The following is a 49159-nucleotide window of genomic DNA, read 5'->3' on the forward strand; positions in this document are numbered from 1 at the left end:
GGGCTGGCCCCCCACTGAGTGTTGTTGGGTGTGGGGGTGCGCCCCGCAACCGCGTGCCCAAGCCGCCGGGAGGCCCACCCCCGGCGGCAGGGCCTCTCGCGCAGGCCGCGCAGCGCCCCTTTCCCAACCCGTCGGCATGGGCTACCCCTGCCCCATGACCCACCACGCGCACCTCGACGCCACCGGCCTGCTCTGCCCGCTCCCGGTGCTGAAAACCGCCAAGCGCTTGCAGGCGCTGGCGCCGGGCGAAGTGCTGCGGGTGGAAACGGACGATCCGGCGGCCCTGATCGACATGCCGCATTTCTGCACCGAGTCGGGCCATGGGCTTCTCTCTCAAGAAGAGAGCGCCACCGGCATAACCTGGCTTATCCAGAAGACGTAGGCGCAACAAAAAAGGAGCGCGCCCGTCAAGGCACGCCCCTCTTTGATCTCCAGTCCCAGAGGGCTCAGCGCCCGAGAGACCACCAGCCTTTCCGTTTCGGCTTCGCGGGCTCGTCCGGGGCTTCGGCCTCGGCGGTTTCCAGCACCGGCTCGGCGGCAGGCTCGGCCTCGGCCTCAACCTCGGGCGCGGCAGCCACTTCAGGCTCGGGCGCGGGTTGAGCAGCCTCCTCCGTCGCGGCCTCGGCGCTTTCTGCCGCTACCATTTCCTCTGCCGCAGCCTCCGCCGGGGCCTGATCGGCTGCGGGGGCTTTCTTCCGCGTCCGCCGGCGCTTTGGCTTTTCTTCGGCCACGGGCGCTTCGTCAGGCACCTGTTCGGCAGGCGCCGTTTCAGGTGCCGGCTCTTCGGCCTTGCCCGCGTCTCCCTCGGCCTTTGCCTCCGCCGGAGCCTCGCCCTCATCGGCCTTCTTGCGCGAACGGCGACGACGGGTGCGCTTGGGCTTCTCCTCGCTTGCGCCCTCTTCGGCCTCGGCGGCCTCTTTCGGGGCCTCGCCTTCGGCAGCCTTGGCGGAGCCATCGGCCTCGGCCTGGGCGTCACCAGAAGTGTTGCCCTCGGACTGGGCATCGCTCTGCGTTTCCGAACCATTTTCGTCGCCAGTGCCGCCACCGCGACGGCGCCGACGCCTGCGGCGCTTGCGCTTGGGCTTGTCCTCGCCCTCCTCGGCCTCGCTCGCCTCGGGCTGCGCCTGGGCCTGCTCTTCTTCTTCCTCGTCGATCTCCGGCAAATCGGTGGTGTCGATCGAGATCACCGGGGCCGTAACCTCGGCGATGGAGCGGGTGGCCGTCTTCAGCTTCTCCAGGGTGAAATCGGGCGAGATCATATGCGCATCCGCCTCGAGCCGGACCGAAAGGCCGTAACGCGCCTCGATCTGGGCGATGTGCTCGCGCTTCTGGTTCATCAGGAAGTTGACGATCCCCACCGGCGCTTTCAGCAGCACCTCGCGGCACTTGCGGCGGGTGCCCTCTTCCTCGATCTGACGCAGGATGGCGAGGCCGATGCTGTCATCCGAGCGCAGCAGGCCAGTGCCATGGCACGAGGGGCACGGCTGGGTGGAGGCCTCCAGCATGCCGGGGCGCAGGCGCTGGCGGCTCATTTCCATCAGGCCGAAACCGCTGATCCGGCCCACCTGAATGCGGGCGCGGTCGGTCTTCAGCTTGTCCTTGAAGCGCTTTTCCACGGCGTTGTTGTTGCGCCGCTCATCCATGTCGATGAAGTCGATCACGATGAGGCCCGCAAGGTCACGCAGGCGCAGCTGGCGTGCCACCTCTTCGGCGGCCTCCAGGTTGGTCTTCAGCGCGGTCTCCTCGATCGAACCTTCCTTGGTGGCCCGGCCGGAGTTGACGTCAATCGCCACCAGCGCCTCGGTCACGCCGATCACGATATAACCGCCCGACTTGAGCTGCACGGTCGGGTTGAACATCGCCGCAAGGTAATTTTCCACCTGGTAGCGTGCGAAGAGCGGAACGCCATCGTTGTAAAGCTTCACGTTCTTGGCGTGGGACGGCATGATCATCTTCATGAAGTCCTTGGCGGTGCGATAGCCGGTCTCGCCTTCCACCCACACCTCGTCGATCTCCTTGGAATAGAGGTCGCGGATGGTGCGCTTGATCAGGTTGCCCTCTTCGTAGATCGGCGCGGGGGCGGTGCTCTTCAGCGTCAGCTCGCGGATCTGCTCCCACAGGCGCTTGAGGTATTCGTAGTCGCGCTTGATCTCGGTCTTGGTGCGCTTGGCCCCGGCGGTGCGCACGATCAGCCCGGCGCCCTGCGGCACCTCGATCTCCTGCGCGATCTCCTTCAGCTTCTTGCGGTCGGCGGCGTTGGTGATCTTGCGAGAGATGCCGCCGCCCCGGGCGGTGTTCGGCATCAGCACGCAGTAACGGCCCGCGAGGCTGAGATAGGTGGTCAGCGCCGCGCCCTTGTTGCCGCGCTCTTCCTTGACGACCTGCACCAGCATGATCTGGCGCACCTTCACCACTTCCTGGATCTTGTAGCGGCGCGGGCGGGGCTTGCGGGGCTGTCGGATCTCTTCCTGCACATCCTCGTCGGCAACCGACTCGATGTCTGTGTCCTTGTCGGCCGCCGAGGTCTCTTCCTCGTCGCCCTCGTCGGAGCCGTCATCATCGTCGGCCCCGTCATCGGAACTGTCGTCAGAGCTTTTGTCAGCATTCTGCGCTTCGGGCGCGGCTTCCGGCGTCGCCTCATCGGCCTTCGCCTCTTCCGCACCGTCGTCGGCAGCGGTCTCACCGGCCTTCGCCGCGTCTGCCTCGCTCACCAGCGTGTCGGTCTCATCTTCCTCGCCGAGGTCGACAACATCCATCCCACCAATCGAGCCATCCACCTCCTTGGTGGCCACGGCATCACTGCTCTCGGTCTTCTTGGAGCGCGAGCGGCGGCGGCGGGGCTTCTTGGGGGCCTCATCCTCGGCGGCCTGCGCCTCGGCATAGGCCCGCTCTTCCTCCAGCAGCGCCTGACGGTCGGCCACCGGGATCTGGTAGTAATCGGGGTGAATTTCGCTGAACGCGAGGAATCCGTGGCGGTTGCCGCCATAATCCACGAAAGCCGCCTGGAGCGAGGGCTCCACGCGGGTCACTTTTGCAAGGTAGATATTGCCGGCTAGCTGGCGTTTGTTGACAGTTTCAAAGTCGAACTCCTCGACCTTGTTTCCGTCGACCACAACCACGCGAGTCTCCTCGGCGTGGGTGGCGTCGATAAGCATTTTCTTAGCCATATAAACTCGTTGCACGGCGAAGCTCGCCCTCGCCCTGGCGGGCTGAGATGAGAATGGCCGTGTCTGGATAGGGCGAATGCGCGGGACATGCGGGGCAGGACGCGTGCTGATGCAGCTTCCCTTGCCTCGTCTTCTATCCTCACGCGTTGCATCGCGGTTTGTCTCCGACGCGTCCCGGCCATGTGGCGGTCGCGCCCGTTTGGGGGGCATGGCCTGCGTGCTGCGGGCCGGGCCATTTGGCCCGTCAAGTCAGTGCTTTCGGGGCCGGTTAACTCTGGCGGACGTGCGGCGGCGGCGCGAGGCGCTCGCTGTAGGCCCGTCCCTGCCAGGGAAATCGCTCCGGACCATCTCGGGGTACATCCCCCGGACCGTCCGTGGATCGACCATAACGGAGGCCGGCGTGAAATGACAATGGCAAAAGCACCGAACGGGCACACGCGGGAGTTGAAGAAACCGAGACGCGCGGCCAGTCTGACGCCTGATCGCTCAGCAGCGTCAGGTACGCTCGACACAGGACGGGCGACACCACCCAAGCCGGGACGTGCCCCGGCACCCCGGCCTCACCGATAAAGCAGCGACCGCCCCTGCGCGAAGAGGTGCACCTTTTCCGGCGCCGCCGTCAGCCGCACGGTCTTGCCGCGGATGTCGCGGACCACGCCGGGCAGTTTGGCGATCACCGTATCGGTGTCCTCGTCCATCTTCGGCGCGGCGAAGTAGAGCTGCGTCACCTCCCCCAGCGCCTCGGTGATATCCACCTTGCCTTCGAAGGCGTAGTTCTCATCCTCGGTCGGCACCATGTCTTCGGGACGAATGCCCACATTCACCTCGCGGTTCATGTCAGCCTCCGTGCTGGGCACGTCCGACCAGATCATGCCGCCGCCGTCGCCCACGGTGACGCCGGTGCGCTCGCCCGTTTCCACGATGACCCCGGCCAGGAGGTTCATCGCGGGCGAGCCGATGAATTGCGCCACAAACTCGTTCTCGGGCCGCTCGTAAAGGTCCAGCGGGGTGCCCACCTGAGCAATCCCCTTGTTTGCGAGCACCACGATACGGCTGGCCAGCGTCATCGCCTCCACCTGGTCGTGGGTGACGTAGATCATCGTGCTCTCGGGCATCTGCTCCTTGAGCTGGGCGATCTCGATCCGGGTCGCCACACGCAGGGCGGCGTCGAGGTTGGAGAGCGGCTCGTCGAAGAGGTAGACCTTCGGGTCACGCACGATGCTGCGCCCAATCGCCACCCGCTGCCGCTGCCCACCCGAAAGCGCCTTCGGGAGCCGGTCGAGATATTCCGTCAGTTGCAGCTTCTGCGCCGCCGCATCCACCGCCGCGTCGATCTCGGCCTGGCTCTTCTTTGCCAGCTTGAGCGCAAAGCTCATGTTCTCGCGCACCGTCATATGCGGGTAGAGCGCGTAACTCTGGAACACCATGGCGATGCCCCGCTCGGAGGGCGGCACATCGTTCACCACCTGCCCGTCGATCTCCAGCGTCCCGCCGGTGATCTTCTCCAGCCCGGCGATCATCCGCAGCAAGGTGGATTTGCCGCAGCCCGAGGGCCCGACGAAGACGATCAGCTCGCCGGTCTCGATGTCGAGATTGATGTTCTTCAAGACATCGACGGTGCCGCCATAGGTCTTGGCCACATCGGTCAGTTTCAGCTCCGCCATGGCGGTCTCCTCCCTCGTGTTCTCTCAGCGGCCCATGAGGGCAAAGCCCCATGGCCCCAGCGTCACCCGGCCTTCGCCAGGGGCAACGGCCCCCAGCGCGCGCGCCTCATCCAGCGCGCTCCAGCCCTCGTCAATGTCACGCACCACTTCGCCCTCGCCGAGATGGAAGAGCGCCAGCACCTCCCGGCCTTCCAGCGTCCGGCGGATCACAAGCAGATCGCCCTCGGCCTCGATCTGCTGCGCGCCACGCGCCAGCACCTCATGCGCCTTCCGCAGCGCCACGGCGCGGCGGTAGTGTTCCAGCATCGAATCCGGGTCCCCCTCCTGCTCGGCCACCGACTTGGGCAGGTGCTCGGGCGCCACCGGCAACCAGGGCCGCGCGGCATTGCCGTGCGAAAAGCCGCCATGCACGCCGCCATCCCAAACCATCGGGGTGCGGCAGCCGTCGCGGCCCTTGAACTCGGGCCAGAACTGGATGCCGTAAGGGTCTTGCAGGTCTTCGAAGGCCACATCGGCCTCGGGAAGGCCCAGCTCTTCGCCCTGATACAGGCAGGCCGAACCCCGCAGGCACATCATCAGCACCACATAGGCCCGCGCCGCCGCATCGCTCAGGTGCCAGCGGCTCATGTGGCGGGGCACATCGTGGTTGGAGAACGCCCAGCAGGCCCAGCCCTCGGCGGCCACCTCTTCCATCTTGTGCATGGTTTCCGCGATATAGGCCGCCGTCGGAAGGTTCTTCGACAGCAGCTCGAAGGCGTAGCACATCTGCATCCGGTCCTCGCCCCGGGTGTATTCCCCCAGAATTTCGAGGCCCCGCTGCGCGTCGCCCACTTCGCCCACAGCAGCGGCGCCGTAGGGCTTCATCACCGCGCGGAGTCTCTCAAGAAATTCAAGGTTCTCCGGCTGGTTCTTCGAGTAGATGTGATCCTGCCAGTTATAGGGGTTCACCGCCGGCGCGATGTGATCGTTGCGCAAGGCCGGGTCCAGCGGCGGGTTGTCCCGCAGCTGCTTGTCATGGACATAGAAGTTGATCGTATCCAGCCGGAAGCCATCCACCCCGCGCTCAAGCCAGAACTCGGCCACCCCCAGCAGCTCGTCCTGCACCTCCGGGCAATGGAAGTTGAGGTCGGGCTGGCTGGTGAGGAAGTTGTGCAGGTAGTACTGCATCCGCCCGCCATCCCACTGCCAGGCGCTGCCGCCAAAGATCGACAGCCAGTTGTTGGGCGGGGTGCCATCCGGCTTTGCCTCGGCCCAGACATACCAGTCCGCTTTCGGGTTCTGCCGGTGGGCGCGGCTCTCCACGAACCACGGGTGCTGGTCGGAGGTGTGGCTGAGAACCAGATCGATCAGCACCTTCAGCCCCAGCTCATGCGCCCGCGCAACCAGCGCGTCGAAATCCGCAAGGCTGCCGAACATCGGGTCCACGTCGCGATAGTCGCTCACGTCGTAGCCGAAGTCCTTCATCGGGCTCTTGAAGAACGGGCTGATCCAGACGCCATCCACCCCGAGCGAGGCAATGTGATCGAGCCGCTGGGTGATGCCCGCAAGGTCTCCCACCCCGTCGCCCGTGCTGTCCTGATAGCTGCGCGGGTAGACCTGGTAAATCACCGCCCCCCGCCACCAGTCGGGATTGGCCGCCCGTGCCTGAATTGCGCCCTTGATACTCGCTTTCATGTTCATATCCGTTTACTTCACCGAACCGGCCAGCAGGCCGCGCACGAGGAACCTTTGCATTGCGAAGAAGACGAGGAGCGGCACCGAGATGGAGACAAAGGCCGCCGTGGCCAGGATCTCCCAGTTGCCGCCCCGCGTGCCGAGAAGCTCGACGATCTGCCGGGTCATCACCGTGGTGTCGCCCGAGCTGTCGATCAGGAAGACCAGCGCGACCAAGAGGTCATTCCACGTCCAGAGAAACTGGAAGATGGCAAAACTGGCCAGCGCCGGAAAGCTGAGAGGCAGGACGATCTTGGTGAAGATCTGAAAGTCCGTCGCCCCGTCCACCTTGGCATTCTCGATGATGTCTCGCGGCAGGCCCACCATGTAGTTGCGCAACAGGTAGATCGCCAACGGCAGCCCGAAGCCGGTATGCGCCAACCACACCCCCAGGTAGCCCTTCCCGATGCCGATCTCGTTATGCAGCTTCAACAGCGGAATGAGCGCCAGCTGCAACGGCACCACCAAAAGCGCCACGATGGCCGCGATCAGCAGCGCGCGGCCCGGAAAATCCATCCAGGCCAGCGCATAGGCCGCGAAGGCGGCAATGAGGATGGGGATGATCGTCGCCGGGATGGTCACCGTCAGCGTGTTGAAGAAGGCCTTGGCCATGCTGTCCGTCCGGTCGCCCGAAAACAGCACACGCTCGTAGTTGGCCGTGGTAAACTCCGGCGGCGTGGTGGTGGTGACGAACACGCGCTGCCCCCGCCCGCTGATCTGCTCACCGTTGCCGCGCCAGGTATAGCTGCCGTCTTCCTCCACGGTCATGCTCTCGCCATCGCCCATGTCCGCTGTTTCGCCCGGCGCAAAGGCGCCGACATCGCGCGACGACACACCATAGGCGCTCAAGCTGCCCCCCTCCTCACCAAAGAGATTGCCGGTGACAATGAAGCCATCGCCATCGGCCACGCGCAGATCATCCGGGTCGCCGGTGCGCAGCTGCACCACCTGTTCAGTCGGAAACAGCGCCTTCCACCACCCCGTCGCGCTGATCTGGTCCGCGGTGCGGAAGGACGAAACGAAGAGCCCCACCGTGGGGAAGATCCACAGCAACACCAGCGCCACGACCGAGATATTCACGGCCCAGCTCAGCGAAGACTTCTTGCCTGCGATATTATCCATGATCTTCTCCCATCCGGTCGAGGGCCATCACCGCATCTCCTTCCGGGCGTTATAGACGTTCCAGACAAGGATCGGCGTCACCAGCAACATGATGACCATGGCGCTGGCCGAGCCCACGCCCCAGTCGTTGGCGCGGAACAGCTTGTCATACATGTAGTTGGCCAGCACCTGCGTCTCCCATTGCCCGTTGGTCATGGCAAAGACGATGTCGAAGATCTTCAGCACCACGATGGTGATCGTGGTCCAGACCACGACGATGGTGCCCATGATCTGCGGCACTTTGATCTTGAAGAAGATCTGGAAGGGGTTGGCCCCGTCCACAATCGCCGCCTCTACCGTCTCTTCGGGGATGCCCCGCAGGGCGGCGGAGAGGATCACCATGGCAAAGCCGGTCTGGATCCAGATCAGCACCGCCATCAGGAAGAAGTTGTTCCAGAACGGCACCGTCAGCCAGGCCGTCGGCTCACCGCCAAGGCTCACGACGATGGCGTTCAGCACGCCGATCTGCTCTTCGCCCGCCGCGCGGTAGTCATAGACCAGCTTCCAGATCACCGCCGCGCCGACGAAGCTGATCGCCATTGGCATGAAGATGATCGACTTGGCGACCGCGCCCCATTTGATCCGGTCAGTCAGCTGGGCGGCCAGCAGGCCGAAGACGGTCGAGAGTGCGGGCACCACGATCAGCCAGAGGATGTTGTTGAACAGCGCCTCACGAAACTTCGGATCGCCCGCCATCTGGGTGTAATTCTCCAGCCCGGCCCACTCATAGCCGCCGCCCGGCACCCTGTTGGTCAGCGACAGCCGCAGCGTCTCCACCACCGGATAGGCCAGGTAGAGACCAAGCGCGAAGACGGCAGGGGCCAGAAACAGCCAGGGTCGGATCATGTTGGCGCGATTGATGTTGCGCCCGGCATCGGGCCCGCGCGGCGGAAACAGCACCTTGTCGAGAAAGAAGTTCGAGGCCCAGAAGTAGCCGATACAGCCCCCCACCCCGAGGATAATGGTAATCAGTCCCAGAAATGCCGGATGCATGGCGCCCCTCCCCGGTTGCCGGTGTCGGGCCGCCATCTGCGGCGACCCGTAGGGTGGGCAATCTGCCCACCTTGCCTGTCAGCTTACTTCGCCGCGTCCCAGCTCTGCTGGATCTCGCTCGTGACAGTGCCCACATCCTTGCCGCCCACGTAATCGACCATCCCGGTCCAGAAGCTGCCCGCGCCGACGGCACCCGGCATCAGGTCGGAGGCATCGAAGCGGAAGGTGGTGGCGCCGAGCAGGATGTCGTTCATCTTGCGCAGGGTCGGATCACCGAAGGCATCGAGGTTCACACCGGTGTGCGGGGTCAGGAAGCCCTTGCGCGCCATCCAGATCTCATGCGCTTCCGGCGTCTTCAGAAACTCGATCAGCTCATGCGCGGCGGGGCTGTCGTTGGTGATCGCCCAGACCGTGCCCGCGCCCAGCACCGGCTGGCCCAGGTCTCCCTCACCCGAGGCGGGGAAGTAGAAGAAGTCCACATCCTCGCCCACCACGGAGCCTTCAGGGAAGAAGCTGGGGATGAAGCTCGCCTGCTTGTGCATGTAACAGGCCGGCGGCGCATCGAAGAGGCCCTTGGGGCTTTCGCGGAAGTCGGTGGTGGCCACCGCGCCGGTGCCGCCAGACACCCAGTCATCGTTCAGGGCAAACTCGCCAAAGGCCTCGATCGCGCCTACCACCGCAGGGTCGGTGAAGGGGATCTCGTTGCTCACCCACTTGTCGTAGACATCCGCCGGCTGGGTGCGCAGCATCATGTCTTCCACCCAGTCGGTAGCCGGCCAGCCCGTGGCGCCACCCGAGCCAAGCCCGATGCACCAGGGCGTCTCGCCATCCTCGACGATCTGCGCCGAAAGCGCCTTCAGCTCCTCCAGCGTCTCGGGCACCTCGTAACCCGCGTCCTCGAAGTTCTCCGGGATGTACCAGACCAGGCTTTTCACATCGACCTTGTAGAAAAAGCCATAGAGCGCGTCGCTGCCATCCGGCCCGGCATAGGTGCCAAGGTCGACCCAGCTCTGCCCCGCGGCGTAGTTTTCCTTCACCCAATCCTCGGTCCCGTCCGCAAGGGGCGTGAGGAAACCGCGCTGCGCCATGACGGCGGCGAGGCCGGGCTGCGGGAAGACGGCCACATTGGGGGCCGAGCCCGCCTCGGCGTCGATCACGATCTGCTGCTCGAAGCTGTCGGAGCCGCTGTAGCGCACGTCATGGCCGCTCTGCTCGGCGAAGGCCTGCAGCACCGCCTGCACATGCTCCTCGTCCGCACCAATCCACGGCCCGGCCACCGTGATCTGCTCGGCCAGCGCCGGTCCGCTCATCAGCGCCAGCACGGCGCAGCTCGTCTTGATGGAATGTCTCATGAATCTATCCTCCCGGTTGTGGCGCCACCCTCTGGTTCGCGCCGTCATTTTGCCCACGCCCTCATTCTCCGCACCGATCCGACTCGGCATCTCAAAGCGCTTTGGATAATTGCAGCATGACTGATTGCATGACGCACGTCAACCGAGCCCCGCCGCATGGCTTTTGTTTTCAAGGGGAATTTCGCAGCCGCAGCATAAGCACAGCCGGAAGGCAACTCTTTGACGCCAGCAATTACAGGCGCTAATCTGGTCAAAAGTTAAAAGCGCTTTGAAAGGCCCCGCGCTCATGAACCTCAAGCAACTCGCCGCGAATCTGGGCCTGAGCCAAACCACCGTCAGCCGGGCACTCAACGGCTATCCGGAGGTGGCCGAGAGCACCCGCAAGCGCGTGCTTGCTGCCGCAACGCAGCATAACTACCGCCCCAACACCCGCGCAAAGAGCCTGGCAACGGGCCGCGCCATGGCCATCGGCCACGTCATCCCGATCAGCACCAACCACGAGATGCTGAACCCCGTCTTCGGTGACTTCATCGGCGGCGCCGCCGAAATCTACGCCCGTGCGGGGTATGACATGATGCTCACCGTCGTCCCCGACGATGCCGAAGATACCGCCTATCGCTCCATGGCCCAGCGCAATTCCGTCGATGGCATCGTCATCCACGGCCCGCGCCGGGACGATCCGCGCATCGCCCTGCTCAAGGAGGTCGGCCTGCCCTTCGTGGTGCATGGCCGTGCGCCGGTGGACGACCACGATTATTCCTGGGTCGACGTCAACAACCGCCGCGCCTTCGAACGCGCCACGCTGCACCTCGCCGACCTTGGCCACAGCCGCATCGCCCTGCTGAACGGGTTGGAGCACATGGATTTCGCCATGCGCCGCCGCGAGGGCTTCGAAGCCGCGCTGTCCGCCCGCGGGCTTGCGTTCCGCCCCGCGTATCACAGGTCCGAAGAGATGACCGAGAGCTACGGATACGAAGCCACCGCCGACATGCTCGCCCGGCCAAATCCGCCTACCGCCATTCTCGCCTCCTCGCTGATCACCGCCCTCGGCGTGCGCCGCGCGGTGGAAGACAGGGGCCTCACCATGGGTCGGGACGTGTCGATCATCACCCATGACGATGATCTCGGATACTTCAAGAACGGCGGCGAAGTCCCTGTTTTCACGGCCACCCGAAGCTCCGTGCGTGAGGCGGGCCGGATCGCGGCCGAAATGCTGCTTGGCCTGATCGACGCGCCCGAGACCGGGCCGAAGCAGCACATCCTCGAGGCCGATCTCACCATCGGCACTTCCACCGGCCCCGCCCCCCGATAGGACACCGCCATGCTCCGCCACACCCGCGCCGACTTCCCCGAAGGCTTCCTCTTCGGCACCGCCACCTCGGCCTATCAGATCGAAGGCCATGCCCAGGGCGGCGCCGGGCGCACGCAATGGGATGACTTTGCCGCCACCCCCGGCAACGTGGTGGGGGCCGAGAACGGCGCCCGCGCCTGTGACCACTTCAACATGTGGCCGCAAGACCTTGATCTGATTGCGCAAGCCGGGATCGATGTTTATCGCTTCAGCCTCTCCTGGGCCCGCGTGATGCCCGATGGCGTCGGCCCCGCCAACCCCGAGGGCGTCGGCTTCTACGACCGGCTGGTGGACGGCATGCTGGAGCGCGGGTTGAAGCCCGCCGCCACACTCTATCATTGGGAGCTGCCCTCGGCCCTGCTCGACAAGGGCGGCTGGCGCAACCGCGACATCGCCAAGTGGTTCGCAGACTACGCCTACACCATCATGAGCACCCTGGGTGATCGCATCTGGTCCGCCGCCCCGATCAACGAACCTTGGTGCGTTGGCTGGCTCTCCCATTTCATGGGCCTCCACGCGCCCGGCCTCCGTGACATCCGCGCCACCGCGCGGGCCATGCATCACGTCTGCCTCGCCCATGGCGAGGCGATTGCCGCCATGCGCAGCCTCGGCATGGGCAATCTCGGTGCCGTGTTCAACTTCGAGTATGCCCAAGCTGCTGACGATACCCCCGAAGCCGCCCTCGCCGCCCGCCGCTACGACGGCATCTACAACCGCTGGTTCCGCTCCGGCATCTTCAAGGGCGAGTATCCCGAGGATGTGCTGGAGGGCCTTGGCCCGCACATGCCTGAGGGCTGGCAGGACGATTTCGCCACCATCACCGCCCCGCTCGATTGGTGCGGCCTCAACTATTATACCCGAAAGCTCATCTCCCCCGCCCCCGATCAGCCCTGGCCGCATTGCACCGAAGGCGCCGGCGACCTGCCGAAGACGCAGGTGGGCTGGGAGATCTACCCCGAGGGTCTCTTCCACTTTCTCACCGACACCGCCTCCAATTACACCGGCGATCTGCCGCTCTACGTCACCGAGAACGGCATGGCGTGGGATGATACGCCGGGTGAGCCGGATGAGGTTCGCATCGCCTACCTCGACGCCCATCTTGGCGCGGTGCGCCATGCGCTCGATGCGGGGGTGCCGGTGAAGGGCTATTACATCTGGTCGCTGCTCGACAACTTCGAGTGGTCGCTGGGCTACGGGCCGCGCTTCGGGCTGGTGCATGTGGATTACGACAGCTTGCAGCGCACCCCCAAAGCCTCCTATGAGGCCCTGAAGGCCGCGCTGAGGACCAACGGATGACCCAAACCGCCCTGATCGCCGATATCGGCGGCACCAACACCCGCCTCGCCCTCGCCCAGGGGCCGGAGCTGGACGCATCCAGCATCAAGCGCTTTCGCAACGCCGATCATGCCAATTTCGAGGCCGTCGTGTCCGCCTACCTGCCGCAGGTTGGGGCGCCGGTGATCTCGGGCGCCTGCGTCGCCGCCGCCGGGCCGGTGGTCGATGGGGTGGCCGAGCTGACCAATATCGACTGGACGCTGGACATCCCCACCATCGCCCGGGCCGCTGGCTGCGCGGAGGTGGCGCTGCTGAACGATCTGCAAGCCCCCGGCCATGCCGTGGGCCGGATCGCACCCGAGGGGCTCTTGCCGGTCATCACCACGGCCACACCCCTTTCGCCGGAGGCCACACGTCTTGTCGTCAACGTCGGCACCGGCTTCAATGCCGTGCCCGTGCACAGCACAGCCACGGGGCGCTTTGTGCCCCCTTCCGAAAGCGGGCATGTCAACCTGCCGATCCGCACCGAGGCCGACCTGCGCCTGTCGCATTACGTGGATGACAGCCACGGCTTTCCCGCCGTCGAAGAGGTGCTGTCGGGGCGCGGGCTGGAAAATGTCTATCGCTGGCACTGCGCCGAAACCGGGGCAGCGCCCGAGCTGCGCGGCAGCGAGATCATCGCCGCCGCCGAAGCCGGCCAGAGCCCCCAGGCCGTTGCGGCGGTGCAAACCTTCCTGCGGTTTCTCGGCACCGTGTCCGGCAACCTCGCGCTGGAGCACCTGCCCTTCGGCGGCGTCTACCTCGTCGGCGGCGTGGCCGTGGGGCTGGCAGGGCTGCTGAACGGCGGCGCCTTTGCCGAAGGCTTCCGCGACAAGGGCCGTTTCGGCGGTTTCATGGAAGATTTCCCGGTGACGCTGGTGCGCGATGACCACGCGCCGCTGATCGGCTGCGCCAGCCACCTCCACGAGCGTCGCACCGGCTGATCCTTCCACGGCGACACCGCGGTTGAAGAATCCTCGCCGCGGCGTGCGATTTCCTCACTCGGCGTAAGTCAATCTTAAGAACTCTCGGGCATCCCTGCCTCATCCAACCGACCGGATGAAGGAGTCGTCCCATGCTTTCGCCCTTCGCCCCGCATTTGAAGGAGCCAGCCCGATGAGCGATGCCAGCCTGCGCCTCTCCCTGCCCGAGCGGCTCGATCTGCCCGCCGCGGCCCCGCTGCGCGAGGCGGTGCTCGAACACGCGGGCAAGCCGCTCGTGCTCGATGCCAGCGCCTGCGAAAGCCTTGGCACGCCCGGGCTGCAAGTGCTGCTCGCCGCCGCGAAAAGCTGGCGCGAAGCGAACACGGACCTCTCGGTGGAAGGGATGAGCGAGGCCTGCGAGGCGCAACTCGCAATCTTCGGCCTCACACCTCAGGACCTTTGCAGCAAGGAGCTCGCCGAATGAGCCTCAATATTCTTGCGGTGGATGACAGCCGCACCATCCGCGACATGCTCAAACTCGCCCTGGCTCAGGCCGGGTTCGAGCCCCAGGTCGCCGAAGACGGGCTGCACGGGCTCGAGGTGCTCGAAGACATGGTCGATGACGGCACCCCGCCCGACGCGATCATCACCGATATCAACATGCCCCGGATGGATGGCTTCGGCTTCATCGACGCGGTGCGCGCCAAGGACGAGCACCGCGCCGTGCCCATCCTCGTGCTCTCCACCGAAAGCGCCGATGAGTTGAAAGCCCGCGCCCGCACCTCCGGCGCCAGCGGCTGGATCGTGAAGCCCTTCGACCCGGTCAAACTCGTGCGCGCCATCAACATGGTCGCCGGAAAGGGAGCCGCCTGATGTCCAACGACCCGATGGCCGAAATCCGCGCCAGCTTCTTCATCGAGTGCGAAGAACTGCTGGAAAGTCTGCAGGACGGGCTCACCGCGATGGACGACGGCGATACCGACTCCGAAACGATCAACGTCTGTTTCCGCGCCGTGCACTCCATCAAGGGCGGTGCCGGGGCCTTCGGGCTGGAAGAACTGGTGCGCTTCGCCCACCGGTTCGAAACCGTGATGGATGAAATCCGCAATGGCCGCCTCGAGCCCACGCGCGACACGATTGCGCTCTTCTTCCGTGGCGCCGACGTGCTCTATGACATCGTCCGCGCCTCCCGCGACGGCGAAACGCTCGATCAATCCACTACCGAGGCCGTATTGAGCGATCTGGAAGCTCTCGTCGGCGGCCGGATCGAGGAGGAAGAAGCCGAGGAAGAGATCGACTTCGCGCCAATGACCCTGTCCCTCGATCCGCTTGATGCGGAGGGCGACGACGAGGCCGCCGGAGAGGCGCCGCCGGGCGTCCACGTCCGGTTTCACCCCGCCGCCGAGCTCTTCTCCTCCGGCAACGAGCCGCGCCACATGCTGGCGGCCTTGCGGGATTTCGGTGAGATCCAGACAACCTGCGATCTCTCCCGCCTGCCTGCCCTCGCCGATCTCGTGCCTGAAGAGGGCGCCATCGGCTGGGACGTCCAGATCACCACCACCGCCCGAAAGGAGGAGGTCTCGGAAGTCTTCGAATTCGTCGACGGGCTCTGCGAACTTTCGATCGAAGTCAGCGGCAGCCCCGCCGCAGGCCTGCCCGACCTCGACAGCATCGTCATTCCCGGCACCGTCGATGACGCCGACAGTCCCGCGAGCGCGGCTGCCGAGGAGTCCGAGCCAGACCCGGAGCCCGAGCCAGTGGCACCTGCCCCCGAACCTCCCGCCGCGCGCGCGCAGGCGCCTGAGGCAAAACCCGCCGCGACACCCGCAAAGGAGGGCAAGCAGGCCGCCAGCGGCGCGAAGGCCACCGTGCGCGTCGATCTCGACCGTATCGAACGGCTGGTCAACCTTGTCGGCGAGCTCGTCATCAACCAGGCCATGCTGAGCCAAAGCGTGGCCGAGGCCGGTATCCCGGCAAACTCCACCGTCGCCTCGGGGCTGGAAGAGTTCCTTCAACTCACCCGCGACATCCAGGAAAGCGTGATGATGATCCGCGCCCAGCCGGTCAAATCCCTGTTCCAGCGGATGTCCCGGATCGTGCGCGAAAGCTCCGCCATGGTGGGCAAGTCCGTGCGCTTCATCACCGACGGCGAGCAGACCGAAATCGACAAGACGGTGATCGAGCGGCTGGCCGATCCGCTCACCCACATGGTGCGCAACGCGGTCGACCACGGGCTGGAAACCACCGAAGGGCGCATCGCCGCCGGCAAGCCCGCGGATGGCGTCGTCACACTCTCCGCCGCGCACAAGTCGGGCCGCGTCGTGCTGGAAATCAAGGATGACGGTGGCGGCATCAACCGCGAGGCGGTGAAGGCCAAGGCCGAGGAAAAGGGACTCATCGCACCCGGCGTGCCGATGTCGGACCAGGAAATCGACAACCTGTTGTTCCTCCCCGGCTTTTCCACCGCCAAGGAAGTGTCGGATCTCTCCGGTCGTGGCGTCGGAATGGACGTGGTGCGCAGCTCGATCCAGGCGCTCGGGGGGCGTGTCACCATCACCTCCGAGCCCGGCGTCGGGACCACCTTCTCAATTTCCCTCCCCCTGACCCTGGCCGTGCTCGACGGCATGGTCGTGGAGGCGGGCGGCGAAATTCTCGTGGTGCCGCTCGGCTCCATTTCCGAAACGCTCACGCTGCAGGCCAGCGACATGGAGCAGTTGGGCGCCGGCACGCAGCTGGTGCGCATCCGCGAAGAGTTCGTGCCGATCCTCGACATGGCCGTGCAGCTCGGCTTCCGCACACCGCTGGACAGCTACGAGGGCAGCTCCGTTCTGCTCATCGCCATGGAAGACAATACACGCTCCGCCCTGGTGGTCGACCGCATCGTCGAGCAGCGCCAGGTCGTCATCAAGGGGCTCCAGGAGAGCTACGGGCGGGTGCCCGGCATCGCCGCGGCCACCATCCTCGGCAACGGGCGCATCGCCCTCATCCTCGACCCGGCCGATCTGATCGCCTCGGCCGGCAGCTCGCGGACCATGCAAACCTTCGATCTTGCAGGATAATCCCATGACAAACACCGACGACAACGCACAAGACCCAACCCGGCAGGAGCTGCTCAGCTTCCACGTCGGCGCCCAGGAATATTCGATCGACATCATCTCGGTGCGCGAGATCCGCAGCTGGACAGAGGCAACCCCCCTGCCCCATGCCCCGCCCTACGTGCGCGGTGTGATCAACCTGCGTGGCACCGTGCTGCCCATTATCGACCTCGCCAAGCGCCTGAGCATCCCCGCTGGCGAAAAGAACGAGCGCAACGTGATCGTTGTCGTCCAATCCGGCGAAAACACCGTCGGCCTGCTGGTGGACGCGGTCTCCGACATTTTCGCAGTCTCCGAATCCGAGCTGCAAGCCCCGCCCGATATGTCCGCTGATGGCTCGCTCAAATGCGTCCGTGCGCTCACGATCCACGAGGAACGCATGCTGCGCGTGCTCGATCTCGCCGCCGTGCTTCCCAACATTGATGCAGAGGCCGCGTGAGCACAGCCCAACACATATCCGCCAGGGTCGTGTCGACCCTTCCCGCCGCCCCGGCGCCCGAGCCGATGTCGCCCGAGAAACGCGCCCAGTTTGACGCGATCTCCCGCATGGCGCGCGAAGCCGCGGGGCTGAACATCGTGCCCGAGAAATCGGCCATGGTCTTCTCGCGCCTGGGCAAGCGGCTCCGTGCGCTCGGGCTGTCCAGCGTCGATGACTACATCGCTCTGATCCAGGGGCCCGACGCCGCGGAAGAGCGCGAAAACCTGATCTCGGCGCTGACGACGAATGTCACCAGCTTCTTCCGCGAGAACCACCACTTCGAGTACTTCGCTCAACAGCAGTTGCCCGGCCTGATCGAGCGGGCGCGCTCGGGCAACCGGGTGCGGCTCTGGTCGGCGGCCTGCTCCTCCGGGCAGGAGCCCTACAGCCTTGCGATGGTGGTGCTCGAGCAGTTCCCGGATGCCCATCGGCATGACCTCCGAATTCTGGCAACCGATATCGATCACCAGATTCTCGCCGCCGCCCGTGCCGCCACCTACAGTTCCGATTTGGTCGCACCGCTGAAGGCGAATGGGCGCGAGCGGTTTCTGCGCCCGGCAGAGAGCGGCGACGTGATGGTGGCGGATGAGGTGCGCGCGCTGGTGGCGCTGCGGCGCCTCAACCTCATGGGCGATTGGCCGATGAAGGGACGGTTCGATGCCATCTTTTGCCGAAACGTCATGATCTACTTCGATCAGCCGACCCAGAACCGGCTCATATCCCGCTTCGCAAAGGTCTGCGCCGATCAGGCCGTTCTCTACCTCGGCCATTCCGAACGAATAGACCCTGCGGCAAATGCCCCGTTCCGTCAGGTCGGACAGACGACCTTCGCCTTCGATCCTTCCGCCTCCCCCCACGTTTCGTTGCGCCACGGCGCCCATCAGGAGTAACCCGATGTCCCTCCGCGAAAAGCTTCACGTCATGGTGGTCGACGACATGTCCACCAGCCGCGGCCTGATTCTCCAGGCGCTCGACGCCATGGGGGTGACCAACGTGCGCTACACCGCCGACGGCAACGCGGCCCTGGCCGAGCTGGAGAAGAAGCCCGCACACCTGGTGATCTCCGACTACAACATGCCGGGCATGGATGGCTTGCACCTGCTCAAGGCGCTGCGTACCCATGCAAAGCTCAAGGGCATCGGATTCATCCTGATCACCGGCAAGGCCGACAAGCAGATCATCGATACCGGCCGCGCGCTCGGTATGAACAACTTCATCAAGAAGCCCTTTCAGCCCAAGGATCTGCATGCCTGCATGGAAGCCGTGGTGGGCCGCCTGTGACCGCTTCGCCTGCCCCCCACATGCGTCCAGAGGATCTGCCGATCTCGGCCTTGCTGTCTCGCCTTGCCGATACGCTCGATGGTCTGGCCGCCCGAACCTCGCAGATGCAGGATGATCTCGGAAGCTTCCTGACCCAGGCAAGCCATCCCTCGCGAGCGCAGTTGCGCGAGCTACAGGGTCTCGACCTGATCCACCAAACGCTCGACGATCTGCGCGCCGCAGCCCATCTCGCCGCGGATGCCGCCGGACGCAACGACCACATCGATATCGTCGCCCTGGCCGACCTTTTGCGCCTCGAAAGCTGCCGCATCGCCCTGCTCCAAGGCGGGGAAGCCGCCCTGGAAGAAGAGCGCCCCAGCGGTGAGGTGGATTTCTTCTGAGCAAGGTGTGCCAACGGGATGATGCCCGTTAGGGGAGGATCCTTGCCATCATGAACGACACTTCCCATCTGTGCATGGCCCCGCTTGCTGCGTGCGGCCCAACTCGGCCCAACCCAACCGACGTGCAAGGCTAGCACCAAAGCAGGCCGACGACCGGACCTCGAGCACCCGTCCAGACTTGTCGGTCGGCGATTGCCTGTGGCTCAAATCATGCGCAGGTTTTGCCCCAGTGCCACCGCCGGACATGCCAAAACCGCATCTCTCCGGTCGGGCTTGTCGCCCGATTGGCTCCGCCCCCTCCCCGGTCCCGATAGAAGAGCGCCGGCGGCGGGCGGGTGCTCCGCCTCATGCCGGCGCAGGTTCGCTCTGGATCAACTTACAGCCTCGAGCATGTATGGAGTTCACTCGCCGGCAGGCTCTTGCCATGAACGGCTCTAGAACAGCTCCAACGCATCGTCGGCAGCCACTGCGGGTTTTGGCGCCTCCAGCACCGGCTCTTCGAACTTCGCGATCAACATCTGTCGCGCCCGCCCGCTTTCCGGCCAGAACTGGACGCGCCGACCCTGCGTTCCCCCCAGAGACTGCCCGACGAGCGGGATCGTCTCTCGCTCGAGGAAGTCGAGAACGAATGCACCGTTCCGTGCGCCGATATCCGACCTGGCCTTGATCATCCTGGCACCGCCAAACACCTTGGCGCTCAGGTTGTCGCGCCGGGCACCGGCCTTGAGCATGCCGTTGATCAGCAACTCCATCGCATTCGCACCAGCGGCCGCCTGGTAGAGGTCGGTGCCGCCCCCGCCGGGCAAGAGGATGTGGTTCATGCCGCCCAGCCGCGCCTCACCATCCCACAGGCACACGGAAACACAGCTTCCGAGGATTGTCGTCAGCATCGCCTCCGGATCCCCGGAAACCCCGAATTCGCCCTGCGCTACATGCTGTGTGGCCCCCGGTCTCGTCATCTGTCGCGCGCCTCCCGGCCACATAAGGTTAGAACTTTCGCCCCGATGTCGCCGAGCGGCACAAGCGCCTCGGCAGCGCCGGTCTCCCAGGCGACCCGCGGCATGCCCCAAACGGTGCTGCTCTCCCGGCTTTGTGCCAGGGTCCGGGCACCCGCAGCGCGCAGCGCGCGCATACCCTCGGCCCCATCCCGCCCCATTCCGGTGAGAAGCACCGCGAGGCTGCGCGCCGCAAGCGGCCGCGCCGACAGGAAGAGCCGATCCGCCGATGGGCGATGACCGCTCATCAAGGGGGCTTCGACGAGGCGACAACTTGGCAACGCGCGGCGCCCTTTCCCGGGCACAAGCTCAAGATGGTGGGCCCCGCCCGGGGCAAAGACAACCATGCCCTGTGTCATTTCGAGACCGTCCCGCGCCAGGGCAACCCGGGGCGCCACCAGCCCGGACAAGCGATGCGCAAGGCTCTCCATGAATTGCGGCGGCATATGCTGCACCACGGCAATGGGCGGCGCATTTGGCGGCATCGCGCCAAGCACCCGCTCCAGGGCCTCGACCCCCCCGGTGGAGGAGCCGATCAGAACGACCTTGCCGTTCCAATGAAAGCTGGAATGGTCCGGGGGCACGGGCCGGGACGCGCGGGGTTCGACCCGCGCCAGCGAGGCCTCGAAGATCCTGTCGGCAACCTCGCAGGAGGCTTCGGGCTGGCCGAAGCCGTCCTTGCCGAGGCAGTCGATGGCACCCATGGCCAGCGCCTCCACGGCAAGGTCGCTGCCCGGTCCCGTCCCCGATGAAAGCATGACGACCGGCAGCGGGCGCAGGGCGATGATTTTTTCAAGAAAGCTCAGCCCGTCCATGCGCGGCATCTCGACATCGAGCGTGACGACGTGGGGATGGGTCTTCTTGATCACGTTCCGGGCTTCGAACGGGTCTCCGGCCTGGCCCACGATGTCAAACCGACCGTCGGCCTCCAACAGGCGGCTCAGCATGGCACGCATGATTGCACTATCGTCGACGATGACCACACGTCGCCTTTCGTCCATCTGCTCAATGCCCTTCTCAGGTGTCACCAGGTGGCCGTGCCCTAGAACTCTTCCCAGTCGTCATCGTCTGCGGCGACGGCGAGGGCGGCACTTCCATCGGCCTGTGGCAGCGAGGTCCGACCGCTGCGGAACGTGGGAGTCGGTGTCACCACGGCATCGCGCGCTTCCGGCTCGGGCCCCTTCGCGGGAAGCTGAGCGACGACGCCCGGCGTGGCTGGCGCCCCGGTCTCTTCACCCGTGTCTCGCTCTGCGGCATCCCCTTCTGCGCGGGCGCTCGCCTGGTCCTTGTCGTGCGGCCCCATCGCTGCGGCCTGCGCCGGGGCCGGCGCAACCTGCGCGGGGGCACCGCTGTTCGCCGGCTGCCCGACGTTGAAGCGGCCCACGGTCAGCTTCAGCGTATCCGCCTCGCTCGAAAGCGCCTGACTTGCGGCATTGGTCTCTTCAAACATCGCCGCGTTCTGCTGGGTGACCTGGTCAAGCTGGTTCATCGCGGTGTTGATCTCGTCCAACCCGCTGGACTGCTCCTTGGCCGACTGCGCAATCTCGGCGACATGGCCGGCAATATCTGACACGCTGCTGACGATGCCGCGCAGCGCGTCGCCAGTCTGGCCGACGAGGTCGACGCCCCGTTTCACGTGGTCGCCCGACGAGGAAATCAGGCCCGAAATCTCGCGCGCGGCATCCGAGCTGCGTTGCGCCAGGGCCCGCACCTCGGAAGCCACGACCGCGAAGCCCCGGCCGGCCTCCCCGGCCCGTGCAGCCTCGACGCCCGCGTTGAGGGCCAGCAGGTTGGTCTGAAAGGCGATATCCTCGATCACGGTGATGATCTTGGAAATCTGGTCGGAGCTGCTGGAGATCTGCCCCATCGCGGCCACCGCCTCGCTCACCACCAGGCCGCCCTTCTCGGCATTGCCGCGGGCCTCCGTCACCATCTGGTTGGCACGGTCCGCACCCTGGGCGGCGGAACGGACGCTCGAGGTGAGCTCGTCAAGGGCGGCTGCGGTTTGCTCGAGGGTAGTGGCCTGCCGCTCGGTGCGGCGCGAAAGATCATCGGCGGACGAGGCAATCTCGCCCACTTCGCGGTGAATTGCACCCGCATTCTCCATCACCATGGCGATGGCCTCGCGCAGCTTGCCTGCCGCCTCGTTGAAGTTCAGGCGGAGCTCATCGTAGCCCTCGGCAAACTCCTCCTCCAGAACCTCGGTCAGGTTGCCCTCTGCAAGCGCCGTCAATCCGACGCGCAGGCACTCGACAACCTGGACCTGAGACTGGGCCACCCGCTGTTGTTCGTGCTCGGCCTCGAGCAGCTTGTCGCGATCCTCGGTGACATCGGAGCCCATGAAGAGGAACATCGCCGGTTGGCCATCGGTATCGAGAACGGGCGAGAAACCGCCCTGGAGCCAGTGCATCGCACCATCCTTGCCGCGCAGACGGAACAGGCCAAAGACATTCTCCCCCTGTTCCAGACGGTCGAGCACGGCCCCGTTTGCGGCATCCTCCTCGGGATCGAAAGCGAATACATCCAGCGCGCCCTGGCCAACGAGGTCTCCGGTGGCACAGCCAAGAACCTCGGCCATCGTGCCGTTGACCTCGGTGATCCGGGCGGAGCGGTCCAACTTGATCGTCGAGAGGAAACGATCAATCGTAACCATCAGCGCACGATCCATGAACTCCCGGGTCGCATTGGAAATTTCCACCACCGTGCCGATCATCCGGCCCTGATCGTCGGACACCGCGCCAAGGCGCATTGCAAATCGCGTGTCGTCGAGGCGGAAGTAGAGCGTGGTTGGCAGGGCCTCGGGCTCGGCCATCGCACGCTGAAGCGACTCCGGGTTGGGCATGAGGCGATCGGCTCCCTGCCCGGTGAGCGATACGCTGCCATCGTGCAGCCCGCCGGCTGCAAAGATGCTGGAATGGTCGGCAAAGAAGCTCTCGGCGGCGGCGTTCGCGTAGGTCACGCAGAGGTCCGAATCCAGCATCAGCATCGCCGCCGAACTGGCCTGGAACCCGGCGCCCCGGAAGATGTTGTCCGTCTCGGCCGCGCGCGCCTCCAGCAGAGTTTCGCGCAGCTCGTCGGCGCTGCGGGACATGTCGCCCAACTCGTCCCCGCGGTCCGCACCCGCGATCGGTGCATCGTAGTTGCCCCGCACCAGCCCCATCAGCCCCGCCCGAACACCGTTGACCGGGCCGACGATGCCGCGCGAGAGGCCGAAGCCGACAAGCGTGGCCAGCACCAGCAGAACACCACCACCGATGGCCGCCTTCATCAGCAGCAGGTTGATCCCGGCGAAGGCGGTCTGGTTGGACATCTGGGCCGCGATGGCCCAGGTGAAGGCGCCCAGTTCCACCGGCGCATAGGAAGACAGCCCCTGCTCCCCGGTCGTGATCTCGCCCTCGATGTGCCCACTCTGCCCGTCGAGGGCGAGCTGCAGCGCTTCGTCCTCCAGCCGATTGGCGGCGTCCTGGCCTTCCTTGTTGCGCGGCAGCATGTCGGGGCCCACGAGGAGCGTTTCAATCTCGGCGCTGTCGCTGAGCAACGAGGTTATCTGGTCGGTCGGCATCTGCACGGCGAGTACACCCAGCACGGCCCCATCGGGCGCGGTGATCGCAATGCCCGCAAAGCCGGCGGCGTCCCCGTTGGAGGGGCCGTATGACGCGAAGTCGACGAAGAATACCGGGTTTTCCATCCCAGCGCGCTCCACGGCGCCGCGGAAGGCGGTGCCAAGTCCGCTGTCCGACCACGGGCCGTCCATCAGGTTGGTGGCGAAGTCCAGCTCCTTGAAGACGGAGTAAACGAGGTTGCCCTCGGCATCGAACAGGAACACGTCGTGATAGCCGCGCGCCTGCTGCAGAGCGCGGAAGAAGCCGTGATACCTGCGGTGCGCAATGGAGTAGCCGGACCCGTCGCGGGCAAAGTCATAAAGGTGTTTCTCGCCCACCGGATGCGGGTTTTCCTCGATGTAGATCCTCTGAAGCTCGCCGGTTGGATCGTCAATTGCCCCATAGGCGCCGCCCAGTTTCTGCAACGCCGAGGTCACCGTATTCTCGGTTGCGTTCACCGTAAGGTCCGAGCGGATCGTATCCACCCAGCTCTGAACCGAGGCCCGATCCTTATTCAGCGTGGTGTCGAGGCGGGCATAGGCCGCGCCCTCGGCGTTGCGCCAGCCTTCAAACGCCAGAAGCGCCAGGAATCCCGTGACAGTCGCCGCCACGGTGAGGAAAATCAGAAGGGGCAACTTGGTTCGCAGTTTCAGATTGCGCAGCATGGGTCTCAACATCTCCGAAGCCGTGGCACGAGGCGCGCGCCCGGGAGTGGGCGGGCCGGTCTTGGCTTCGGAAATGCCGCAAGGGTGCTAAAATAGGTTTAACCGGGGCCAGATTTTCGACCGCCCGGCGCGCCTGCGGCTCAGACCGGCTGTCGCAACCGGGCCAAAACTGTCCAGGCCAGCGTCGCGGCACCCAGTCCGCAGGCCGCGATCGCCCCTACCATCGGCACCGCCGTGTCATCGTGGAACGGCCCCGCCAGCGCCACCGCCAGCCCACCGGCCACCATCTGCAATGTGCCCCCGAGGGAGGAGGCCATGCCGGCGATCTCGCCGTGGTCATCCAGCGCCATCACCATGGTCGTCGGAATCACCAACCCGAGAAACGCATTGCCGATGAAGAGCCCGGCCATCACCACCCCAAGGCTGCTGCCGCCCGTCGCCACCACCGTGAAGAGCACCGCGACCGACAGGGCAAACCCGCTGACACCGGCCAGCACCACCCGGGTCAGCCCGAGCCGCTCCGCCAGCGGCCCGGCCACCTGGCTCGCGCCGAAAAAGCCCGCAGCATTCACCGCGAAGGCCAGCGAAAAGCCCGTGGGGCTGAGGCCGAACTCCTGCGTGTACACGAAGGGTGCCAGCGAGAGGAACACGAAGAAACTCGCCATCCCGAGCCCGCCCACGAAGGTCAGCCCCATGAATTTCACGTCCCGCAGCAGCACCCCGCAGGCCCGGCTCAGCGCCTTCACGTTCACCTTCACCCGGCGTTCGGGGGGCAGCGTCTCGGGCAGGGCAAAATGCATCAGTGTCACGCAGGCCACGGCCGCGACCGCCAGCACCCAGAAGATCGCCCGCCACCCGGCCAGCGCCGCCACGCCCGAGCCGGCCAGCGGCGCCAGCATCGGGGAGACCGATATCACCAGCATGATCAGCGCCATCATTTTCGTCGCCGCCGCCCCGGTGTGCAGGTCACGGATGATCGCGCGCGGGATCACCATCACCGCCGCCCCGCCAAGGCCCTGCACAAAGCGCCAGCCCACAAGCGCCTCCAGGCTGCCCGCCATCGCCGCGCCCACCGAGCCCAGGGCAAAAAGCCCAAGCCCGAAGTAAACCGGCAGCCGCCGCCCGGACTGGTCGGCCCAGGGGCCATAGACAAGCTGCGCCAGACCGAAGGCGATGAAGTAGGCAATGATCGTGGCCCCCATCGCCGCCTCGTCCACGCCCAGCGACAGGCCGATCGCGGGCATGGTGGGCAGATACATGTCGATCGCGAAAGGGCCGACCATCGACATCAGGCCGAGGATCAACGCCGAGCGAAAAAGCCCTTGAGACTGTGACATGGGGTATCCTTTCAGAGCGGGCCGCAGGAAAACGCTTCTATGCGGCGCCGGGGGCAACCTAGCGATCCGCCCCTTCCCGTCCAGCCCGGCAGGCGAAAATTCTTGCTCCCGTCATGCATCTGCTGACAAATGCGCCGCATGAGCACCCAGCCCACCCCTTTCGCCACCCATGTCATCACGGGCCACGGCGGCTGCCCGATCTCGGTGGCCGAATACGGCGCGCCCGAGGGGCCGCCGATCCTCTTCGTTCACGGCTGGTCACAGTCGCACCTCTCCTTCGCCCGCCAGTTCACGGCGCCCGAACTGGCCCGCTTCCGGATGGTGGGCTTCGACCTGCGCGGACATGGTGCCAGCGGCAAGCCGGTGGAGGCCTCCGCCTATACAGGCTCCGAGCCCTGGGCGGGTGACATCGCCGCCGTGATCGATGCGCTCGCCCTCACCCGCCCGCTCCTTCTGGGCTGGTCGATGGGCGGCAAGGCGCTCTGCGACTACCTCGCGCTGCACGGCGATGCGGCCCTCTTTGGCACCGCCATGATCGGCACCGGCCCCACCTCCGGCAAGTTCATCCCCCCCGAGGCCCGCGAGCTGCGCATGGCCGACAGCGCGGTGCTGGCCAAGGGCATGCTCTCGGAGGTGCTGGCCGAAAACCTCGCCGCCACCGAGGCCTTCCTGCGCGCCTGCTTCCACCAGCAGCCCGCGCCGGACGACTTCGCCACCATGATGGGCTTCAACATGATGTGCCCGCCCGAAATTCGCGGCCAGACCCGCCAGCGCCACGCCGATTATCGCCCCGCCGCCCGCGCCACCACCCGCCCCTGCCTCGTCGTCTGGGGCGCGCACGAACGGATCATGCCGCGCCCGATCTTCGACGAATGCGCCGCCACATTCGCTTTCGCCGAACCGCATGTCTTCGAAGACTCCGGCCACGCTCCCTTCTGGGAAGAGCCCGCGCGCTTCAACGCTCTGCTGGCAGAGTTCGCCGGCCGCCTGGCTGGAACATCCGGCTAAAAGGTCATCACCTCAAGACTCGCCCCGCCCCGCGTCTCGCCCGAAAGATCGCGCGTCACCTCCAGCCCAAGCCGCAGCCCCGGCCTGTCGACAAGGTTCAACCGCGCGCCCACTTGCGGCCGGTAATTGTTCTGCGAACTCGGACCCACAAAATGTACCCGCCTGAGCGCATTGGCCGCCAAGGGTGAATACTCCGCCACCTTGCCCAGTATAACATCCTGCCAGAGCAATTCGTCGATCACGTGCTGGAGCGCGTCGGGAGTGTAAATTTTCTCACCGTCCGGCCCCAGCGCGACAAAACCGAAGGTGTCGATGTGCACGCTGCAAATCCCCGACGACACAGCCACATGCAGGCTCGGCACTCCAATTTCCCGATAACCCTCCCCCTGCGTGGCGCCGGCCGCCACCGCATCGCAGAAATGCCTTCGGTTGTCGTGCTCGAACGCGGCTCGTTTCAGTGCCGCTTCGAAGAGGTCCGCGTCGCGCGGCTGAAACTTGAACCCCACGCCATAGGTCTTGCCCAGCGACTTCACTGCGCTGATGTGGGATGGCAGATTGATGTGATGCCGGTCGTGAAACCGGGAACAGATGTCCTTGTAGATATCGCTCGACAACAGCGCGCCGAAACCCACGGTCTTCAGGTCCGCTTCCTCCGCCATTTTGGCTCCCCCCTTTTTTGAATGGCGCGAGTATAGCACAGATCACCCCGCCACGCCGGGACGGATCGCGGGCGGCTGAAACCGGGCGCAGGATAAAGCGGGCAGAGGGTTTGCAATGCAGGCGCAGCATTGCAGATGCAGATTCCCGGCTGCATGGATTGTGCATGGGATGTGCATGGGTTGTGCGGGGGTAGTATCAATTTACCCCATTTGCATGAGCAATGGCGCCTAACCTGATGTTTTAAAAATTAAAAGCTTCATTAGAACACTCAGATCAAGGCCACACATCGCTGCGCCGCGGAAACTTTGCAAACCCCACATAAGATACTGATCTAGAAACATAAATCTCCGCGTTCACCAAATATCAACGCGTCTCGCCCATCATCCATTGACCGTCCGGATAAAACGCGTGAAACGCAAAGGCGAACATCAGGTCATGCGCCACGTCCCGCCCCTGCGCGTCGCGCACGCGGATATTGCCAACGTCCCGTCCCTTGGCGATGGCCGCGGTGTCGAGGGCGCTGGCCTGCCCCGCGCGCCAGCTGATGACGACCCCCGCCTCGCGAATCTCGCCAGCCTCCGCCACCCGGGGCAAAGGCCAGGCGCGGGTACCGACGCGCACGACACGCGCAAGGGCGGGCACGCCATGGGGCGGCATTTCACCATTGAAAAGAAAGGGATTTTTCGAGCGATCGTATCCGGCATAGGGGTTTCGCCCATAGGGCCTGCCATGGCGCGGTTCGGCCATCACCCGGCCCTTGGGATTGCGGGCTGCAAAGCTTTCCCAGCTCTCCATCCAGCTTGGCACCTGCCGCAGCTCCGTGCCCGTCAGCTCGCCCACGATGGCCTCCCCCACGGCCTGTTGCCACCAGCTCTCGGTCTGGCGATCATACATCACCATGTCGGAGTGCCGCAGCTTTCCGGTTACACCGAACTCCAGCACTTGCCCCCTCACCCGGCGGTCGAAGGCGAGGGCAGAATTGCAGAGCGGGCAATAGGTTACGGCAACCGGCACCCCCTGAAAGCGATCGTTCACGATCTCATGCCAGATCAGGTAGCGCAGCGGATAAGCCCGCGCCTTCTTACCGATTTCAAGGGTGATCACCGGCTCCCTCGCGGCCAGCCTCGCCCTCTCCACTGGGATGAACCTCGGTCCGGACAGCGCCGGTATCCCGTCCTTGCCCGGCCCGCCCGACATGATCTCCACCCAGCTCTCGACGCTGGTCTTCGAGAAGTCCGTGCGCGGCCATTCGTGCTTCCAGAAGCCCGGGTCGGCCAGCGCCGCCCCTGCGCTCAACAGCAGCCAAACCCCTGCCCGCAAAAGAAAACCCATGGCAGCCTCCCCCTTATTTCGGGTCAAGGATGCCATGGGCTGATCGTCTCACATAGCCCGCTCACGCAGGCTTGAGGTCACTCCTGAAGGATGACGCTCTCCATCACGTCGGGGTTTTCCACCACACCGCTGCCGGGCACGCCAAGGGTGATCTGGTCAACCACCTCCATGCCCTCGATGACATGGCCCACAACCGTGTAGGCCCCGTTCAGATGATCCGCCGGGGCAAACATGATGAAGAACTGGCTGTTCGCGCTGTCCGGATCGGCGGTGCGGGCCATGCCCACAGTGCCGCGCACATAGGGCTCATCGGAGAATTCCGCAGGCAGGTCAGGCAGATCCGAGCCGCCGGTGCCCGCGCGGCTCAGGTCTTCGCCCTTGCCGAACTGCACGTCACCGGTCTGGGCCATGAAGCCCTCCATCACCCGATGAAACACCACGCCGTCATAGGCCCCGGCCTCGGCCAGCGCGGTGATCCGCGCCACATGCTCGGGCGCCAGATCGGGGCGCAGGTCGATCACGATATCGCCCTTGCCTGCCACCGTGATCGCAATGTTCGGCCCGTCGGTGTCTTCCGCCGCCACGGCCTCTGTCACGGTGCCGTTGGTGAACAGGAAGAAGGCCGCCAAAAAGGCCAGCCCGACGGCGAAGATGCCGCCTGCAAAGACCCTGCCATCAGACATCGGCCGCCACCTTCACGCTCTTCATCACGCCCGGGTTCGCAGGCGGCTCGCCACGCGGGATCGCATCCACATGCTCCATCCCGTCGATCACCCGGCCATAGACGGTGTAATTGCCGTTGAGAAAGTGAACATCATCAAAACAGATGAAAAACTGGCTGTTCGCGCTGTCGGGGTTCTGGCTGCGCGCCGCGCCAAGAACGCCGCGATCGAACGGCAGCTTGTTGAACTCCGCCGGCACGTTGGGCAGATCGGAGCCGCCGGTGCCCGCGCGCCGGGTATCACCGCCCGCCTTGCCGTGGGCCACGTCCCCCGTCTGGGCCATGAAGCCCTCGATCACACGGTGAAACACCACGTTGTCATAGGCCCCGGCGCGGGCCAGCTCCTTCATCCGAGCTGAATGCTGCGGGGCCACGTCAGGCAGCAGCTCGACGGTCACGGTGCCGCCTTCGAGCTCGATCAGGATTGTGTTTTCGGGGTCTTTGATTTCGGCCATTCTCGCCTCCTCGGTCATAAGTCGCGCGCACCCTATGCGCCGCATCCTGAAAGGGAAAGCCCCGCGTTGACCCTGCCGTTCAAACCGGCGAGAACAAGACAACAGATGGAGGTGGTGATGGCCTGGAAAACCCTTGATGACATGGACTTGAAAGGCAAGCGCGTGCTGGTGCGGGTCGATATCAACGTGCCCGTGGACGATGGCAAGGTGACCGATACCACAAGGATCGACCGGATCGTTCCCACCGTGAAGGACATTCTCGCCAAGGGCGGCAAGCCGATCCTGCTGGCCCACTTCGGGCGCCCCAAGGGCAAGGTGGTGCCAGAAATGTCGCTGGAGGTCACCCTGCCCGCGCTCTCCGAGGCGCTCGGCCAAAAGGTTGCCTTCGCCGATGGCGGCTGGGATGCCGCCGTGGCCACGCTCTCCGAGGGCCAGGTGCTTCTGCTTGAAAACATGCGCTTCTTCCCTGGCGAAGAGGCCAACGACCCGGAGTTTGCCAAGGAGTTGGCCGCTCTGGGAGACATCTACTGCAACGATGCCTTCTCCGCGGCCCACCGCGCCCATGCCTCCACCGAGGGCGTCGCCCACCTGCTGCCCAGCTGCGTGGGCCGGAACATGCAGGAAGAGCTGGAAGCGCTCGAAGGCGCGCTTGGCGACCCGATCCGCCCGGTCGCCGCCGTGGTGGGCGGCGCGAAGGTGTCCACCAAGATCACCCTGCTCTCCAACCTGCTCGACAAGGTCGATCACCTGATCATCGGTGGCGGTATGGCCAACACTTTCCTGCTCGCACAGGGCCATGAGATCGGCCAGAGCCTCGCCGAAGCCGAGATGACCGGCACCGCATTGGAAATTCTCGAAAAAGCCAAAACCTCCGGCTGCCAGATCCACCTGCCGGTGGACGTGGTCGTGGCTGAGGAATTCAAGGCCCGCGCCCCGCATAAGGTCTGCCCCGCCGAGGAGTGTCCGAGCGAGGGCATGATCCTCGATGCCGGGCCGAAGACCGTGGCCAACATCTGCAAGGTCTTCGACGAAAGCGAAACCCTCATCTGGAACGGCCCGCTCGGCGCCTTCGAGATCATGCCCTTCGGCGCCGCCACCTATGCCGCCGCCCGCCAGGCCGGGGCGCTGACCGACAAGGGCGAGCTGATCACCGTGGCCGGCGGCGGCGATACCGTGGCCGCGCTGAACAACGCCAAGGCCAGTTACCAGTTCACCTATATCTCCACCGCCGGGGGCGCGTTCCTTGAGTGGATGGAGGGTAAGACCCTGCCCGGCGTGGCAGCGCTGGGGGGTTAACGCCGCACCCGCTGGGTTTCGATGACGAACTGATAAGGCACGTCGAGTGGCGGGCCGGAGGTTTGGCGCATCACGATATCAATGGCGTTCCCGACCACGATATTGGGGCCGATGATATCTCCAAGCGCGTAGAGGCCCGCCTGCGCAGCGCCGCTGAAGAGCCCCTGCCGATAGAGCCGCCGCACCCCGCCGGGCAACAGCACGTGCATCTCCACCGCAACGGCCTGGCCATCCACCAGCTCGGTCAGATCGACCCACCCGGCAAGGTCGAACGCGGCAGATCGCACCTCGACGGTCTCTTCATCATTGCCAGGCCTGGCTTCGAAAACGCCCTCTTCATAGACCATTATCCGCTTCAGATCGGCCAGGATCACCGGATCTTCGGGCGGTTCCTCGGGCGGGGGCCAGCCCGGTGGCCATTCGGGCGGCCATTCAGGCGGGTGGAAGATGTTGATGATCCAGACAATCAGGCGCTCCAACTCGTGGATCTCGTCCTTGATCGACACCGGCGGGATCGCCCGCTCGTGGCGCAGCCCGTCTGGCCCAACCGGGTGCAGCTCGCCCTCGGGCGGGGCGGGCGGCGGCGGGGCGATGCTGCCAAGGCAATCCCATTCGGTGTTGTAGAGCGTGCGCCCGAGCAGCTTGGTCAGGCAGTCGATCTGAAGGCGCAGATCATCGAGTTCCTTCCCGATCGAGTTGCCCCGGTTCTCGGTGTCATCGCGCGGATCGGTGATCAGCTTGTCGGCCCCGGCGCGAGGGAAATCGCCGCCATGGACGCGAGCCCAGAGATATTCGAGCTTGCGCTCGATATCCCACAGGAACCATAGCACCGATCCGCTCAACTCTGGCTCTTCCACCGGCCCGTCCACTGGCGGAATGCGCTCTGCCCCCTTCTTGTCGTCCACCTTCACCAGCGGCTTGCCCAGCACCTGATGCAGGAAGCGCTCGACCTTGGCCTCCAGTTCCTCAACGTCCAAGGTGAGTTCGTCGACCTTGTCAGGACCGCTGTCGATCAGTGTCTTGAGCTGGGGCAGCAGAATGGTGAGGTCTTTCAACACCGTCTTGAGCTTGCCGTCTCCCAGAAGCTCCACAATCTTCTTGAGGGCCGTCACGATCCAGTCCACCGCGGTGGAGAGCACCTTGGACCAGTCTACATCTTCCAGCTCGTCGCCCAGTTGCGACAGGGCCAGCGCCAGAAGCGGCGAGGTGCCCGCCAGGGCCAGGCCGCGCAGCATCGTGGCGCGGGCCTCGTCATCGCCCTCGGCCAGCGCCAGCGCTTCGCTCATCTCTTCGCGGATCGCATCGATACAGCCCTTCGCCGGCGCGCGCAGCCCCACGGCCAGCGGCCCCAGCGCGGCTTCGGCGAAGTAGCGCTCGGTCTCCTTGAGGATGCCTTCGACCTGTTCGAAAAACGCTTCCGGCTCGTGGCTACCATTCGCCATGGAACGCCCTCCTCTACCGCCTAAGGAATGTCAGGTGACATTATAGCACAAAACGCCGCGTTCGGTTAGCCGCGGCTTCAACCGGGACGTTAGCGCAACCACCTTTGCCTTCCCTCGCGGCCCCCGCTATCCCTCTGCACAAACGTCAATCACGAGGGACGACCCATGCCGAACGCCGAGCAGAAACAGAAGATCGCCGCGGGACAAGGCTTCATCGCCGCGCTCGACCAGTCGGGCGGTTCCACTCCCAAGGCGCTCAAGCTCTACGGCGTGGACGAAAGCCGCTACGGCACCGATGACGAGATGTTCGACCTGATCCACGACATGCGCTCGCGCATCGCCACCGCGCCCGCCTTCACCGGCGACAAGGTGATCGGGGCGATCCTGTTCGAGAAGACCATGGACCGCGATATCGCCGACAAGCCCGCGGCCCGGTTCCTGTGGGAAGAGCGCGGTGTTGTCCCCTTCCTGAAAATCGACAAGGGCCTCGAGGAAGAGGCGAACGGCGTGCAGCTGATGAAGCCCATCCCCGGCCTCTCGGAGTTGCTCACGCGCGCTGTCGAGAAGGGCATTTTCGGCACCAAGGAGCGCTCGGTGATCCACGCCGCCAACGCGGAGGGCATCGCCGCAAATGTGGCCCAGCAGTTCGAACTCGGCGCGCAGGTTGTCGAGCACGGCCTCGTCCCGATCCTGGAGCCCGAGGTGAATATCAACGCGCCCGACAAGGCCGAGGCGGAGGCGCTGTTGCTGGCCGAAATCGCCAAGCGGCTCGATGTCCTGCCCACCACCTCCGACATCATGCTCAAGCTGACCCTCCCCGAGGAGGCCAACCTCTACAAGCCGCTGGTCGATCATCCGCGCGTGCTGAAGGTGGTAGCCCTCTCGGGCGGCTATTCGCGCGACGAAGCCAATGCGAAGCTGGCCCAGAACACCGGCATGGTGGCCAGCTTCTCCCGCGCGCTGACCGAGGGGCTCTCCGATGGGCAATCCGACAGCGAGTTCAACACCACCCTCGGCGACGCGATCGGGGCAATCCACGCGGCCTCGATCGCCGGGTGAGCCTCGCCGCCCGCCCCTGCCCGGCGCGTTAACGAAATTGCCACAGCACGGGTGATAATTTCGTCGCGCCGGTTCATTAGGGGATTCACTTGGCGCCGCATTCGTGCAAATCTGCGTGGACGAGGCCCGCAAAGAGGCCCGCGCAAACGAGGCACGAGGGTATGAACTTTTCCCGCAGACGACCGGCTTTCGGTGTGGTGATCTATTTCGCCCTGACGCTGTCGCTCGGGCTCTATTTCACCTTCGCTGCCGTTCAGGGCGATTATGGCCTGTTCCGCCGCATCGAGATCGAGGCCGAAGCGAGCGAGCTTCAGGCAGAGCGCGATCGCCTCAAGACCGAGGTGGCGGTGTTGCGCAACAAGACGCACCGCATGTCGGACGACTACCTCGACCTCGACCTGCTCGACCAGCAGGCGCGCGACGTACTGGGGCTGATCCGCGCCGACGAGATCGTCATTCGCTGAGCTCGTCTCTGCGCTGCGGCATCGCGCGGTGCGCCCCCGCCCGCGTTCCATCCACCTCCGCTCCGGACGTTAACTCCCTGTCAACACAGGCGGAACACCGCCTGCTCCTCCTGCGTTAAAATTTCATGTGCATCCCCCGTAGGGCGATGATAAGACATGGTTCAACGTTAAACTAATTTCTGACTCGGGGAGGAGAGGCTGCCATGGCGGCTCGGAAGACCACCAGAAAGACACCCGCAAAATCCAACACATCCAAGGAAGAGCTGCTGGCCTACTACAAGGACATGCTGCTCATCCGTCGCTTCGAGGAAAAAGCCGGCCAGCTCTATGGCATGGGCCTGATCGGCGGCTTCTGCCACCTCTACATCGGCCAGGAAGCCGTGGTGGTGGGGCTGGAAGCTGCGGCGAAGGAGGGTGACAAGCGCATCACCTCCTACCGCGACCACGGCCACATGCTGGCCTGCGGGATGGACCCTAAGGGCGTCATGGCCGAGCTCACGGGCCGCGAGGGCGGCTACTCCAAGGGCAAGGGCGGCTCGATGCACATGTTCTCCAAGGAGAAGCATTTCTACGGCGGCCACGGCATCGTCGGTGCACAGGTGCCGCTCGGCGCGGGCCTCGCCTTTGCCGACAAGTATCTCGAAAACGGCGGCGTAACCTTTACCTACTTCGGGGACGGCGCGGCCAACCAGGGCCAGGTCTACGAGACATTCAACATGGCCGCGCTCTGGAAGCTGCCGGTGATCTTCGTCATCGAGAACAACCAGTACGCCATGGGCACCTCGCAGAACCGCTCCACCTCCACCGAAGACATCCACACCCGTGGCACTCCCTTCGGCATCCCCGGCGAGATCGTCGATGGGATGGACGTGCTGGCCGTCAAGGCCGCTGGCGAGAAGGCCGTGGAGCACTGCCGCAGCGGTGAAGGCCCCTACATTCTGGAAGTCAAAACATACCGGTATCGCGGCCACTCCATGTCGGACCCGGCCAAGTATCGCACCCGCGAAGAAGTGCAAAAGATGCGCGAGGAGCGCGACCCGATTGAGCGCGTCCGGGCGATGTTGCTGGAGGGTAAGCACGCCACCGAGGACGACCTCAAGGCCATCGACAAGGAGACAAAGGAAATCGTCAACGAAAGCGCCGAATTCGCCAAGGAGAGCCCCGAGCCCGCGCTCGAGGAGCTCTGGACGGACATCTACGCCGACGTGGCGCCGCAGGAAGCCTGAGGGGAGGACTGACAAATGGCAACTGAACTGCTCATGCCCGCGCTTTCCCCGACGATGGAGGAAGGCACGCTTGCAAAATGGCTGGTGAAGGAGGGCGACACCGTGTCGTCCGGCGATATCCTGGCCGAGATTGAAACCGACAAGGCCACGATGGAATTCGAGGCCGTGGATGAAGGCGTGATCGGCAAGATCCTCGTCTCCGAGGGCACCGAGGGCGTGAAAGTGAACACGCCGATCGCCGTGATCCTTGAAGAAGGCGAGGATGCCTCTGCCGCTGAGACTGTTTCGTCCAGCGGTGGTGAAAGTGCGGGCGCCGAGGAAGCGGCCGAGGAAAAGCCCTCTGCCCCCGCGGCTGCCAAGCCCGAGGCCGAGGCGCCGACGGAGCTCATGGTCGACAGTTCGCCCGACTGGCCCGAAGGCACCGAGATGGTGCAAACCACCGTCCGTGAGGCCCTGCGCGATGCCATGGCCGAGGAAATGCGCAGCGACGAGACGGTTTTCCTGATGGGTGAGGAGGTGGCCGAATACCAGGGTGCCTACAAGGTCAGCCAGGGGCTGCTCGACGAGTTCGGCCCCAAGCGGGTGATCGACACGCCGATCACCGAGCACGGCTTTGCCGGCATCGCCGTTGGCGCGGCCTTTGGCAGCCTGCGCCCGATTGTCGAGTTCATGACCTTCAACTTCGCCATGCAGGCGATCGACCAGATCATCAACTCGGCGGCCAAGACGCTGTACATGTCGGGCGGCCAGATGGGCGCGCCGATGGTCTTCCGCGGCCCCAATGGCGCCGCCGCCCGCGTCGCCGCCCAGCACAGCCATGACTACGCCGCCTGGTATGCCCAGGTGCCCGGCCTCAAGGTTGTGATGCCCTACTCGGCAGCCGACTACAAAGGCCTGATGAAGACCGCCATCCGCGACCCGAACCCGGTGATCTTCCTGGAGAACGAAATCCTCTACGGGCGCAGCTTCGATGTGCCCAAGCTGGATGACTTCACCATTCCCTTCGGCAAGGCGAAGATCTGGCGCGAGGGCACGGATGTGACCTTGGTCAGCTTTGGCATTGGCATGCAATATGCGCTGGAAGCCGCTGAAAAACTTGCAGAAGACGGGATAAGCGCCGAGGTGGTCGACCTGCGCACGCTGCGCCCGATGGATACCGCAACGGTGATCAAATCGGTCATGAAGACCAACCGCTGCGTGACCATCGAAGAGGGCTTCCCGGTCTGCTCGATCGGCAACCACATCTCGGCGGTGCTGATGCAGGAGGCGTTCGATTATCTCGACGCTCCGGTTATCAACTGCACCGGCAAGGATGTGCCCATGCCCTACGCGGCCAACCTTGAGAAGCACGCGCTGGTGACCACCGACGAGGTGATCGAGGCGGTGAAAAAAGTGACATACCGGTAAGGAGAGAGAGCGATGCCCACCGAAGTTCTGATGCCCGCCCTCTCGCCCACCATGGAGCAGGGCACCCTTGCGAAATGGCTGGTGAAGGAAGGCGATACCGTCTCGTCCGGCGACCTGTTGGCCGAGATCGAAACCGACAAGGCGACGATGGAGTTCGAAGCCGTTGACGAGGGCACTATCGGCAAGATTCTCGTCGAGGAAGGCACCGAGGGCGTGGCGGTGAACACCCCCATCGCGGTCCTGCTCGAAGAGGGTGAAAGCGCCGATGATATCGGTGCTGTCTCCTCTGGCGGCGGTGCCGCGAAAGAGGAGACAGCGGCTGAGCCCGAGAAGCAGGAACGCTCCGGTGAGCCTGCTTCGACGTCCTCCGGCGCGGTCGAGAAGTCCGACGTGAAGGCCCCGGCGGCCCCCGAGAAGGATGGCGAACGCGTGTTCGCCTCGCCGCTTGCGCGCCGGATCGCCAAGGAGAAGGGCATCGACCTGACCGCCATCAAGGGCTCCGGCCCCAAGGGGCGGATCGTGAAGGCCGATGTGGAAAGCGCCAAGCCCGGCGCTGCGCCTGCCAAGGAAGAGGCCAAGGCCCCTGCCCCGGCTGCCGCCCCTGCCCCGGCGGGCCCCTCTGCCGATGCCATCGCCAAGATGTACGAGGGCCGGGAGTACGAGGAGGTCAAGCTCGACGGGATGCGCAAGACAATTGCTGCGCGTCTCACCGAGGCCAAGCAGACCATTCCGCACTTCTACCTGCGGCGCGACATCAAGCTCGACGCGCTGCTGAAGTTCCGGAGCCAGCTGAACAAACAGTTGGAAGGCCGGGGTGTGAAGCTTTCGGTCAACGATTTTATCATCAAAGCCTGTGCCCTTGCGCTCCAGTCTGTGCCCGACTGCAATGCGGTCTGGGCCGGAGACCGGGTGCTGAAGCTGAAGCCCTCGGATGTGGCAGTCGCCGTGGCCATCGAGGGCGGGCTTTTTACCCCCGTTCTGAAAGACGCCGACACCAAGTCGCTCTCGGCTCTGTCCGCAGAGATGAAAGACCTGGCCACTCGTGCCCGCGACCGCAAGCTGGCGCCGCATGAGTACCAGGGCGGCACATTCGCCATCTCCAATCTCGGCATGTTCGGCATCGACAACTTCGACGCCGTCATCAACCCGCCGCACGGTGCAATCCTCGCTGTGGGTTCCGGCGTGAAGAAGCCCGTGGTGGGTGACGATGGCGAACTGACTGTGGCGACGGTCATGAGCGTTACGCTCTCGGTCGATCACCGGGTGATCGACGGGGCGCTTGGGGCTGAATTCCTCAAAGCGCTGACGGATAACCTCGAAAACCCCATGGTCATGCTGGCATGATATGGTTGGCGTTCCTATCTAAAGGGTAGGAACGCCACATTTTTTGGAGCCTTTATGGTCGAACTGATGGTTGTTGCCATTCCGCTGGTTATTGTGCTGGTCCTTCTGACCGTTGCCTGCACCGTCATCACCAAGCAGCAACATGTTCGGTTCATCGAGACCTTTGGGCGATACAGCGGCACCCGCGCTGCCGGCCTGTCCTTCAAGCTTCCCTACCCAATCCAGATCGCCACGCCGAACTTCTCTCTGAAAATCCAGGAAGTCGGGCAGGACGTCTCGGTAAAATCGAGTGACAACGCCTTCGTGATCGTGCCGATCCGGGTGCAGTACGCAGCAACCGAGGCGCGTGCGAACGATGCCTACTACCGCCTCGAGGATCCCGAGCGCCAGCTGACCTCCTACATCGTCAACCAGGTGCGCTCCACGGCAGCCGGGATGGAGTTTGCCGAATTGTTCTCTTCAAAAGACAGGTTCGAGGAAGATGTGGCAAGCACGCTCTCCGAACAGTTGAGCGGCTATGGATACAGCATCGAGAACGTCTTGGTCGATGACCCCCAACCTTCCGACGAGTTGCGCAAGGCGTTCGACAAGGTCCTAGCCTCGCGTCGGTTGCGGGAAGCCGCACAGAACGAGGGCGAGGCGGTCAAGATCAAGGCTATCCTGGAGGCGGAAGCCTCAAAGGACGCCATGATCCTCAAGGCTGAGGGCTATGCCGGATTCCGGGAAATCATCGCCAAAGGCAACGCTGCCGCGCTACAGGATTTCGTGGGAGAGACGGGCGTTCCGGCAACGGCTGTTCTGGATTTCTTCGCACATACGAATTCGATGGAAGCCCTGCGGGATGCCGCGAGCGCGGGCGGCAAAACCGTGCTGGTGACGGGTGAGAACCCCACGGCGGCCCATGGTCTTTTCGCAGATGAAAGTGCCGCTAAGCCGCGCCCCGATGTTGCCACGCACGAAGCCTAGTCTTCGCGCATCTCACGCTGTCGCATCGGCATGCTGTCGATCGTTTCGAACAGTGTCTCCACCCGAATCGGCGTGTCGGATCTCAGCTTGATGCCGCCATCCTTGCCAACGAGATACATGGCAAAGCCCATTGGCGCGAGGCGGGTGCGCAGGGCCGATGGGCTGGCGGGGTCGGTGTCGGTCAGGACCACGATGTCGCGCTCAGCCAGCCCATCAAAAGCGCCGCGAAGGGCCTCCACCGCTATGCGATACTGAGCGTCCTCTGGGTTGTCCGCGAACAGGAGCACCGGGCGGTTCTGCCAGCGATAGACCTTCAGCGCATTCGCTTCAGACGCCAGGCTTTGCACCAACTCCTGCGCGCCGGCACCGCCACCCAGCCCGACGGCCACGAGGGTGAGGGCGAAAGTGGCGGGGCGCGGTAGGGGCGAGAAGGTCATCGGTTGCTCCTGCATGAGGTCACCCTGTAAACGCGCACCCCGCAACAGCAGATCGCAACCTCACCTTGTTGTGACCAACCGCCACTCAGGATTCATTATTTTGCGAGAGAGCAGTTTCGGGCTACGCTGCTGCAATCATTTTAGAAAAAGAGACTTTATCCATGAAACCACCCACCTATGCCGAGGTCGAGGCTGTCGTCAAAGAGGTGCTCGCAGAGAGCGCCGCCTACAAGGCCCTCGCATATGCCCTTGGGGGCGTAGCGAACATCGCAGGCAAGATCCATTCCGCCATCGTCTCCATCGTGAAATCGACCGCGAGCGAGATCGGCGATATCGCCCGGCTCATCAAGGGTCGTGTCAGCGCCACCCTCACCAAGGTCCTTGGAAACGCGAAGACCCTCGTGGGCGTGCTGCTGGATTTTGTCGACCGTATCGTCGACAAGCTGGTCCGGGTCATGAAGGTTGCCGGGAAGACCGCAGCCAAGATCGGCAAGTTCGGCGCCAAGAAGGCCGTCGAGATGGGCAACACCGCCGAGAAGATCGCCCGCAAGATCACCAAGACCGGCGGCAAGCTGATCGACTTCGGCGAGGACGTGTTCGACGCGGTGTTCTGACTTCGCCCCTCGCTGCGCGCGTGCCTCAGTCGGCCCCGCCCAGAAGCTGGTTCATCGAGACGGAGGGCTGTGAGCAGCCCGCCTTGCCGACGATTTTCGCCGGCACGCCCGCCACGGTGCTTTCGGGCGGCACGTCATGCAGCACAACCGAGCCAGCGGCAATGCGCGAGCAACAGCCAACCTTGATATTGCCAAGCACCTTGGCGCCGGCACCGATCAGCACGCCATCACCAATCTTCGGATGGCGATCTTCATCCTCCTTGCCCGTGCCACCGAGCGTAACCGAGTGAAGGATGGAAACATTGTTCCCGACCACGGCGGTTTCACCGAAAACGATGGAATGGGCATGGTCGAGAAAGATGCCACGTCCGACGCGGCAGGCTGGATGGATATCGACACCGAAAGTTTCGGAAATGCGCATCTGGAAGAAATACGCCATGTCCTGCCGACCCTGTGTCCACAGCCAATGGCCAATGCGATAGGCCTGCACCGCCTGGTATCCCTTGAAGTACATCAGGGGTTGAAGGAAACGATGGCAGGCCGGATCACGCTCATAAACGGCGACGAGGTCCGCTCGGGCAGCCTGGCCGATCTCCGGGTCGGAAGCGTAGGCCTCATCTGCAATTTCGCGGAGGAGTTGTTCCGACATCTCGCCGGACGTCAGCTTCATCGAGATACGAAACGCCAGCGCCTGCTCCATTGACTTGTGGTGCAATACGCAGGAATGCATGAGCCCGCCAAGAAGCGGCTCGAGGCTGATGGCCTCTTCGCCTTCACGGATGATCCTGTCCCATACTGGATCGACTTCGCTCAGCTTACTCTTTGTCTGGGCCATGGCCATGTCCTTGCGCATCCTGCTAGCCTTCTAGCCCAGATAGGCCAGCTTGACCAATTGCAAAGGATAATGGGGAGGAAAACCGAAGATGATGAGTGAAGCGAAGCAACAAGGCTTCAAGACGCGTCTTCTGGCACGGCTGGACGAAATCGCGGCCGGTGAGGCGCTGGGGCGGGCGGGCAAGCAAGTGGTGAAACTCGATCAGCAGGCCGTCGGTCGCCTCAGCCGCATGGATGCCCTGCAGTCCCAGGCCATGGCTCAGGCCGCCAGCAGACTGCGCGCAGGCGAGGAACGCCGGGTAAGGGCAGCACTGGTGCGTATCAAAGAGGGCGAGTACGGCTATTGTGCAGAGTGCGGAGAATCCATTGCTTTGGCGCGGATCGAACACGACCCGGCCGTGGCATTGTGTATTTCCTGCGCTGGGAGCTAGGCCCTAAATCGCCAGCCCCCGCCCGGTCCGATACCTTGCCACCGCATCCAGCACCATCGCCCAACACTGGGCGTAGTCCAGGTCTTCAAACGTACGCGCAGGGTCACGCGGATACCGCGCAACAGCGGCGGCAAGGGTGCCGTCGCCCCACTGCGCGTGCGCCCGCCCGGTAACCTCTCTAAATCTGTCGGCAGCATCGGCGGACGCTATGAAGCGCAACAGCGCAACGCGCCTGGTACTGGCCGGCAACGGCAGCAAGACCCGCACCACCTCGCAAACATCGCTGTGGTGAAGCGGACGCATCAAAGGCCTGGCAGGTCGATCGTGTAATAGTGTGCCGCCAACCGGATGGCGCCACCGGCGAAGTCACCGCCAACAGCAGACAGCTTCAGAGCACCGGCGGAGTACCACGTGGTAGGCGTACCCAGCATGCCGGTGCAGTAAGACCCCTGCCCAAGGCCAAGGCCCGAGCCGAACTGGCTCTCGGAGCCCTCGATCCCAAGGGTCCAGCTCGTAAGGGATCCGGTGATCGCAGTCAGCACCCGGGCCGAGACGGCAAAGACCATCGCGTTGGCTGGAATCTGCGTCGCGGTCGTATTGGTCGCACCCGCCGAGATCACATGGTCAAACTCCAGGAGCGCCATCCGAGATGCCGCACCGGAGGGGCTGGCGGCCATCAAAGGCGGTTGCCACTCGGTCCCATCCCAGAGCGCATCCGTCGCGGTGTCCACAATCCAGGCCCGCCAGCCGACCTGCGGCAGCAGAAAAACCCAGCCACCGTTGTCGCCAATGGCAATCTGCCCCGACTGCCCCGCCCATCCGTTGACGGCCCCCGCAGGCACAAACCAGCACTCTCCATCTACCACGACGGTGGGCGGAACGGATGTCGAAACGGACTGAAGTCGCAGCTGCGCCAACCCGTCGAGGCGCATCAGGGCGGCGTTCACCGTCACGTGCTTCTGCGCCTGGCTGGCCTGAACCATGGGCAACTTAAGCTGGGTTGTCTCATTCATGGATGTCTACCTTTCCAAAAAGCCCAGGCCCGAAACGCTCGGAAACCTGTGCAACATGAACTTCGAAAGCCCCTGTCACCCCGTCTGCGCTCTGCAAGGCGGCTGTGTAGGCCCACGCCGGGGTGTCCAATGAAACTTCGCGCTTGACGGCACCGGAGTGGACGACCCGAAGCAGATATGCCTCGCTCACCTCGCCCAGGGGCACCTCTGAAACCTCCCAGCCATCTCCATCAATCCGCGTCCGGCGGATCCAGCTGAGGTGAAGATCACCGGCCTCGTCCTTGCGACCGGAAAGATGGACGGGCGCGTAGGGCCTCAGGCCGTTGCCGTCAAAGGCCTCCTGCCGCTCCACGTAGGACGGATCAGTGTAGGGCCGACCAGCCGGGCCAATCCGGTAACTGCGGGAAAGGCGTCGGGAGGAGCTGGCCAGTTCGATCTGCCCAAGGCTCCCGTTCAGCAAGACCACGAGGCTGCCGACGGGCCATTCATCCGGCATCAGGGCATCACTGCCCAGCTGTCCCCGCAAACGCATGCTCAACTCGTAGGTGTTGCCGGCGATCAGCTCTGCGTTCGCAAACTGGAAGATCTCCCAGTTGCCCGCGCTCCCATCGCCGATGGCCATGGCGTTGGCACCGGACAGAACCTGTGCTTCTGACGCCGAAGAGAGTGCGCCCGCACTGAGCCTCACCCTGAGCGGCACGCCCCGCTCCCACAGGCCGGGACGCCCCCGCGCGAGTGCCGTCTCCGTCACGCCTATTGTCGCCCGCGCGGAGATCAAACGGTTCAACTCGTAGTCGAGACCGGTAGATGACCCATATACCGCGACGGTGCCGTGCCAGGGCCGCGCCGTGGCCGCGACATGAGGCGCATGCTCCACTTCGTCTCCGGTCAACAGCGGGAGATCAAGGAAGAGCGGAAAGACGGGAAGAGGTGGCACGAATGGCTCGATGGTCGCAGGATCCTCGATCGCGTCACTGGGCTTGTAGATGTTGGGTTCCACCCGGACCGCGTCGATGATCTGGCTGGCCGCCTGCTCCACCCGATCCACCCTGTAATGGGCCATTCGCCCCTCGGTCGGCAGGGTGACCACATCGCCGGCCCCGATGGAGAGCATGGACGGAGGCAGGGCAAAGCGAGCTGTATCCCGCGCCACCCGGCTTTCCGAAAGCCACCGCTCAACGATCCCCTTCGCCTCGGCTTGCGTGAGGGCCAGAGGCAACTCCGACTGTGACACCGCGAAGCTCTCCTCATCCGGAAAGATTGCCTCTACAGCGCGCGCCTCATAGGCTCCGTTGTTCTCGACGTAGTTCAAACGCACTTTTCCGGCGGTCTCGGCAGAAGGCGCACGAACAAGCGTGATGTCCGCGTCCAGATCCTGGGTCACCGCGAGCGTATCGCGGCTGATCTCAGCGTCGCTGCGGCCAGTGCGGCTCTCAAAACGCAGCTGCCCTTCGCGCTCCACGGCATCGAACCCGAAGGCCAGCATCAACGGTTGCAAGGCGGAGCGCGCGCCAGACAGCTCCGTGATCGTGTAGCCGCGAACCAAACCGAACAGTGAGCGCAAGTCGAGCGCATCCAGGGCGAGGCCGGACCGGAGACATATTTCGGCAACAACCGCGGGCAGCGCCTCGGTGGTCACGCGACCGTTGAGCCAATGCCCCCTCGCGTAGTTCTCCCCGTCGCTCCAAATATCCAGGGCTGCCGGAAAATAGGGGAACGGTCGCGCATCCCAGGCCCAGACATGCGCCCGGCTCATATCCACCATTGTCCCCCCGTACTCTGAGGAGACAGGGTTTTGCGCCGGATCCTCGAAATGCGCCGTCATCGCGCGAAGGTACTGGGCCTGGATCAGGTCGTCGCGTGTGCCGTCCGAGTAATGTGGCAGCCCGCTCTCGGAGCTCTTCGCATCCAGAAACTTGTTTGGCTGGTTGGTGCCCTTGTCCAGCGCCGCGCAGCCCAACTCGGTGAACCATATGGGCTTGGCTTCGGGGAGCCACGCAGTCGGCGTCGCCTGCCGCACCCCTCCGATCCGCTCATGATGCGTGTTCTGCCACCAGCCCTTCAGATCCTTGTAACGGAAGACCCAGTTTTCTCCATGTGCCACATCGGCAATTGGAGTGCGCACCTGTGCGTCGCGCGCCGCATCGTGGGCATAGTACCAGTCAAAGCCCTCGCCGCCCGCAACGTTGGCTTTCAGATAGTCGAGGTTATAGATGGCGCCAGCCGCAACGTCGGCATGGTCATCACCGTCCCGCCAATCCGAGAGCGGCATGTAATTATCGATTCCAATGAAATCGATGCTGGCATCCGCCCAGAGCGGGTCGAGATGAAAATAGACATCGCCTGAACCGTCCTGTGGATGATAGCCGAAGTACTCACTCCAGTCTGCCGCGTAGCCAATCTTGCACGCCGGCCCGAGAATGTCGCGCAACTCGCTCGCAAGATCCTGCATTGCAGCAACCGCCGGAAACCCGGCCGCGCCCCGGATCTGGGTCAGGCCGCGCATCTCGGAGCCGAGGCAAAACGCATCCACGCCGCCCGCGGCAACGCAGAGATGAGCGTAGTGCAGAATAAACCGCCGGAACGACCACTCGTTCGGCCCCGCATAGCTCACACGCGTTCCGTTTACGCTGAAGTCCAAAGCGGAGGCACTGCCGAAGAAGTCGGCCACTTCGGCATCGGCGGCTGCCGTCCCGTCCGGCGAGCCGGCGCGCCCGGCAGCCACCGATTGCGTGATCCGTCCGCGCCAAGGCAGTTTCGGTTGATCGCCTGCACCGCTCCACGGGTCCGGGAGCCCGTTGCCTTCAAGCTGATCCATCAGGATGAACGGGTAGAAAACCAACTCCTGGCCGGAGTCCCGCAGCGCGGTGATCGCTTCCACAACGGCCTCGTCAGCCGGTGTTCCGCCATAAATCGGTCGTCCGTCCTCGTTCTGAGGCGTCAGCCCCGCCGTGGCGCGCGTTTCATCGCTGACACGCCATGCCATCGGTTTTCCATCAAAGTCCGCCTGTTCCACCTTGGGCCTGATCTGACAGGTCCCGCAGCGCAGATCATCTCCAAACCAACTGACCACGAGCGAGACCGAGCCGCAGGCGGGAAGCTCTTCGTCAAGGGTGCCGATGGACAGCGCGAAATCCGTTTGCCCGGTCGGGTTGTTCACATTGGCCGATTGGGTCTCACCCAGCCCGAAATCGTAATGAACTGGCGTCGTTGCCAATGCGTATTCCCCGGTGCCCGGAACGAGGGCCACCGCCTGCACGACCCGGCTCAGGCTTCGGGCCTCCGGGGTATCGACCTCCTCGCCGACCGGGCGCACAACCTCGAACGAAAGCTGAGGCACCCGGTTGCCGAAATCACCCAACTCGAGATCCTCGATCACGACATAGGCCACGCCCCGATACGCCGGAACGCGCCCTGCCCCCTCGATGGCCTCCATCTTCGGGTCCGGAAGCTGCTCCTCGCTACCGGTGTAGACACGCATGTTCAGATCGTCCGGAGCAAGTTCGACCCCATCTGCCCAAACGCGCCCAACCCGGCTGATTTCCCCCTCGCAAAGGGCTACCGCCAGGCTGATCGAATAGGAGTAGCTGCGCACCGTCGGTCCGCTGGGGGCCCCCTTGCCGCCCGTGCTCTCGTCGCGCACCGTTTCCTTGAATTGGGTCGCCCAGATCACCTGCCCGCCAATGCGCATCCGCCCGTAGAGCTGCCCGATCGGAGCACCCTCGCTTGCGCCGGTAACGCGGAAGCGCTCCACCTTGCCGGTTTCAACAACCTGGCTCCCCTGCCCCATCAGACGCTGGTCGATGACCCGCCCCAAGGTGGCCCCGATCGCGCGGCCAATGACAGCGCCGGAAAGCCCCAGAAAGGTGCCCCCAAAGGTCGAGCCAAGCGCAGCCCCCGCAGCGGAAAGTACAATCGTTGCCATCAGTTACCCCCTTCGGGAAATTCGAACCTCGCCACCACGCGCCGCTCCCAGGCCCGGGTAAACGAGCTTTCCACCACTCCGTGGCCGGAAAATGCATGGATAAATGAGGCATTGCCGCCGACGCGCGCCTGAATGCCCAGATGCTTGGCGACCGCGCCGCTCCGCATCCGGAAGAGAACCACGTCACCAGGGGCGGGCGCCTCACTCGCCGCCTTCTCACGCAGATGCCGCCGCGCAGCCGCCCAGAGCACCTCTTCGCGCGACGTCTCCGACCAGTCGCGGCTATAGGCCGGAACCGGCTCCGGCTCGCACCCCCACAGGTCGCGCCAGATCCCCCGCAGAAGCCCGAGGCAGTCGCAGCCGGCACCCCGGCAAGAGGCCTGATGGCGGTAGGGCGTTCCGACCCACCGCCGTGCTTCCGCAACGGCTCGATGTGGCCCGCAGCTCTCCCGCTTATCCATCCAGAGTGCCTCCCAGACCGGCGAACAAGCGGCTCCCAAACTTGCTTCCCCCTTCGTTCTGACCGCTGCGTTTGGGGTAGCTCATCAGCCAGTCCTCGCCCGGGATATGTGGAAAGCCCCTGAAGTTCAGGAAATTGTCAAACCTCAGTCGACAGGTCTCTTCGCGCTTGTCACATCCCGCTTCCAGTCGAACGATGTCACCCGCCGCGATCTGCCCCGGCAGTTTCTGCCACAGCTCCACCACCCGGCCACTGTTGGAGAGCGTGTCGTTCTTGATGATCCCAACCAGACCGGCCGACTCCCCGGTCAAAACGCGCAGCCTGCCGCGTTCGAACCACCGCAGGTCAAACTCATCCATGCCCTCAAACCGAAACACCCGCCCGTCATCCACGGCCTCAGCCGGCACTTCCGCCGCGTATCCGGGGGCAGTCAGGTCAAACCGGCACATTCCGTCCCCCAGCACGGCAGAGCACTGCGGCTGATAAACCCGCCCCTGCGGCTGGTTGAGCGTTTCGGTCAGCCCCCGCAGCTCTGCCTCGAAGGCGCCGTTCGACCGCGAAACCTCGCCAATCGTTCCGCGAAACAACAACAGTCGGGCTGAAGGATCGGTCCAGTTGACCATCCACGCGCGCACCTCCGCACCGTCATAGCGACCGGCCTGAAGATCTTCCTCGGTGATCGCCTCGCTCATCAGGGCACCCAAGGCCTCGGTGTTGTCCACCGACAGCCCGGTGCCCTGCACCAGGGCCTTGGCAGTCAGGCCCGTGTTCGCCCGAAAGGAGATACCATCGAACGAGAGGCTCTCATCATGATCGGTGAAGCCCAGCACCTCGCCCTCGGCCCGCGTCACGGACCAGCACCTGCACACCGTCGTGATGCCGCCGCCCAGATGCGCATGAAGCGCCTCTGCCGCTTCCGTAGCCTCCGCCCCACTCACAGCCGCAACTCCACCACCGGCACCGTCGGAACGTCACCCGCCTTGAAGCTGGCCACGCTAGTCTGGATGCGATCGGTGTCGAAGCGCACCGGCACGTCAAATTCAAACCCGGCCGTCACTGAGAAGCCGATCGATGGCGCATCCTCGAAGGTAATGATGCCCGTCGTGGCATCGACCTCGAAGTGCAGCCCCTCGCGATAATAGGTGCCCTCGATCCCGGCGGTGACGGATCCGGCCACCGGCTTGGTGATCGGGCGGGTATAGGAGGCCCCGCCCGAGCTGTAGGACTTCGAGAGCTGAAAGCTCCGTGTCACGCCGTCGCCGGTGGCGATCACCTCGTCCCGCCAATCCGGCGTGCCGCTCGCCTTTCCGGTCTTGTAATCTGACCAGTCTTTCCAGCGAAACCCGTAGAGCTGGCCCCGGCGCGCCTCGAAGAAAGCCAACAGCGTTTCCACGTCATCCAGCGAGCGCATGCCCAAGCCCGCGTCATACCGGCGGCGCGAATGCGCCCAGGGGGTGTTGCGTTCCTCGTAGCCGTTCGCCAGCGTCACGATCTCCGTTCGCCGCTCCGGCCCGCCCACCGAGCCAAAGCTCAAGCTCGCCGGGAATCGCACCTCGTGAAATCCCATCACTCCATCCTTCCAATTGCTGCTCTCGGTCGTGCCGTCAGCGGTTGCGCTGCCCCTGCGAAAGCGCGCGCGTCATCTGCGCGGCCACCTGGGCCCGGCTCCGCTCAAAACCGCGCACGTCCGGCGTCGAGATGTTCATGACCACGTTGATCGGTCGCGCGCCCGCCCCTTGCGTCTTCACGCCCAGCGAGCCATCGGCGCCGCGTGCCAGCGGCATGATCGCCTCGGGCCCGGCTTCTCCCATCAGGCCGTGCCCGTTGCGCATCGGGAAGTACGTAGGCGAAGACACCACGCCGCCCCGCGCGAAAGGCTGCACCCGCCCCTGCGAAAAACTCCCGCCCTTTTCGAAGGCCAGACCCCCGGTGATGAAACTCTCCACCCCCTGCCCGATCAGGCTGCCGAAGTGGTTGGTGATGGGCTTCATCGCGGCGTTGTAGGTTGCGTTGATCATCGACTCTGCAACCGTGCGCAGCGCCTCCGAAAGCCGCATGCCGTCAAAGATCAACCCGTCGAACGCCTTGCGCAGCCCGCGCCCGATCTGGCTCGAGAGCTGACCGACATTGGCCTGCGTCACGGTCAGGCTCGATTGCATCCGCATCAGTTCACTATCAAAAGCCGCCGCCATCTGCGCGGCTCCGGTAAAGGCGCTTTCAAGCGCGTCCACCTGCGCCTCCAGGGCATCGGCCCCGTCCATGTCTGCCATCGCATCATTCCTTTGGTCTGTCTGGGAAGGCCTCGGCCAGCTCGGCCAGCCGGGCCCGTGTCAGTGGCGGCGCCGCGCCTTCCAGGCCGAGCATCACCATCAGCTCCACCGGGGTGAGCGCCCAGAACTCTGCCGGCTTCAGCCGCAACTCCAGAAGCCCGCGGCGCAAGAGCCCGCCCCAATCCATGTCAGCTGCTCTTCGGCATGGCGAAGGCACGCGCCAACAGCTCCGCCGCAACCCGCGCCGCCTCAACCGGTCCGCCACCGATCTCGACAGTGCGCAGATCGGCGGCCTTGCCCCTGTCTCTTATACACCTCTGACGC

General features: G+C 64.6%; 46 protein-coding genes. 21 read left to right on the plus strand and 25 right to left on the minus strand.

The window, feature by feature from the left end:
* Positions 1–154 precede the first annotated feature (154 nt).
* A complete protein-coding gene (locus tag DYI42_RS10680; RefSeq protein WP_213545927.1) occupies positions 155–382 on the plus strand; it encodes a sulfurtransferase TusA family protein in 228 nt (75 codons plus the stop codon).
* A 64-nt stretch (positions 383–446) separates the two neighbouring features.
* Here DYI42_RS10680 and DYI42_RS10685 read toward each other — a convergent pair whose 3' ends face one another.
* From DYI42_RS10685 to DYI42_RS10710, 6 genes are all read right to left on the minus strand, one after another.
* Positions 447–3167 carry an Rne/Rng family ribonuclease gene (locus DYI42_RS10685; RefSeq protein WP_213545928.1) on the minus strand — a complete coding sequence of 907 codons (2721 nt, stop codon included), beginning with the start codon at positions 3165–3167 and terminating at the stop codon, positions 447–449.
* A gap of 560 nt (positions 3168–3727) precedes the next feature.
* A complete protein-coding gene (locus DYI42_RS10690) occupies positions 3728–4831 on the minus strand; it encodes an ABC transporter ATP-binding protein (RefSeq protein ID WP_213545929.1) in 1104 nt (367 codons plus the stop codon).
* Positions 4832–4855: 24 nt separating this feature from the next.
* A complete protein-coding gene (locus tag DYI42_RS10695; protein WP_440870638.1) occupies positions 4856–6511 on the minus strand; it encodes an alpha-amylase family glycosyl hydrolase in 1656 nt (551 codons plus the stop codon).
* 6 nt (positions 6512–6517) lie between these two features.
* Complete coding sequence (locus DYI42_RS10700; protein ID WP_213545931.1) at positions 6518–7666, minus strand: carbohydrate ABC transporter permease; 1149 nt, start codon at positions 7664–7666, stop codon at positions 6518–6520.
* 27 nt (positions 7667–7693) lie between these two features.
* On the minus strand, positions 7694–8698 hold the full coding sequence (locus DYI42_RS10705) for a carbohydrate ABC transporter permease (RefSeq protein ID WP_213545932.1): 1005 nt from the start codon (positions 8696–8698) through the stop codon (positions 7694–7696).
* An 83-nt stretch (positions 8699–8781) separates the two neighbouring features.
* Entirely contained in the window at positions 8782–10050 is a 1269-nt protein-coding gene (locus tag DYI42_RS10710) for an ABC transporter substrate-binding protein (RefSeq protein ID WP_213545933.1), read from the minus strand.
* Between the two features lie 286 nt (positions 10051–10336).
* On the opposite strand from DYI42_RS10710, the gene DYI42_RS10715 reads away from it, so the two are divergent.
* The 10 genes from DYI42_RS10715 (at position 10337) to DYI42_RS10760 (ending at position 18872) form a co-directional block, all read left to right on the plus strand.
* A complete protein-coding gene (locus tag DYI42_RS10715; RefSeq protein WP_213545934.1) occupies positions 10337–11362 on the plus strand; it encodes a LacI family DNA-binding transcriptional regulator in 1026 nt (341 codons plus the stop codon).
* 9 nt (positions 11363–11371) lie between these two features.
* Positions 11372–12697: a GH1 family beta-glucosidase gene (locus DYI42_RS10720; RefSeq protein ID WP_213545935.1), complete on the plus strand. Its 1326-nt coding sequence runs from the start codon at positions 11372–11374 to the stop codon at positions 12695–12697.
* Entirely contained in the window at positions 12694–13659 is a 966-nt protein-coding gene (locus tag DYI42_RS10725) for a glucokinase (protein ID WP_213545936.1), read from the plus strand. The genes DYI42_RS10720 and DYI42_RS10725 overlap by 4 nt, the downstream gene beginning before the upstream one ends.
* A 172-nt stretch (positions 13660–13831) precedes the next feature.
* On the plus strand, positions 13832–14122 hold the full coding sequence (locus tag DYI42_RS10730) for an STAS domain-containing protein (RefSeq protein WP_213545937.1): 291 nt from the start codon (positions 13832–13834) through the stop codon (positions 14120–14122).
* Positions 14119–14511, plus strand: a complete 393-nt coding sequence (locus DYI42_RS10735) for a response regulator (RefSeq protein ID WP_213545938.1) — start codon at positions 14119–14121, stop codon at positions 14509–14511. Before DYI42_RS10730 ends, DYI42_RS10735 begins: the two co-directional genes overlap by 4 nt.
* Positions 14511–16697 (plus strand): chemotaxis protein CheA, encoded by a 2187-nt coding sequence (locus DYI42_RS10740; RefSeq protein ID WP_244867836.1) that lies wholly within the window; start codon positions 14511–14513, stop codon positions 16695–16697. Before DYI42_RS10735 ends, DYI42_RS10740 begins: the two co-directional genes overlap by 1 nt.
* Positions 16698–16701: 4 nt before the next feature.
* Positions 16702–17172 (plus strand): chemotaxis protein CheW, encoded by a 471-nt coding sequence (locus DYI42_RS10745; protein ID WP_213545939.1) that lies wholly within the window; start codon positions 16702–16704, stop codon positions 17170–17172.
* Positions 17173–17201: 29 nt separating this feature from the next.
* Positions 17202–18101, plus strand: coding sequence for a CheR family methyltransferase (locus DYI42_RS10750; RefSeq protein ID WP_213545940.1), 900 nt, complete (start codon positions 17202–17204; stop codon positions 18099–18101).
* 4 nt (positions 18102–18105) lie between these two features.
* Positions 18106–18492 (plus strand): response regulator, encoded by a 387-nt coding sequence (locus tag DYI42_RS10755; RefSeq protein ID WP_213545941.1) that lies wholly within the window; start codon positions 18106–18108, stop codon positions 18490–18492.
* A 104-nt stretch (positions 18493–18596) separates the two neighbouring features.
* Entirely contained in the window at positions 18597–18872 is a 276-nt protein-coding gene (locus DYI42_RS10760) for a hypothetical protein (RefSeq protein ID WP_213545942.1), read from the plus strand.
* Between the two features lie 434 nt (positions 18873–19306).
* Here the strand turns inward: DYI42_RS10760 and DYI42_RS10765 are convergent, their stop codons facing one another.
* From DYI42_RS10765 to DYI42_RS10780, 4 genes are all read right to left on the minus strand, one after another.
* On the minus strand, positions 19307–19831 hold the full coding sequence (locus tag DYI42_RS10765) for a chemotaxis protein CheD (RefSeq protein WP_213545943.1): 525 nt from the start codon (positions 19829–19831) through the stop codon (positions 19307–19309).
* Positions 19828–20868, minus strand: a complete 1041-nt coding sequence (gene cheB, locus DYI42_RS10770; RefSeq protein ID WP_213545944.1) for a chemotaxis-specific protein-glutamate methyltransferase CheB — start codon at positions 20866–20868, stop codon at positions 19828–19830. Before cheB ends, DYI42_RS10765 begins: the two co-directional genes overlap by 4 nt.
* 41 nt (positions 20869–20909) lie before the next feature.
* The gene (locus DYI42_RS24260) at positions 20910–24104 is read right to left on the minus strand and encodes a methyl-accepting chemotaxis protein (protein WP_244867838.1); all 3195 of its coding nucleotides are present in this window, start codon (positions 24102–24104) and stop codon (positions 20910–20912) included.
* 170 nt (positions 24105–24274) lie between these two features.
* Positions 24275–25471, minus strand: a complete 1197-nt coding sequence (locus tag DYI42_RS10780) for a multidrug effflux MFS transporter (RefSeq protein ID WP_213545945.1) — start codon at positions 25469–25471, stop codon at positions 24275–24277.
* 138 nt (positions 25472–25609) lie between these two features.
* On the opposite strand from DYI42_RS10780, the gene DYI42_RS10785 reads away from it, so the two are divergent.
* Positions 25610–26479 carry an alpha/beta fold hydrolase gene (locus DYI42_RS10785; RefSeq protein ID WP_213545946.1) on the plus strand — a complete coding sequence of 290 codons (870 nt, stop codon included), beginning with the start codon at positions 25610–25612 and terminating at the stop codon, positions 26477–26479.
* Here DYI42_RS10785 and DYI42_RS10790 read toward each other — a convergent pair.
* The 4 genes from DYI42_RS10790 to DYI42_RS10805 form a co-directional block, all read right to left on the minus strand.
* Positions 26476–27138, minus strand: coding sequence for a hypothetical protein (locus DYI42_RS10790; protein WP_213545947.1), 663 nt, complete (start codon positions 27136–27138; stop codon positions 26476–26478). The genes DYI42_RS10785 and DYI42_RS10790 overlap by 4 nt on opposite strands.
* Positions 27139–27502: 364 nt before the next feature.
* On the minus strand, positions 27503–28471 hold the full coding sequence (locus DYI42_RS10795) for a DUF3179 domain-containing protein (RefSeq protein ID WP_213545948.1): 969 nt from the start codon (positions 28469–28471) through the stop codon (positions 27503–27505).
* A gap of 77 nt (positions 28472–28548) precedes the next feature.
* Positions 28549–29154 carry a peptidylprolyl isomerase gene (locus DYI42_RS10800; RefSeq protein ID WP_213545949.1) on the minus strand — a complete coding sequence of 202 codons (606 nt, stop codon included), beginning with the start codon at positions 29152–29154 and terminating at the stop codon, positions 28549–28551.
* The gene (locus tag DYI42_RS10805) at positions 29147–29647 is read right to left on the minus strand and encodes a peptidylprolyl isomerase (RefSeq protein ID WP_213545950.1); all 501 of its coding nucleotides are present in this window, start codon (positions 29645–29647) and stop codon (positions 29147–29149) included. Before DYI42_RS10805 ends, DYI42_RS10800 begins: the two co-directional genes overlap by 8 nt.
* Positions 29648–29764: 117 nt before the next feature.
* On the opposite strand from DYI42_RS10805, the gene DYI42_RS10810 reads away from it, so the two are divergent.
* The gene (locus DYI42_RS10810) at positions 29765–30943 is read left to right on the plus strand and encodes a phosphoglycerate kinase (protein WP_213545951.1); all 1179 of its coding nucleotides are present in this window, start codon (positions 29765–29767) and stop codon (positions 30941–30943) included.
* Here the strand turns inward: DYI42_RS10810 and DYI42_RS10815 are convergent.
* Positions 30940–32385 carry a hypothetical protein gene (locus DYI42_RS10815; RefSeq protein ID WP_213545952.1) on the minus strand — a complete coding sequence of 482 codons (1446 nt, stop codon included), beginning with the start codon at positions 32383–32385 and terminating at the stop codon, positions 30940–30942. The genes DYI42_RS10810 and DYI42_RS10815 overlap by 4 nt on opposite strands.
* Before the next feature lie 165 nt (positions 32386–32550).
* Here DYI42_RS10815 and DYI42_RS10820 point away from each other — a divergent pair, with 165 nt between their 5' ends.
* The 6 genes from DYI42_RS10820 (at position 32551) to DYI42_RS10845 (ending at position 38851) form a co-directional block, all read left to right on the plus strand.
* A complete protein-coding gene (locus DYI42_RS10820) occupies positions 32551–33444 on the plus strand; it encodes a fructose bisphosphate aldolase (RefSeq protein ID WP_213545953.1) in 894 nt (297 codons plus the stop codon).
* A 161-nt stretch (positions 33445–33605) separates the two neighbouring features.
* On the plus strand, positions 33606–33908 hold the full coding sequence (locus DYI42_RS10825; RefSeq protein WP_213545954.1) for an FtsB family cell division protein: 303 nt from the start codon (positions 33606–33608) through the stop codon (positions 33906–33908).
* A 203-nt stretch (positions 33909–34111) separates the two neighbouring features.
* Complete coding sequence (pdhA, locus tag DYI42_RS10830; RefSeq protein WP_213545955.1) at positions 34112–35134, plus strand: pyruvate dehydrogenase (acetyl-transferring) E1 component subunit alpha; 1023 nt, start codon at positions 34112–34114, stop codon at positions 35132–35134.
* Between the two features lie 15 nt (positions 35135–35149).
* Complete coding sequence (locus tag DYI42_RS10835; RefSeq protein ID WP_213545956.1) at positions 35150–36541, plus strand: pyruvate dehydrogenase complex E1 component subunit beta; 1392 nt, start codon at positions 35150–35152, stop codon at positions 36539–36541.
* A 12-nt stretch (positions 36542–36553) separates the two neighbouring features.
* The gene (locus DYI42_RS10840; RefSeq protein ID WP_213545957.1) at positions 36554–37885 is read left to right on the plus strand and encodes a pyruvate dehydrogenase complex dihydrolipoamide acetyltransferase; all 1332 of its coding nucleotides are present in this window, start codon (positions 36554–36556) and stop codon (positions 37883–37885) included.
* Between the two features lie 54 nt (positions 37886–37939).
* Positions 37940–38851 carry an SPFH domain-containing protein gene (locus DYI42_RS10845; RefSeq protein WP_213545958.1) on the plus strand — a complete coding sequence of 304 codons (912 nt, stop codon included), beginning with the start codon at positions 37940–37942 and terminating at the stop codon, positions 38849–38851.
* On the opposite strand, the gene DYI42_RS10850 is transcribed toward DYI42_RS10845, so the two are convergent.
* Positions 38848–39288 carry a DUF4174 domain-containing protein gene (locus tag DYI42_RS10850; protein WP_244867839.1) on the minus strand — a complete coding sequence of 147 codons (441 nt, stop codon included), beginning with the start codon at positions 39286–39288 and terminating at the stop codon, positions 38848–38850. The two genes, DYI42_RS10845 and DYI42_RS10850, sit on opposite strands and share 4 nt — an antisense overlap.
* Before the next feature lie 161 nt (positions 39289–39449).
* On the opposite strand from DYI42_RS10850, the gene DYI42_RS10855 reads away from it, so the two are divergent.
* Positions 39450–39902 (plus strand): hypothetical protein, encoded by a 453-nt coding sequence (locus tag DYI42_RS10855; protein ID WP_213545959.1) that lies wholly within the window; start codon positions 39450–39452, stop codon positions 39900–39902.
* A gap of 25 nt (positions 39903–39927) precedes the next feature.
* Here the strand turns inward: DYI42_RS10855 and cysE are convergent, their stop codons facing one another.
* Complete coding sequence (cysE, locus tag DYI42_RS10860; protein ID WP_213545970.1) at positions 39928–40737, minus strand: serine O-acetyltransferase; 810 nt, start codon at positions 40735–40737, stop codon at positions 39928–39930.
* Between the two features lie 88 nt (positions 40738–40825).
* On the opposite strand from cysE, the gene DYI42_RS10865 reads away from it, so the two are divergent.
* Positions 40826–41167 (plus strand): TraR/DksA family transcriptional regulator, encoded by a 342-nt coding sequence (locus DYI42_RS10865; protein ID WP_342344642.1) that lies wholly within the window; start codon positions 40826–40828, stop codon positions 41165–41167.
* Positions 41168–41170: 3 nt separating this feature from the next.
* On the opposite strand, the gene DYI42_RS24735 is transcribed toward DYI42_RS10865, so the two are convergent.
* From DYI42_RS24735 to DYI42_RS10900, 8 genes are read right to left on the minus strand one after another with little or no spacing between them, the layout of a single operon-like run.
* A complete protein-coding gene (locus DYI42_RS24735) occupies positions 41171–41470 on the minus strand; it encodes a DUF7742 family protein (protein ID WP_440870639.1) in 300 nt (99 codons plus the stop codon).
* Positions 41470–42180, minus strand: coding sequence for a DUF2793 domain-containing protein (locus DYI42_RS10870; protein ID WP_213545960.1), 711 nt, complete (start codon positions 42178–42180; stop codon positions 41470–41472). Before DYI42_RS10870 ends, DYI42_RS24735 begins: the two co-directional genes overlap by 1 nt.
* Positions 42173–46105 carry a baseplate multidomain protein megatron gene (locus DYI42_RS10875; RefSeq protein ID WP_213545961.1) on the minus strand — a complete coding sequence of 1311 codons (3933 nt, stop codon included), beginning with the start codon at positions 46103–46105 and terminating at the stop codon, positions 42173–42175. Before DYI42_RS10875 ends, DYI42_RS10870 begins: the two co-directional genes overlap by 8 nt.
* Entirely contained in the window at positions 46105–46566 is a 462-nt protein-coding gene (locus tag DYI42_RS10880) for an NlpC/P60 family protein (protein WP_213545962.1), read from the minus strand. The genes DYI42_RS10875 and DYI42_RS10880 overlap by 1 nt, the downstream gene beginning before the upstream one ends.
* Complete coding sequence (locus DYI42_RS10885; protein ID WP_213545963.1) at positions 46559–47503, minus strand: DUF2163 domain-containing protein; 945 nt, start codon at positions 47501–47503, stop codon at positions 46559–46561. Before DYI42_RS10885 ends, DYI42_RS10880 begins: the two co-directional genes overlap by 8 nt.
* Entirely contained in the window at positions 47500–48132 is a 633-nt protein-coding gene (locus tag DYI42_RS10890) for a DUF2460 domain-containing protein (protein ID WP_213545964.1), read from the minus strand. The genes DYI42_RS10885 and DYI42_RS10890 overlap by 4 nt, the downstream gene beginning before the upstream one ends.
* A 37-nt stretch (positions 48133–48169) precedes the next feature.
* Positions 48170–48835, minus strand: a complete 666-nt coding sequence (locus DYI42_RS10895; RefSeq protein WP_213545965.1) for a phage tail tape measure protein — start codon at positions 48833–48835, stop codon at positions 48170–48172.
* Between the two features lie 4 nt (positions 48836–48839).
* A complete protein-coding gene (locus DYI42_RS10900; RefSeq protein ID WP_213545966.1) occupies positions 48840–49022 on the minus strand; it encodes a phage tail assembly chaperone in 183 nt (60 codons plus the stop codon).
* Positions 49023–49159 lie beyond the last annotated feature (137 nt).

The sequence above is a fragment of the Vannielia litorea genome, assembly GCF_018424695.1.
Classification (GTDB): Bacteria; Pseudomonadota; Alphaproteobacteria; order Rhodobacterales; family Rhodobacteraceae; genus Vannielia; species Vannielia litorea_A.

Excerpts from the sequence above, each read along its gene's own strand:
- DYI42_RS10865 (WP_342344642.1), top strand. The coding sequence starts at position 40,826 with ATGATGAGTGAAGCGAAGCAACAAGGCTTCAAGACGCGTCTTCTGGCA.
- DYI42_RS10710 (WP_213545933.1), bottom strand. The coding sequence starts at position 10,050 with ATGAGACATTCCATCAAGACGAGCTGCGCCGTGCTGGCGCTGATGAGC.
- DYI42_RS10755 (WP_213545941.1), top strand. The coding sequence starts at position 18,106 with ATGTCCCTCCGCGAAAAGCTTCACGTCATGGTGGTCGACGACATGTCC.
- DYI42_RS10695 (WP_440870638.1), bottom strand. The coding sequence starts at position 6,511 with ATGAACATGAAAGCGAGTATCAAGGGCGCAATTCAGGCACGGGCGGCC.
- DYI42_RS10820 (WP_213545953.1), top strand. The coding sequence starts at position 32,551 with ATGCCGAACGCCGAGCAGAAACAGAAGATCGCCGCGGGACAAGGCTTC.
- DYI42_RS10895 (WP_213545965.1), bottom strand. The coding sequence starts at position 48,835 with ATGGCAGACATGGACGGGGCCGATGCCCTGGAGGCGCAGGTGGACGCG.
- DYI42_RS10765 (WP_213545943.1), bottom strand. The coding sequence starts at position 19,831 with ATGACGAGACCGGGGGCCACACAGCATGTAGCGCAGGGCGAATTCGGG.
- DYI42_RS10785 (WP_213545946.1), top strand. The coding sequence starts at position 25,610 with ATGAGCACCCAGCCCACCCCTTTCGCCACCCATGTCATCACGGGCCAC.
- DYI42_RS10845 (WP_213545958.1), top strand. The coding sequence starts at position 37,940 with ATGGTCGAACTGATGGTTGTTGCCATTCCGCTGGTTATTGTGCTGGTC.
- pdhA (WP_213545955.1), top strand. The coding sequence starts at position 34,112 with ATGGCGGCTCGGAAGACCACCAGAAAGACACCCGCAAAATCCAACACA.
- DYI42_RS10805 (WP_213545950.1), bottom strand. The coding sequence starts at position 29,647 with ATGGCCGAAATCAAAGACCCCGAAAACACAATCCTGATCGAGCTCGAA.
- DYI42_RS10700 (WP_213545931.1), bottom strand. The coding sequence starts at position 7,666 with ATGGATAATATCGCAGGCAAGAAGTCTTCGCTGAGCTGGGCCGTGAAT.
- DYI42_RS10685 (WP_213545928.1), bottom strand. The coding sequence starts at position 3,167 with ATGGCTAAGAAAATGCTTATCGACGCCACCCACGCCGAGGAGACTCGC.
- DYI42_RS10760 (WP_213545942.1), top strand. The coding sequence starts at position 18,597 with ATGCAGGATGATCTCGGAAGCTTCCTGACCCAGGCAAGCCATCCCTCG.
- DYI42_RS10715 (WP_213545934.1), top strand. The coding sequence starts at position 10,337 with ATGAACCTCAAGCAACTCGCCGCGAATCTGGGCCTGAGCCAAACCACC.
- DYI42_RS10780 (WP_213545945.1), bottom strand. The coding sequence starts at position 25,471 with ATGTCACAGTCTCAAGGGCTTTTTCGCTCGGCGTTGATCCTCGGCCTG.
- DYI42_RS10725 (WP_213545936.1), top strand. The coding sequence starts at position 12,694 with ATGACCCAAACCGCCCTGATCGCCGATATCGGCGGCACCAACACCCGC.
- DYI42_RS10720 (WP_213545935.1), top strand. The coding sequence starts at position 11,372 with ATGCTCCGCCACACCCGCGCCGACTTCCCCGAAGGCTTCCTCTTCGGC.
- DYI42_RS10795 (WP_213545948.1), bottom strand. The coding sequence starts at position 28,471 with ATGGGTTTTCTTTTGCGGGCAGGGGTTTGGCTGCTGTTGAGCGCAGGG.
- DYI42_RS10855 (WP_213545959.1), top strand. The coding sequence starts at position 39,450 with ATGAAACCACCCACCTATGCCGAGGTCGAGGCTGTCGTCAAAGAGGTG.
- DYI42_RS10790 (WP_213545947.1), bottom strand. The coding sequence starts at position 27,138 with ATGGCGGAGGAAGCGGACCTGAAGACCGTGGGTTTCGGCGCGCTGTTG.
- DYI42_RS10810 (WP_213545951.1), top strand. The coding sequence starts at position 29,765 with ATGGCCTGGAAAACCCTTGATGACATGGACTTGAAAGGCAAGCGCGTG.
- DYI42_RS10690 (WP_213545929.1), bottom strand. The coding sequence starts at position 4,831 with ATGGCGGAGCTGAAACTGACCGATGTGGCCAAGACCTATGGCGGCACC.
- DYI42_RS10850 (WP_244867839.1), bottom strand. The coding sequence starts at position 39,288 with ATGACCTTCTCGCCCCTACCGCGCCCCGCCACTTTCGCCCTCACCCTC.
- DYI42_RS10835 (WP_213545956.1), top strand. The coding sequence starts at position 35,150 with ATGGCAACTGAACTGCTCATGCCCGCGCTTTCCCCGACGATGGAGGAA.
- DYI42_RS10735 (WP_213545938.1), top strand. The coding sequence starts at position 14,119 with ATGAGCCTCAATATTCTTGCGGTGGATGACAGCCGCACCATCCGCGAC.
- DYI42_RS10730 (WP_213545937.1), top strand. The coding sequence starts at position 13,832 with ATGAGCGATGCCAGCCTGCGCCTCTCCCTGCCCGAGCGGCTCGATCTG.
- DYI42_RS10815 (WP_213545952.1), bottom strand. The coding sequence starts at position 32,385 with ATGGCGAATGGTAGCCACGAGCCGGAAGCGTTTTTCGAACAGGTCGAA.
- DYI42_RS10800 (WP_213545949.1), bottom strand. The coding sequence starts at position 29,154 with ATGTCTGATGGCAGGGTCTTTGCAGGCGGCATCTTCGCCGTCGGGCTG.
- DYI42_RS10880 (WP_213545962.1), bottom strand. The coding sequence starts at position 46,566 with ATGGATAAGCGGGAGAGCTGCGGGCCACATCGAGCCGTTGCGGAAGCA.
- DYI42_RS10740 (WP_244867836.1), top strand. The coding sequence starts at position 14,511 with ATGTCCAACGACCCGATGGCCGAAATCCGCGCCAGCTTCTTCATCGAG.
- DYI42_RS10900 (WP_213545966.1), bottom strand. The coding sequence starts at position 49,022 with ATGGATTGGGGCGGGCTCTTGCGCCGCGGGCTTCTGGAGTTGCGGCTG.
- DYI42_RS24735 (WP_440870639.1), bottom strand. The coding sequence starts at position 41,470 with ATGCGTCCGCTTCACCACAGCGATGTTTGCGAGGTGGTGCGGGTCTTG.
- DYI42_RS10875 (WP_213545961.1), bottom strand. The coding sequence starts at position 46,105 with ATGGCAACGATTGTACTTTCCGCTGCGGGGGCTGCGCTTGGCTCGACC.
- DYI42_RS10680 (WP_213545927.1), top strand. The coding sequence starts at position 155 with ATGACCCACCACGCGCACCTCGACGCCACCGGCCTGCTCTGCCCGCTC.
- DYI42_RS10825 (WP_213545954.1), top strand. The coding sequence starts at position 33,606 with ATGAACTTTTCCCGCAGACGACCGGCTTTCGGTGTGGTGATCTATTTC.
- DYI42_RS10890 (WP_213545964.1), bottom strand. The coding sequence starts at position 48,132 with ATGGGATTTCACGAGGTGCGATTCCCGGCGAGCTTGAGCTTTGGCTCG.
- cheB (WP_213545944.1), bottom strand. The coding sequence starts at position 20,868 with ATGGACGAAAGGCGACGTGTGGTCATCGTCGACGATAGTGCAATCATG.
- DYI42_RS10745 (WP_213545939.1), top strand. The coding sequence starts at position 16,702 with ATGACAAACACCGACGACAACGCACAAGACCCAACCCGGCAGGAGCTG.
- DYI42_RS10705 (WP_213545932.1), bottom strand. The coding sequence starts at position 8,698 with ATGCATCCGGCATTTCTGGGACTGATTACCATTATCCTCGGGGTGGGG.
- DYI42_RS10840 (WP_213545957.1), top strand. The coding sequence starts at position 36,554 with ATGCCCACCGAAGTTCTGATGCCCGCCCTCTCGCCCACCATGGAGCAG.
- DYI42_RS10870 (WP_213545960.1), bottom strand. The coding sequence starts at position 42,180 with ATGAATGAGACAACCCAGCTTAAGTTGCCCATGGTTCAGGCCAGCCAG.
- cysE (WP_213545970.1), bottom strand. The coding sequence starts at position 40,737 with ATGGCCCAGACAAAGAGTAAGCTGAGCGAAGTCGATCCAGTATGGGAC.